Raw genomic sequence first — 54,049 nt, 5'->3', positions numbered from 1 at the left:
ATTGGCTAGAAGTTAAACCACCTTCTCCTTCAGAGGACTCACACCTCCAAGCAAATGCCCATGCTGGGCGTACAACGTGGACAGGCTCAACGCCAGCTGACGTTGAGCCTGTCGAAAAGCGATTAGTGAACCGACTTACTCGTTCACAAATTCCTTCATCCACGTCTTCAATTCTTCCCCAAAGTCCACGCGCTCCGAGGCGATGGAGATAACAGCTTTGATGTAGCTGAGCTTGTCCCCGGTGTCGTAGCGGCGCCCGCGGAACACCACGCCATACACACCGCCGCCTTCGCCCTCGGTGGTGGCCAGAGTCTGCAGGGCGTCGGTCAGCTGGATCTCGCCGCCACGGCCCGGCTCGGTTTCTTCCAGGACGTCAAACACAGCCGGGTGCAGCACGTAACGGCCGATGACGGCTAGGTTGGACGGAGCTTCATCAACTGAGGGCTTCTCCACGAGACGGTTGACTTGGAAGTAGTTCTCGCCGTCCACGGGAGTAATGTCCGCGCAGCCGTAGGCACTGATCTGCGACGGGTCCACCTCGATAAGCGCGATTACTGAGCCGCCGGTCTTGGCCTGGACATCGATCATGATGCTCAGAAGGTCCTCCTGGGCATCAATGAGGTCATCGCCCAGCAAGACCGCAAACGGCTCGTTCCCGACGTGCTGGCGGGCGCACAGCACGGCGTGGCCCAGGCCCTTAGGGTCTCCCTGCCGCAGGTAGTGCAGCGGCGCGAGGCTGGACGCGTGCTGAACGGCCTCCAGTCGCTCCAGGTCGCCCTTCAGCTCCAGGGTGCGCTCCAGAGCCGGTGCGCGGTCAAAGTGGTCCTCCAGGGCGCGCTTTGAGCGTCCGGTGATCATCAGGAGATCATCCAAGCCGGCTTTAACGGCTTCTTCCACCACGTACTGGATTGCGGGCTGGTCAACAACCGGCAACATTTCCTTCGGCATCGCCTTGGTGGCGGGCAGGAAGCGAGTTCCCAAACCGGCAGCAGGAATGACGGCTTTTCTTACTGATTTCCCCAAAGTCATAGCTGAACCATACAAATCGATTGAGGAAACTGGCAATTCGTTGCCGAGATTACGACGATTTCGACAGGCTCAATCACCGGGACCCATGGGGAGGCCTGCCCATCGCAGGGCGACGCATATTCGGACATACTTCGGGTGCAACTTTCACGAATATTGGGGGAAATCATGAATAACGACCAGCCGCCTGGCGTACCACCGCAACCGGGGCACAACGGATGGCAGCAGCCCGGCCAACCGCCCTACCCTCCGCGCGCGGACCAGTACGACTACAACCAGCCTCCCTACGGCCCGCCGGGACCGGGCCAGTACGGCCCGCCTCCGCCCAAGAGCAGCTTCCCCGTCTGGGGCTGGGTGGCTAGCGGCGTGGGTGTCGTGGCAGTCCTGGCGGTGGCCGGGGTGATGGTCCTGGGCGGCCTCGGTTCAACCAAAGAACCCGAAGCGGCCCCGGCACCTACGGAGACTGCCGGCAGCTCGGCCTCTAGCGAAGCAACCGACGAAGCCACCGCGGAGGAATCCTCAGCCGCAGCCACAGGCGACGAAGACCTATATATCTTCCAGGACGCCGACTTCACTTCGGCACCTGTCTGGTCCACCAAAATGCCGGACGGCTGGATTATGTCAGACGTCAAAGGCGGAACCATTCAGTACCGCAGCAAAGAGAGCCCCTGCAACTTCACCACGCATCAGGCCATCCTGCCGCCCCGCGACGAAACCACCGACGAGGAAGCCACCAAAACCTCGATGCAGCTCGAAATCGATGGCATCAAATCAACGGTGGGAAAGCCCGTCACCGTTGTGACCGATGCTGACTCGCTCTACACCAAGCTGCGGAATGCCGATGGCCGCGTCATCGAAATGCAAGAAGCGGAGCTTCGGTTCAAGAACAAGAGCGACGTGGACGTGGTGTACCGCATCGCCGTGCGCTCCATGCCGGCCGGCGACGGACTGATGGAACTCATTCTGGCCTGCCCGGCAGACCTGCCCACGGAGCCTGACCTCTGGATGGAACTGACGGACAGCGTCACCATGGTGGACGATCCGGCAGCTTAGTTTCAGCGGCCCTTGAACTCCGGGGTCCGCTTCTCCTGGAACGCCTTGAAGCCCTCAGAGTAGTCCTCGGACTTGCAGAGCCGGGCCTGCTCCGCGTTTTCCTCTTCCATCGCTTCCCAGAGGCCAAGGCGCTGGTCGCGGATGTGCGCCACCAGGTCCTTGCTGGCGTTGAAGGCACCCGTGGCTCCCGTGGCAACCTTCGCCACGATGCCGCGGGTGTTTTCCAGCAGCTCGTCCTTGGGCATGGCACGGCTGAACATGCCCTGCGCCACTGCCTCGGCGCCACTCATCAGCTCGGCCGTGTAGATCAGGTCCAGCGTCCGGTGCATGCCCAGCCGCTCGGTGAAGTACCAGTGCCCGCCGGAATCCAACGTGGCCCCCAGCTTGGCGAACGGTGAGCCGAACTTGGCATCCTCCGCCACGTACACCACGTCCGTGGCCAGCAGCAGGCCCAGCCCCACGCCCAGGCAGGCGCCCTGCGCCGCCGCGAAGGTGGGAGCGGGGAACGCCGTCATCTTCTGCAGCAGCGGCTGCAGCAGGCCGCCCAGGTACGCCTGGACGTCGTCCGTCTCCGGCGTCACGCCGGCAATGTCCCGGCCCGCGCAGAAGGCGCGGCCCTCTCCCCTGAGCAGCAGCGCCCGCACCTCACCGCGCGAGGCGGCGGCAGCGGCGTCGTCGTACGCCTGGGTTAAATCCTTCAGCGCCTGCTCATCCAGTGAATTCAGCTTGTGCGGGGCGTTGAGGACTACCTCGGCGATGCCGTCGGCGATGGAGAGGGAGATCATGGGGCTCCTGTTCGTGGCCGTGACAGCCGGGTTGGTAAAGGCTTAGACGTCGAAGTCGACCGTGACGTCCGGGGTGGTGGGGTGCGACTGGCAGGTGAGCACGTAGCCCTTATCCAGTTCATCCTGCTCCAGGGCGTAGTTCTCATCCATCGTGACGGAACCCGTGACCACCTTGGCGCGGCAGGTGCCGCACACTCCCCCGGCACACGCGAACGGCACGTCCGGGCGCACGCGCAGGGCGGCGTTGAGGATGGACTCGCGCGCATGGGTGGGGCTCTCCACCTTGCCCTCGAGGCCGTCCAGCTTGAACGTGATCTTGTAGGTTTCCTTAGACTCGTCCGCGATCACCGGCCGGCCGATGTTGCCCTCGGGGCGGTCCGGCTTGCCGGAGGTGAACAGCTCGAAGCGCACGTGCTCGGGCTGCACGCCGCGGGCTGCCAGGGTGTCCCGGCACAGCTGCACCAGCTCGAACGGCCCGCACAGGAACCACTCGTCCACGTCGTCCGCGTGGATGGCCGTGCCCAGCAGCGCCTGGAGCTTCTCGGCGTCGATCCTTCCGCTCAGCAGCGGCGCGATGCGCTGCTCGCGGGACAGCACGTGGTGCAGGGCCAGGCGGCTCGGGTACTTGTCCTTCAGGTCCGCCAGTTCCTCCAGGAACATCACGTCCATGGCGGCCTTGTTGGCGTAGATCAGGTCGAAGCGGGTCTCCGGATTCGCGGCCAGCAGCGTGCGGGCAATGGCGATCACCGGGGTGATGCCGGAACCGGCGGCAATGGCCACGAAGCTGCCGGGCTCCCCCGCCAAATCCTCCGGATGGTTCATGGAGTTCATGACGTTCTGCTCAACGGTTTTGCCGTCGCGGCCGTGCTTCGAGACGAACGCTCCCATGGGGCTCATCACGTCCAGCTGGTCGCCGGCCTTCAGCTCGGCATTCGCCCACGTGGAGAACAGCCCGCCCAGGTCCTTCTTGATGGCCACCCGGATCTCGCTGGTGCCGTCCGCGAAGCTGCGCGGCTCGGCGCAGATGGAGTAGCTGCGGCGCACCTCGTGCGGCTGGCCGTTCTCATCCGGCATGGTGGTGCGCAGGGCCACGTACTGGCCCGGCAGGTAGTCGTACTGGCCGGCAAGCTCCGCCGGAACCCCGAACGTCACTTCGATGGCATCTTCCGTGAGCCGGCGGACTTCCGCCACCGTCAGCGTGTGGAAGGACGCACGACGGCGGCCGGTGGCCGTGGCCTGTTCGGCGGCAGTCTGGCGGACAACAGTCATGGGAGCACCTGTTCCTTACAAAACTTTGAAGTAGTCGAACGGTTCCTTGCAGTCCTGGCAGACGTACAGCGCCTTGCAGGAGGTGGAACCGAAGCGGGTGAGTTCCTTGGTGTTCAACGATGAACACTGCGGGCATTTGACGGCCAGGCTCAGGCGGACGGGCCCGGCATGGCGTACTGTTTTTCCACCTGCGGTCGCGTTGCCCGCTGGAGGCGCGATGCCGTACTCCTGCAGCTTGGCCTTGCCGGACTCCGTCATCCAGTCCGTGGTCCACGCGGGGCTGAGCACCAGCTCCACGTGCACGTTGGGGTAGCCCTCCTTGGCGAACACCGCGTTGAGGTCATCGCGGATGGCGTCCATGGCCGGGCAGCCCGAGTAGGTGGGCGTGATGGTCACCTGGACGGCGGGCACCATGCCGCCGTCGGCAGCGTTTGGTTCCTTCGTCACCTTAACGTCCCTAAGGATGCCCAGGTCCGCAATCGTGAGCACCGGGATCTCGGGATCGCACACCGTGGCGGCGAGGTCCCAGGCCTTCTGCTCCGGCGTTTTCGCTTCCCTGCGGTCGCTCTCAGCGGTGGGGTGGCTGACGTACATGGCTACCAGCTCGCTCCTGGGTGCTGGCGGGCCAGCACCTGCATTTCGGCCAGCATGTAGCCCAGGTGTTCGGAGTGCTTGCCGCGGCGTCCGCCGCCCAGGGCAGCCGGAACCTGCGGAACCTCGAGTTCGGCTTCGGCCAGGACCTCGCCGGTGAGCCGGTCAAAGTCGGCACGCAGGCTGGAAGGCTCGACGGCGGCACCCGCCGCCGCGAGGCGGGCGGTAAGTTCGTCGTCGGCAAACAGTTCGTCAACGTAGGGCCAGATGACCTTGAAGCCGTGGATCATCTTGCGGCGGGATTCGTCCGTGCCGAGGGCCAAGCGCAGCACCCACTGGGCGCTGTGGTCCCGGTGGTAATCCACTTCCTTCACTGCCTTGGCGGCGATGCCGGCCAGCGTGGCGTCCGTGGACTGGGTGAGCCGGCGGTAAAGCTCGAACTGGTAGTAGCTCACCACGAACTGCCGGGCGATGGTGACGGCGAAGTCCCCGTTGGGCTGCTCGAAGAGTTCCACCGAGCGGAACTCATCCTCGGAGCGGAAGTAGGCGAGTTCGTCCTCGCTCTTGCCGTTGAGCCCGCCGGCGTAGCTGAGGAAGGAGCGGGCGTGGCCCAGCTGGTCAAGGGCGATGTTGCCCAGGGCGATGTCCTCCTCCAGCTCGGGGGCGCGGGAGATCCAGTGGCCCAGGCGCTGGGCAAGGATCAGGGCGTCGTCGCCCAGGCGCAGGGCGAACTCGGCCACGTCCTCGGTGGGCTTGGCGGTGCCGCGGCTGACAGCCAGTGCGATGTCCTCCGGGCGGAGGGCGTTGCCCGGCGTGATGCGGGTGGCGCTGGCGGTGGCGTCTCCGCTGGTGCCTGCGGTGGTCACGCCCACGGAGATGTCCCCGTGGCCGGTTGTTTCTGTCTCTGTTTCCTGGGTGGTGGTCTCGGGGGTGCTCACAGGTGCTTCACGCCCTCGCTCTTGGTGTAGTACGTGGCATGCCGGTAGTCCTTGCCCTGGGGCGATTCGAAGAATGCGCCCTTGGCGTCCGGATCGCTGGAGGCGATGGCGTCCGCGGGGACAACCCAGATGGACACGCCCTCGTTGCGGCGGGTGTACAGGTCACGGGCGTTGCGCAGCGCCATCGCTGCGTCCGGCGCGTGCAAGGACCCGGCGTGGACGTGGGACAGACCGCGGCTGGAGCGGACAAAGACTTCCCAGATGGGCCAGACGTTGCCGGCGGGGGTTTCGGGGCTCATGCTGCTTCCTCTTCTGCTTGCTTCTTGGCCTGCTTTGCTGCGTAAGCCGCTGCGGCTTCGCGCACCCAGGTACCGTTCTCGTGTGCTTCGCGGCGACGCTCCAGGCGCTGGGCGTTGCAGGGGCCGCGGCCCTTCAGGACCTCATGGAACTCGTCCCAGTCCAGCGGGCCGTGCTCCCATTTCTTGGTTTCTTCGTTGAAACGGATGTCCTTGTCCGGGAGGGTGAGGTCCAGGACCTTGACCTGCTCCATCATCATGCCGACGAAGCGGTTGCGCAGCTCGTCGTTGCTGAAACGCTTGATGTTCCAGGCCATGGACTGCTTGGAGTTGGGTGAATCGTCATCCGGCGGGCCGAACATCATCAGGGCCGGGGCGTACCAGCGGTTCACGGCCTCCTGGGCCATCTGCTTCTGCTCGGGGGTGCCGTGCGAGAGTTCCAGCAGGATCTCGAAGCCCTGGCGCTGATGGAAGGACTCTTCCTTGCAGACGCGGACCATCGCCCGGCCGTACGGGCCGAAGGAGGCGCGGCACAGCGGAACCTGGTTGGCGATTGCGGCGCCGTCCACCATCCAGCCAATGGCTCCCATGTCCGCCCAGGTGCGTGCGGGATAGTTGAAGATGGAGGAGTACTTGGCCTTGCCGTCCATCAGGTCCTGCATCATCTGGTCGCGCGGCTGGCCCAGGGTCTCGGCTGCCGAGTACAGGTACAGGCCGTGGCCGGCCTCGTCCTGGACCTTGGCCATGAGGATGGCCTTGCGCTTCAGGCTGGGGGCGCGGGAAATCCAGTTGGCCTCCGGCTGCATGCCGATGATTTCCGAGTGCGCGTGCTGCGAGATCTGCCGGATGAGGGTCTTGCGGTAGGCCGCCGGCATCCAGTCGCGCGGCTCGATGCGCGAATCCTCCGCCATCACACGGTCAAAGTACGCCTGACCTTCTGCCTCGTGCCGGGCTGCCTCTTCAGCGCTGATTTCTTGCCGTCCCGGCGTACCTTCAGCGGGCACTGACTGCAGGGTCTGCGATGCCATGGTTGCTCCTATGCATATCCGATAAATAATTACCGACCGTTCGTTCAGGATATGCGGAAGCCGTGAGATGCGTCAAGCACACGGCGCGTCTTGTGGGGTAGTTTTGGGGCGTGAACGCAGGCATTGGCAGGAAGCTCCCCCTCTGGGCCCTACTTGCCCTCAATATGCTGGTTGCCCTGTTGGCCATCGCACTGGTGCAGGCTTTCCTGGTCAAGGTGTACCGGGTGCCGTCCGGTTCCATGGAACAGACGCTGCAGGGCTCGCAGGGCGGCGGCGACCGGATCCTGGTCAACCGCCTCGCCTACGCGGGCAGCTCACCGCGGCAGGGGGACGTGGTGGTGTTCACCCGCCCGGCCTCCTGGCAGCGCGAAACAGCAACGCCCGACGGCGGCGGGCTGGGTTCCGTGGCACGCGCCTTCGGCGACCTGACGGGGATCGGCATCTCCAACGAACAGTTCCTGGTGAAGCGGGTGATCGCCGTGGGCGGCCAAACGGTCAACTGCTGCGGCAGCGACGGCCGGCTCAGCGTGGACGGCCAGCCGCTGGACGAGCCGTATATCTACCAGGACTTCCCGTTCCAGGCAGCGTCCCTGGACTGCAGCACGGTGCCCAGTTCCGCCCGCTGCTTCCCGTATTTCACTGTCCCCGAGGGCCAGCTGGTGATGCTGGGCGACCACCGCTCCGGTTCAGCGGACTCGGTGGTGGACTGCCGGACGCAGGCCGGCCCGCCGTCGTCGGCCTTGTCTCCTGGCGACTCGCCGGGGTGCGTCCGGACGGTGAAGACCTCCGACGTTATCGGCGAGGTCGCCCTGCGGATTTGGCCGCTGGACCACGCCGGCGGAGTTGGTTGAGGTCCTTTGCTACCCGCGGGAAGGCGCGCAGGAAGCGGGCCCACCGGGCTTGATGCTGCCGGAGCCTGCCTTTGAATGACAGGTCCGCGTAGATGTTTCCCGTCAGGAAAACCTCCCGCGCCGGGAAGATCGCCCGGAAAAGGAGCTTCGGCTTCTCCCGCAGCGGGGCCTGGGCAATCGCGATGATCCGGGCACTGCCCGGCTCCTTGGCCAAGAGGCGGTTGCGCCATTCCATGGAGGCCTCGGGCCACTCCCCCGGTTGGGAGCCGAGGTCCTCGAGGAAGGGGCGCATGGCAGCCAGCGATCCCGTGGCCTTGGCGATGTCCACGATCGCGGCGGTGTGACCTTCGTGTTCAGTGAGTTCGTTGAGGAACTCGAGCTCCTGGCGGCACGCCGGCAGGTGCGGCGAGCGGAGGGCATGCAGGGCAAGAATGAGGATTCCCAGCGCCTTTGACGGGACCCTCACCTCCTGCCCTGCAAGTTCGAGGGCTTCGGTGTGCGCCCACATCACGTCGAAGCAGTCACCCGGGCCTGCTTCCATGCCGGGAAACCGGAAGTGCACGTCGATGCAGCAGGGCCATGACGGGTGGTCGATGGTGGTGGAGTGCCGCGGAAAGCTGCGCTCGTCCGGGTCAACGGGCCGTTCCCGCCAGCCCCGCTCCCGCAGGCCACCGAGCAGCGCGTCCAGGTCCGCCGGGGCCACAAAGACGTCCACGTCCACGGACATCTTGGGCAGGCGCAGCCCCTGGACCACACTGGCCGGGCCCTTGATGAAGAATGCCCGGATCCCCAGGCTGTCCGCTACCCGCTGCACCAGGGCATGGCCCAGGAGCACGGCTTCGGGAATGCTCAGCTGCGTTTTGTCGGCCGGGTTCTGCATGGCGGGCCTAGTTCCTGACCCGGCGTCCGGCTGACACCGGTTCCAGGACCTCGTCAGCTGGCGAGTCCCAGGGGGATGTACGTTCTGTGTCGGGGTGTTCCGTATGTTCCGTGTCGGGGTGCGCATATTCAGGCGCGTCCGCGGGTTCCGGTGCCGAAGTGTAGGTCCCGTAGTAGGAGTAGGCGTCCGTACCCTTGGTGGGCACGTAGTTGAGGACGGCGCCCAGGATGCGGCCCTTCACCTTTTCCAGGTTGCCCAGCGACTGGCCCAGCTGTTCCTGGGTGGTCTTGCCCGTGCGGATCACCACGATGGCGCCATCGGCCACGCGGGAGAGGACGGCGGCGTCCGTGACAGGCAGCAGCGGCGGGGCATCGATGAGCACAGTGGCGTTCTGGGCCAGGGCGTTGAGCATGTTCTTCATGGCACGGGAACCGAGCAGCTCGCTGGGGTTGGGCGGGATGCGGCCGGAGCCCAGCACGGACAGGTTGGGCAGGGCACCCCAGGGCTGCAGGACGTCCTCCAGTTCAGCGGTGCCGGTGAGCACATCGGTGACCCCGACTCCCGGAACCAGGCTGAAAACATCCACCAGCGTGGGGCGGCGGAGGTCGCCGTCGACCACTACAACGTTCTCGCCGGCGGCCGCCATGGTGACCGCCAGGTTGGCCGTGACGGTGGACTTGCCTTCGGCCTGCATGGAGCTGGTGACCACAATGATCCGCGGCGGCTGGTCCACGTCCAGGAAGCTGAGGTTGGTGCGCAGTTCGCGGAGGGCCTCGGCCATGGCCCCGCTGCCGCCTACTTCGTGGAGCTGCGCGAAGGTGCCGGCTTCGAGGATGGTGCTCTTGCCGTCCAACCGGTGGTCCACGGGGAGGGTGCCGATCACGGGGACCTCGAACAGCCGCTCGATTTCCGCGGCGTTGCGGATGCGCCGGTCCAGGTGCCGGCGGACCAGGGCGTAGGCCACGCCGAGGGCCAGGCCGATGAGCGCGCCGAGCGCCAGGGTGAGCTTGACGTTCGGGGACACGGGGCTGGTGGGGAGGACCGCCTTGCCCAGCGGCAGGATCCGGACGGCGGATGCGGGAGCGGGAGTGGCGGCGGGAGCGCTACTGGACGTCCCGGCGTCGGGCGTGGTTGTTTCTGTGGTGGCCGTTACTGGGGTGGCCGTTTCGATCGCCTCAACCTGTGCGGCGAGGCCGTTGACCCAGGCATCGGCCACGCGCTGGGCGGTGGCCGGATCCGGCGACTGGGCCGTCACGCGGATCTCGGCCGTGTCCAGCGGAACCTTCACGCTGATGGTGCCGAGCAGCGCGTCTGCGGTGGTGTTCAGCTCCAGGGATGCGATCACCCGGTCTGCCACGAGCCGGGACTTGGCCACGGACTCGTAGTTCTTGACCTTTGCCTTGGCCAGGCTGTCCCCGGCGAGGGACAGGCTCACGTTGTCAGAGCCCGGGGTGACCACAATGCCGCTGGAATCGGACGAGTAGATCTTGGGTTGCAGGACGGTCCAGCCGAACGCCGTCAACGTGGCCAGCACGGTGAAGGCGACGATTGCCTTCCAGTACACCCGCACCACCCGCAGGTAGTCGGCCAGGTCCAGGCCGGCAGGGGCATCTCCGCCGGCCGCAATGTTGACGCTCATGGGTGGTTCCTTCCAAGTGTGTGTTTCTCTGCCCGGTCTTCGTTGCCGGGTTACTGCGTCGGGTGGTCTCTACGGAGTGGTTTCAACGCGGCGGTTTCCCGCGAGGTGGTTTCCCGCTCGGCGGTTTCCCGCGAGGCTGGCGGCTACTCGCCGACCTGTTCCAGGACTGATTTGGCGATGAGCTGCCCGGCAGCCGCGGCGACGGCGGCCCGGTAGTCCTCCGGCCGGCCGTGCACTTCGCCTATTTGTTCGGTCAGCCTGTCCAGCGGGACGGCGCTGGCGGTTGCCTCCCAGATGGCCGGCCCGATCCCGCTCAGCCGCACGATCTCCGCTTCCAGCATCACCAGCAGGTCGCCGTCGATGGCTACGGCATCCTTGGGTTCCACCCGGCGGATCCAGCCGTCCGGGATAGGTCCCGATTCGGGTTCTTCTGCGCGGGCCTCCCAGACGGGCTTCGAGCGGCGCTGCTTGCGGAAAAGGGGCGCCAGGGCCGCCGGCAGGTCCTCGGCCTCGGAGTACGTCACCTGCCAGACTCCCCCGACCCGGTCGATCAGCCGGCACAGCGACTGCAGCGGCTCTTCGATTTCGGCCTGCGAAGACGAATCCGGGATGAGGGCCAGCAGCCCGTCAGCCAACGGGAGCTTCCGAAGGGTTGGTTCCTGGTGCGTTCCTTCTGTGGTGTCCGGTTCCACCCGGTTGAGCAGCACGATGGACTGGATGAAGGGCTTGGCCGGTGCCGGCAGGAGGCCGAGCTCGTCCGGGCCCGCCTGGCGCTTGGGTGTGCCGGGCCCCTGCTTCACGGACAGCGGCTTGGGGTACGGCACCACATAGCCGTCCGGGCCGATGGCCACGGTTTCGTCCGTGACATACCCGAACGTTTTGGCCAGCAGCGAGGCGGCGGTGGTCTTGCCCGTGCCCGACTTGGCCACGAGCGCCACAACAGCGCCGGTCTCGGGAGAGGCCACCCCGCAGGCGTGGAGCATCATCAACTCGCCGGCGTTCTCCAGGATCGCGGCAACGGTGAGCCGGGACGTGAGGTTCTCAGCCAGCTCCGCAAAGGAGGCGGCCTGCAAGGGGAACGTGCCGCCGTCGTACGTCTGGGACAAATAGGAGACGGACGCGGAGTACGGCAGGGATTCCGTGGGTTCCTTGGCGAGCGGCGGGATCATCGGTGCCCCGGCACCGGGACAGCGCGACCAGGCCGAGCGCATGCTTTGCTGCTGTTCGAGGGTGACCGAGCGGCCCCAGCGGACGGCGAACTGGGTGCCGAGGACGTCGACGCTCAGCAGTTCCCCGCCGCCGCGCAGGTCCTCAAATAGCCGGGCGTCCCAGCCGCTGGAGAAGTCCCAGTGGGGCTGCGAATCTACGCCGTGCTTGTTGTCCTCGCCGCTCATGACTCCTCCTTCCGTCCAGCCGGTTGGTGCTTGCTGTTTTATTGACCTGCGATGCCGGCGGATTCGATCAGCCGCTGGGCTTCCAGGCCGGCCAGGAAATCTTCCACCTGCTGCGCCAGCTGGCCGGCCGCATCCTCGAAGGTGGCTTCCAGTTCGGCGATGACGGCCGCCCGGTCGCGACGGCCGTCGATCAGTTCCCAAATGGTTGCTGCCGTGCCTTCGAGGACTACGGGCTGGGTTGCATCCAGGTGGAGGAGGGCCACGCGGTCTTTCGACTCGGCCCGGACTTCTGCGACCAGGGTGGAGCGGTGGTAGATCACGGCTGCTGCCTAGACGAGTTCGAGGGTTGTTGTGAGTGGCGCCAAGTTGAGGCCTGTGGGAGACGTAAACGTGACCAACATTGTGAACGATCGCTTCTGCGTCTTCTGCCCGCGGTAGTAAAAACCGACGGAAACCGGATGGTTGATATTCGCAGCAATGCCTGGAATTGTGAACGACGCGGTGAACACCGTGCCCGAAAGAATCGGCCCAGTCATTGTGGCGCCCGTCAGGCTCCGAATTCCGATGGCAGGGTCGGTGGTTGCCGCCGTCGTTGGCTGAATCGTAATTTGTCCAGAGATGCTGCTCGAGATGGCTGCACCGCTATTCACGATGTGGAATCCAGTGGGCCCGATTCCCGTACGGTTGTGACCGCTGGCCCGTTCCTCGGGGTACGGCACTGTTCCTGTCGGCAGGTCGAACGCTGCCGCCACATTAAATCCCGAAGCCGACGCTGCCGGAGCCGCAATAGCTGCAGCGATAACCGGCACGGACCACGCCGCTCCCTTGACGATCCTGCGACGGCTGAGGCCGCCCTCTTCGCTGCTCGTGACCTCTGCGTTCAGAACCTCAGACAATTTCGCCCCCACATATTTTTCGGCTGGGGCCAGCCCCTGATGGACCGGCCGCTTGCATTCACCGCGTTTTCGCCGGCTGCGACCACTTTGCCCAACGACGCGAAAGGTTCACGCAACCGTCCTGCAAGATTCGGTCAAGCTTTCCTGTGTATAACGAATTGAGGATTTCGGGTTCCCACTTTAAATGTCAGTGCCCGCTGGCAGAGTTATCCCATGGAAGCCGTTGGAGAACTCACCCCGAACCAGGCCGCGCGCCTTGGGTGGTTTTCCAACGCTCCGTTTCCGCCGCTGGCGCCGGTGATGCCGACGAGAAACCTGCGCGCCGTCCGGCCTGCTGACCTCGCCGGTGGCCCGCTGGGGCTTGAAGGCCAACAGCCTCCCATAGCGTCCGACGGCGGCAGTATCTGTGCTCTGGCCCGAAGCCTTGAGCTGTTCAAACGTGCCAGTTCGACGGCGGTCGAGGACGCCAAGGTGATGGGCCTGCGGGAAGCGGCTGACTTTGCCGCCGGGCTCGACGAATTCTCCCGGAATATGGAATACATGCAGGTCGTTGCGGCCGGGGCCGTGGACCGGGCCCGGCGCGAGGCCAGTGCTGCCGCGCGGGCCGGCTCGGGGTCCGGGGTTGGTTGGACCACCGGGTGGGGCGAAGCGACCGCCGTGCACGGCCCCATCGGCTGGGCCACCAGCGAAGCGGACACCAGCCAAACCGACACCAGCCAGGGTGCCGGGACGGCACTGAGTACCGAAGCTCCCTGCCTCCCTGCAGAACCGGACCCTGCGGACGACGGCTGCCGGAACACCGCCGAGTTCCTCCGTTTGCGGCTCCGGATCGGTGCCGGAGAAGCCCGCCGGCGGCTGGCGCTAGCCGAGACGGTCCTGCCCCGCACCGGCATCACCGGGCACACGCAGCCACCGGAACGGCCCGAACTCGCCGCCGCCCTCGCAACCGGGACCGTCGCGTCACGGTCCGCGACCATCATCACCCTCGCCCTGGACCGGGCCGGCCACCACGCCGATGCGGAAGTTACCGGCCGGATGGAACACGCCCTGACCCGGGCCGCGGTGGAGCACGACACCGACTTCGTCGCCCGGGTCGCCCGGCAATGGACGGAAGCGATCGACCAGGACGGATCCGAACCCACCGACACCGAACTCCGCCACCGTCAGGGCGTCTTCCTCCGCCAACCCCGCTGCGGACTCCAGCGGATGGAAATCCTCGCCACCACCGAGCAATCCGAACACCTGCTGACCGCGATGAACATCGCCACCAACCCCCGCACCCGCACCGGTGACGGCAGCACCGGTGATGACGTGGAGGATCTGGACCGGCGGACCCGGCCGCAGCAGCTCCTGGACGGCCTCGTCGGCGCGGTCAAAGCAGGACTGACCACCGGCGGCCTGCCTGCCGCGGGAGGGCTCCGTCCCCAGGTCATGGTCACCATCGACTACCGCGACCTCCTGGCCCGGCTGGACAACCACAAACACGGCACCGACCAAGGACCCGGCTACCGGTCAGACTCACGCACCGGCACCCGCTTCCCCGGCACCGGCATCCCGGGGACGGGCTTCTTCACGTTCACCGGCCCCGTCACCGCCGCCACCGTCCGGAAAATCGCCTGCGACGCGGACATCATCCCCGTCCTCCTCGGCAGCCAAGGACGCATCCTGGACATCGGCCGCACCACCCGGGTCTTCCCGCCCCACATCCGCAAAGCCCTCACCGCCCGTGACCAAGGCTGCGCCTTCCCCGGCTGCACCATCCCCGCACCCTGGTGCGAAGCCCACCACATCACCTACTGGTCCCACGGCGGAACCACCAGCACAGACAACGGCGCCCTGCTCTGCAGCCATCACCACCACCTGATCCACAAAGAGCAATGGCAGATCCACGTCAAAACCGGGATCCCCTGGTTCATCCCGCCACCCCACATCGACCCGAGACAGGTCCCACGACGAAACACCTACTTCAGATGCTGAAAGGTGCATGCCCTGAACGGCCGGGCTGTGCACTGCTGCCCGGAGAAACGGACGGCGCCCCACGTCACGGCGGTCCACGCTACACGGCGGTCGACGCCTTGCGGTGCCCCGCTCCACTGCGCGCCACCTCAAAGATGAGTGACGGAGCTAGACGTGAAGGACCGAAGCTACAGACGGATGATGGAGCTGACGGCCAGAACTGTCGGCGACTGCCTGCCGTGATCGTGGACGCTAACTTCTGCCGTCACTTCGAAGTCGCTCCTGTCGCTATTTCTGCCATGGCGGCCATAGCCGTCGATCGCGAAGTCCAGTTCCGTTGAACCGGCGGCCACCTCATACTTGAAGGCCGCCGTGAACGTGGTGCCCTTGAGTGTTAGCGTCGGCAGAACGCATGCCGTCCCCACGCTGATGAAGGAAAATGACAGGCTGCCCGGCACCGGCACCTGCCCAACCTGCAAGGCCGCCGCAACGTGCACCACCGGATTTATAGTGATGTGGACGCTCACCAGCCCGGAGACGGCGCCAAGGCCACGCAGGCTGAGCGCGACTGGCACTTTGACGGCGGGCCGAAGGTGGCCTGCTTCATTGGGATGCGTGGTCGAAGGAATGGCCCGAACACCCGAGACGAGCATCGCTGAAGCTGACGCGCTCGAAGCTGCCCCCGCTGAAGCTGGCCCGGTCAAAGCCGGCCCCGTCGAAGCCGGCCCGGTCAAAGCCTGCGCCGCCGCGGCCGGAGACACTAACGTGGCCGTCTCGGCCGGAACCGATCGCTCGCCGCCCCACGCGGCCCTGCGGCGCGTGGTTCCGGCATGGTCCTTGATGCGATAAGCAAGCTCTGACATCTACGTCCCCCGTAGCAATCGGTTGGACCTCCCGAACGGGTCGCCCAGCTGCCGTGACCGGGTTTCACCGGCTGACTCCACTGTCCACACCGTGCCTTAGGTTTCCCGCAACCGAGCGTCAAGATTCGATCAAGATCTGCTGATTCATCTAGGCGATTCGCCCCCGGACCGGAACTGCCTGCGTGTTAAGTTGAATGTCAGGGATCGCACCGATCTGACAGCCCCTCCGGAAAGAGCCCTCACCGTGGAATCGCCAACGCCCGTACGGATCCTCACAGTCTGCACGGGAAACATCTGCCGCTCCCCCGTGGCCGAACGCCTGCTGCAGGCCGGCCTGGACCAGGTCCTGCCCGGCGGTTTTGAAGTGCGGAGCGCCGGGACCCGCGCGATGGTGGGCAGCGCCATCCAGCCGCTCTCGGCCGAGATAGTGAACATGTACGGCGGCACGGACAAGGGCTTCGCGGCCCGGCAGCTGACCCCCAGAATTCTCCGCGAAACGGACATCGTGCTGACCATGACGTCCAAGCACCGCGGCGAGGTGCTGCAGCTTGACGCGTCACTGCTCAAACGCACCTTCACCATCCGGGAATTCGCACGGATGCTGGAAGCCCTCGAGGAACGCGACGCAGCCGCGGGTGAAGCCAGCGAAAAAGCGTCCGACGCCGGCACGCTTTGGCGCGGCCTGCCCGCCCGCCTCGCCTCCGTCCGGCACCTCGCCCTGGCTGCGGACAGCGCCGACAACGAAGTGATCGACCCCTACAAACGCGGCCCCGAGGTGTACCGGCAGATGGAAGACGAACTGGCCCCCGCCATCCTCACCATCCTCCGCTACGCCCGGCTCAACACGCCCACATAACAGGACTTTCGGCGTCGCCCATTTCCGCATTAGCGGTGGTAGCGTCCGGTTATGGACAACCAGTCTGATCCGGAAGGAGCGGCTGAAAGCAAGCCGCCGCAGGGAAATTTCGCATGGCTTCCCGTCTGGCTGCGCCGGCAGCCCACCTGGCTCAAAGCCGTCCTGGCCATGGTTCTGGTGATCGCCCTGGGCAGTACCGCGTACGCGTTCTCGCAGGTGGGACGCGGCGGTCCGCCCGCCCCCACCGCCAGCGGGGTTGCGACGGCGGAAGGCGCCACGGCGACCCCGTCACCCACCGAGCCGGCCCCGGCACCGCCCGCGCCGCCGCCGCCGGCACCTGAACCGCCGCCCGTGGCCATGAACATCCTGATCATCGGCAGCGACAGCCGCGGCGACTCGCGGGCGGAGGAAGCCCAGGCCGCCGCCGGAACACCGGCCGATCAGCGCGGCGACGTCCTGATGCTGGTCCACGTCCCGGCCGACCGGCAGAGGATCTACGGCATCTCGATCATGCGCGACATGTGGGTGAACATCCCCGGCCGCGGCGAAGCCAAGATCAACGCCGGGCTGGAACTGGGCGGCATTCCGCTCATGGTCCAGACCGTGGAGGGGCTGTTCAACACCCACATCGACCACGCCGTGATGGTGGACTTCCCCGGCCTGTGGGCCGCCACCGATGCCCTGGGCGGCGTGGACGTGAACGTCACCGTGCCCTTCACGTCCACCCACGACACGCGGCACAACTTCCCCGCCGGCATCAACCACCTCACCGGCGGCCAGGCCCTGGAGTTCGTCCGCGAGCGCTATGCATTTGCCGACGGCGACTTCCAGCGCATCCGCAACCAGCAGACATTCCTCAAAGCCGTCATCAGCAAGTTCATGAGCGCCGGCACCCTCACCAATCCGCAGACCGTACTGGACGTGGTCAACGCGGTCCGGCCGCACTGGACCGTCAGCCCGGGCCTCACCGTGGAAACCATGGCGAAGCTGGGCTACAGCCTGCGCGACGTGGGCCCCGAAGATGCCATCTTCTTCCGGCTGCCCGACGGCGGCTTCGGCTTCAGCACCACCGGGCAGTCGATCGTCTTCCAGAACCCCGGCGCCATAGGCGCAATATCCGCAGCACTCGCCAGCGGAACCCTGGCGGACTACGTGGCGGCCAACGGATTCGAGGGCGGGAACTGAGGTGTCCGGAACTTACTGTTCGGCTCCACCACGCCAAAGGGGCCATCTGCAGGCGATTAAGGACCTACACAGGTGGCTGCTGAAGCAGGGTGACGGATTTCGGTGAGATCAGTTCCGGCGACGGCGGCCGCTAAGGCGGCCAGGCCGTCGTCGTGCGTTCCCGTGAAGTGCGTTCCGGTGAAGTGCGTTCCGGTGAAGTGCGTTCCGGTGAAGTGCGTTCCGGTGAAGTGCGTTCCGGTGAAGTGAGTTCCGGTGGGGTGCGATCCGCCGTTTAGGCGGCGAGGCTCATGGCCCGGCTCCTTAGCCGGGTTGCCCTCTCCGTACCCTGGTGCGCCGCAACCGGCGGCGCGGGAGCCAGGACGCTGATGTTGCATTCCGACTGGAGCGGATCAATGGACGCCGGCAGGTGGTGCGATTCCGAACATGCCTGCAGCTGCTCCATTGCAGCCGGCTCAACACGTGCGTGGCTCACATCCACCACCAGGTGGAGTCCTTCCTTCAAATGATTTGCCCTCTTCACAACCACATACAGGGCCTGGAGGCTTTTCGCCGTCACATGGCCTTGGGCGGCAACTTCAGCCTGTCCGCAATCGAGATCGAGTCGTACTAAAACCTTGAGTTTGTCGTTCAAGTGTTTCCCCTATTCACTGCATGGCCGCGACGCTGCGACCTCCATCAGCCTAGGGAGCGGATGTGACGTACGCAACATTAAGCGTCATATGCGGAAAGAGTGGCGTTATGAACGGCATGGGGTGTTGTGGCCGGCTGCGGTGCGGGGTAGTGGCTCGCCTACGATGGAGCCGGTGAGGACCCGGACGTTTGTGGCATGGATGGAACGCCGCCAGATCGGCCTGTATCTTGCCGCAATTTTTGCCGGCGGGGCTGCGGGTTTCCTGGCGCCCGGTAGCGCCCCTGCGCTGGAGCTGGCCATCAATCCCGTGCTGGGACTGCTGCTCTACGCCACCTTCCTGGGCATCCCGTTCGCGTCACTCGGGCGGGCCGTACGCGACCTGCGGTTCATGGCAGCCGTGCTGGTGCTCAACTTCGCCGTGGTGCCCGTGGTGGTTTTCGGGCTCAGCCGGTTTGTCGCCGGGGACCAGGCGCTCCTGGTGGGTGTGCTGCTGGTGCTGCTGACGCCGTGCATCGATTACGTGATCGTGTTCACCGGGCTGGCCGGCGGAGCCAGCGGCCGGCTGCTCGCCGCGGCACCTGTGCTGATGCTCGCCCAGATGCTCCTGCTGCCCCTGTACCTGCTGGTGTTCGTGGGGCCGGGCCTGGTGTCGGCGATCGACCCGGCACCGTTCGTGCAGGCCCTCCTGGGGCTCATCGTTATCCCGCTGGCTTTGGCGGCGCTGACGCAGTGGATCGCCGGACGGCGCATCATGGCCGTCATGGCAGCCCTGATGGTCCCGCTCATGATGGTGACGCTCGCCGTGGTGGTGGGTTCGCAGATCACGGGCGTGCGCTCTGAGCTGGGTTCGCTGGTGGCCGTGGTGCCGCTGTATGCCGCGTTCCTGCTGGTGATGGTGCCGCTGGGCCTGCTCGGGGCCCGGGCTGCCCGGCTGGATGCCCCGGCCACCCTGGCTGTGGTGTTCAGCGGTGCGACCCGCAATTCCCTCGTGGTGCTTCCGCTCGCGCTGGCGCTTCCCGAACCGTTGGCCCTCGCTGCCTTGGTGGTGGTGACGCAGACCCTGGTGGAACTCGTCGGCATGGTGGCCTTTGTGCGCTTCCTGCCGGGGTTGGTGCCTGGGTTGATGCCTGCCGATTCGCGGCTCCGGCACTGATTTACTTCACGTGAGCTAAGGGCCGGCGGCGCCTGGGGAAGCCTCGGTCTCAGAAGGCTTGTCACCGCCGGCCCAGCTCAACGTGATCCGGAAACGTTGTCCGGGCCAAGTATCGGACTGGCGGGAGTTCCCAGGGGGACCAGGTCCTCCGCCGACCGACTCCTAAAGACTATTTACCGCCAACATCCTGTGCGTGAGTGGCCACTACTTGTCTTTAAGTTGCAGAAGTGACGCGGTGTGCAGGGCGCTACGCACGGCGAAAGCGGACCACTCTATCCCCCGGTAGCGAACGCGGGTGCCCGCAGCGGAATAGCTTTATATATTGAGTCAATGACCCAGACTCCAGTGCAGCACCCTGCCGACCCCACCCCTGCGTCCGCCGCCCCCGTAGCCAGGAAGATCCCCACGGAACGGACCCACCACGGCGACACCTTCGTGGACAACTACGAATGGCTGCGGGCCAAGGACTCCGAAGACGTGGTGGAGCACCTGAAGGCAGAGAACGCCTACCAGGAAGCGGTCACCGCCCACCAGGAACCGCTCCGCGAGGCCATCTTCCAGGAAATCAAGGGCCGCACCCAGGAGACGGATCTGTCCGTCCCGAACCGCAAGGACGGCTGGTGGTATTACACCCGTTCCGTGGAGGGCAAGGAGTACGGCATCCAGTGCCGGGTCAAGGCCCTGAACACCGGGGACCCGGTGGCCGACTGGACGCCCCCGGCGGTGGAGGCCGGCGTCGAACTTCCCGGTGAAGAAGTCCTGCTGGACTGCAACGTGGAAGCCGAAGGCAAGCCGTTCTTCGCCGTGGGCGGCACCGCCGTGACCGTTGACGGCAACCTTTACGCCTACGCCGTGGACAACGCCGGCGACGAACGCTTCACGCTGCGCTTCAAGGACCTGCGCACCGGCGAGATGCTCCCTGACGTCATCGAGAACATCTTCTACGGCGTCTCCTTCTCCCCCGACGGCACGCGCCTGTTCTACACCGTGGTGGATGACGCCTGGCGCCCCTACCAGGTCAAGTCCCACGTGCTGGGCACACCCGTCACCGACGATGAGGTGATTTACCAGGAGGACGACGTCGCCATGTGGCTGGGCTTCGACCTCGCCTCCGACCGCCGTCACCTCGTGCTGAGCATCGGCTGCTCCGAGTACAGCGAGACGCGGCTGCTCCGCTTTGACGATTACGACGCCGGACTCAGCACCGTGATTTCCCGCGACGAACGGGTGCTCTACGAGGCCGAGCCGTTCGTCTTGGATGGTGCCGAGAAGATCCTGGTGACGCACAACCGCAATGCCATCAACTCCATGGTGTCGCTGGTGGACCCGGCCGAGCTCACCAAGCCGCTGGCCGAGCAGGAGTGGACCACCGTCGTCGAACATTCCGACCAGGTGCGCGTCAACGGCGCGGGCGTTACGTCCACGCACGTGATTGTGTCCGTCCGCAAGGACACCATCGAGCGCGTGCAGGTGCTGGCACTGGCCGGCCTGGGCACGCCCGAGCAGGGCGACCCGGTGGAGCCGGCGTTCGACGAGGAGCTGTACACCGCCGGTGTGGCGGGCTCCGACTACGAGGCGCCGGTGATCCGGATGGGCTACACGTCCTACTTCACGCCGTCCCGCGTGTACGACTTCGTGCTGCCGACTCCGGCTCAGCCGGCCGGTGAGCTGCTGCTCCGCAAGGAAAGTCCGGTGCTGGGCGGCTACTCCCCCTCCGACTATGTGGCCACCCGTGAATGGGCGACGGCGGCCGACGGCACCCAGGTTCCCCTGTCGGTGCTGCGGCACGCGTCGGTTTCCCGCGACTCCACCGCGGCCGGACTGGTGTACGGCTATGGCTCCTACGAGCTGAGCATGGACCCCGGCTTCGGCATCCCGCGGCTGTCGCTGCTGGACCGAGGGATTGTGTTCGTGATTGCGCACATCCGCGGCGGCGGCGAGCTGGGCCGCCACTGGTACGAGGACGGCAAGAAGCTCCACAAGAAGAACACGTTCACCGACTTCATCGCGGCCACCGATTGGCTGGCTGGTTCCGGGTGGGTTTCGCCGTCCCGGATCGCGGCAATGGGCGGTTCCGCCGGCGGGCTGCTGATGGGCGCCGTGGCCAACCTGGCACCGGAAAAGTACGCCGCGATTGTGGCCGCCGTGCCGTTCGTGGACGCGCTGACCACCATCCTCGATCCGGAGCTGCCGCTGTCCGCCCTCGAGTGGGAGGAATGGGGCAACCCGATCACGGACCCCGTGGTGTACGCATACATGAAGTCCTACACGCCGTACGAGAACGTGGGTGCCCTGCCTTATCCGAAGATCGCCGCCGTGACCTCCTTCAACGACACGCGTGTGCTTTACGTGGAGCCGGCCAAGTGGGTGCAGGCCCTGCGTGCTGTTTCCACCGGGTCTGAGCCGATCGTGATGAAGATCGAGATGGACGGTGGCCACGGCGGAGCCTCCGGCCGGTACGTCCAGTGGCGCGAACGTGCCTGGGACTACGCCTTCGTGGCCGACTCCGTGGGCGCAGTGGAACTGCTGCCGGGGGCCGGGCTGAAATAGCTCCATCGATTGCTCCGTGACGGCCCTTTTGGATCCCCTAAACGGCCGTTACGGAGCAGTCGATGGGCTGCGAGGCGGGTTAACCGCCGTCGGGGTGTTCGGCCAGTTTCCGGGATGTTGGGCATGGCGGATGCTCGGACGCCCGCGGTTGGCTACCAATAAATCATCATCATGCTTACTATTAACTGGCATTAGGCACATCGGTTTAGAAACTGCTCACTGGGGGCAGCAGAACCCGTGCCGGAACTGGAGTTATTCGTGAGCACTGAACAGGGCCTGACCCCGCTTACCGACGAAGAACTGATGGCACAGGGTGGCACCGCGCTTCCGGACAAGGAAGTAGCCTCCGTTCTGGACCTGAACGCCGACCTGGATCTGGGCATCAACGCCGCAGCACCCATCGACCTCGCCGTGGCAGCCAACGCCAACGTAGCCGCCCCGATCGACGCGGCAGCCTCCGCGAACATCCTCTCGTACGGTTCCGAGGCACAGGCTCTTGCGGACCAGGGAGTGATCATCGACCAGGGCATCACCGCTGACGCCACGGCTGACTCCACGCAGGACAGCACCATTGACCAGGCGCCTCAGACAACCGACGCGGACGCGACCGGCGGCGGTACGGCGGACGGAACCACGGATGGCGGAACCACGGGCGGAACCACCGACGGCGGCTTGCTGCCCGACGGCGGAACTTCCGACGTCGGTGCCTTGCCGGTTGATCCCTCCGCCGCCTTGGACGGGGACCTCCTGAACGTCAACGTGGACCTGGCTGCCGATGCGGACATCGCTGCTCCGATCAACGGCGCTGTTGCAGCCAACGCGAACGTGGCCGCCCCGATCGACGCGGCGGTGGCGGCCAACATCGGCTCCATCGACAGCGACGCGTTCGCCGTTGCCCAGCAGGACGCCATCATCAGCCAGCACATCGACGGCGAAGCCACGGCGTCCGCGGACCAGCAGTCCGATCTCCGCCAGTAGAGCCCGGAGACCCACGCCATCATGAGCACGCCCTCATGAGCACTGTGAACGGCGGGCCGTCCGGGCTGGACGGCCCGCCGTCTTCCTCCGCGCCCACCGCCGGTCTGCTGACGGACGAATCCGGGCCAGGTGCCCCCTCGCCCGACGTTCCCGTCCGCGCCGACGGCATTGAACTCATCGGCGAATCGAAAGGATCCGGCTACCGGGAGCCGCCGTCACTGGTCCGCCGTGCCGACGGGCAGGCCATCCAGCTCATGCGGCTGCTGTACCTGGTGCTGGACGCCATCGACGGCCACCGCAGCATCGACGAGGTCGCGGACCACACCAGCACCAGGTTCGGCAGGCTGGTCAGCCCGGACAACGTCCGCACGCTGATCAGCTCGCAGCTGCTGCCGCTGGGACTGCTCCGGCTGGCCGACGGTTCGCAGCCCGAGGTCAAGAAAGCCGATCCGCTCCTGGGCATGCGCTTCCGCTACACCGTGACCGATCCGGACCGCACACGGAAACTGACGGCCCCGTTTGCGGTGCTCTTCAACCCGCTCATCGTGATTGCCGTCTGCGCTGCCTTCCTTGCCGCCTGCTGGTGGGTGCTGATGGTCAAGGGACTCGGCTCGGCCACGCATGACGCTTTCGCCAACCCGGGCCTGGTGCTTCTGGTCCTGGCTGTGACCGTGCTGTCCGCCGGTTTCCACGAGTTTGGCCATGCTGCCGCCGCACGCCGCGGCGGCGCCACGCCGGGAGCCATGGGCGCGGGCCTTTATTTGATCTGGCCCGCGTTCTTCACTGACGTCACGGATTCCTATCGGCTGGGCCGCGGCGGCCGGATCCGCACGGACCTGGGCGGGCTGTATTTCAACGCGATCGTTGCCGTGGCCACCATGGGTGTCTGGTGGGCCACCGGCTTTGACGCGCTGCTGCTGGTGGTGGTCACCCAGATCCTGCAGATGGTCCGCCAACTGCTTCCCCTGGTCCGGTTCGACGGTTACCACATCCTGGCCGACGCCACCGGGGTGCCGGACCTCTTCCAGCGCATCAAGCCGACCCTGCTGGGGCTGCTGCCGTGGCGCCGGACGGACCCGGAAGCGCTGGTCCTCAAGCCCTGGGCGCGCGCCGTTGTGACCATATGGGTGCTGGTCACCGTCCCGCTGCTGCTGTTCAGCCTGGCAATGATGGTGGTCTCGCTGCCGCGGCTCCTGGGCACAGCATGGGCGAGCGTGCTGAAGCAGCAGTCCCAACTGGCCGAAAGTCTCACAGCCGGTGACATCGCGGGCGCCGCGGTGCGCGCCCTGGCTATCGCCGCCGTCGCGCTTCCCGTGGTGGGCATCTTCTACGTCCTGCTGCGACTGGTCCGCCAGCTGACAACAGGGCTGTGGCAGAAGACCCGCGGCAAGGCAGTCCAGCGCGGCGCCGCGATGGCCGCCGTCGCCGCCGTTGCCGCCGGCCTGGCCTGGGCGTGGTGGCCCGGAGCGGACACGTACCGGCCGGTCCAGCCGTACGAACGCGGCACCCTGGCAGATGTCACGACGGCGGTGTTCCCCACGGCGTCGTCCACGACCCTTCGGGAAGGGCACCCAGGCAAGACGGTCGCCCTGTGGCCTGCAGGTGCAGCCAAGCCCACCAGGGACCAGCCCCAGCTGAGTATGGTTCTGGTGCCCCGCGCCAACGCCGCGTCCACGGCCACCCCGGACGCCGGCAGCGGAGCTGCCGTGCCGCCGTCGTGGGTCTTCCCGTTCGACCGGCCTGCCGCCCCTGAAGAGGGCGACAACCAAGCTCTGGCGGTCAACACGCAGGACGGCTCGGTGGTGTACGACGTCGCCTTCGCGCTCGTCTGGGCCGAGGACGGCGAACCGGTGGACACCACCAACGAGGCCTACGCCTTTGCCAGCTGCACCGACTGCGCGGCTGTGGCTGTGGGTTTCCAGGTGGTGCTGATCGTGGGCCAGGCCGACGTGATCGTTCCGGAGAACCTGTCCGCCGCCGCGAACTACAACTGCGTCCGGTGCCTCACGTATGCGCTGGCCAACCAGCTGGTACTCACGTTGGATGGACCGCTCAGCGACGACGGCATGGCCCGGCTCAACGCGCTGTGGGCTGAGATCGCCGAGTTCGGGCGGAATCTGCACAACGTGCCGCTGTCCGAAATCCAGGGACGCCTCAACGCGTTCAAGGAACAAGTCATGGAGGTCGTCCGGAACGATCCCAGCGCCACCAAGGGCACCGCGACGTCCGCGACGCCAAGCTCCACGGCCACCCCGGTGCCCGGATCGTCCGAATCAACGCCCGGATCGAGCCAGACGCCCGTCCCCTCCGCCACCGGCGGGGCACCGGCGCCTTCGGGAACGACGACGACGACGACGGCACCGGTTCCGGCAGCGCCTGTCACCGGCGGCACCGTGACGGAGAGTCCGGCCGCCACCCCTGAGCCGACGCCAGCGCCAACGGAACCTGCCCTGACCACGCCTGCACCCACGTCGACCGGCGGTTGAGCCTGTCGAAACCAAAGATCTCGACAGGCTCGATTACGAAGTGGGTTAATCGAGGACCGGGCTGAACTGCTAAGGAGAGGTGACACGCAATGAGACTGACGCTGATGGAGTTCCTGACCTTGGACGGCGTGTCGCAGGGTCCCGGCTCCCCGGATGAGGACACAAGCGACGGCTTCACCCAGGGCGGGTGGTTCGTCCCGCACCTGGATGAGGAGTTTGTGCAACAGGCTGTGGACTGGCTGGGCCGGGCGGACGCTTTGCTGTTCGGCCGCCGCACCTACGACAACTTTTCGCGCGACTGGCCGCAAATGACGGACCCCGATAATCCGTTCTCCGAAAAGATGAATGGCCTGCCGAAGTACGTGGCTTCGCATAGCTTGACGCGGGGCTCCTGGGCACCGACGACCATCCTCTCCGGGGACGTGGCCGCGCAGGTCGCCGAATTGAAGCGGCAGCCCGGACGGGAGATGCAGATCCACGGGAGTGCCAGGCTGGCGCAGTCCCTGTTGGCCGCCGGACTGATCGACGAGCTGAGGCTGGTGATCGCCCCGGTGGTGGTTGGGAACGGTCGGCGGTTGTTTCCGGTGGGAGGCGCCCCGGCGGGCCTGCGCCTCGCCAGCAGCAGGACGACGCCGGGCGGCCTCGCCATTCTTGTCTATGAGCCGGCAGGGCTTCCGGAGTACGGCACGTACGGGGCCGGCGCTTAGTTCCGGACGGCTGGCTTGTCAGCTGCCGGCTTCCGGGCGGCCCATTCGTCGCGGAGCATGGCATAAACAACTTCCGTGGCCCAGACACCCTTGTACCGCCACTTGTCCACGTGCTTGCCTTCCAGGCGCATGCCCAGCCGCTCGCAGATCGATGCCGACGCCGTGTTCAGCGCGTCCAGTTTGGCGTCGATCCGGTGGAAGTCCAGGCCTTCGAACCCCAGCTTCAGCATCGCCTCCGCGGCTTCGGTGGCGTAGCCCTTGCCGCGAGCTCCCGGGGCCAGGCTCCATCCCACTTCCGCCTGGCCGAAGCCCGGCAGCCATTTCAGCACCACTTCGCCGATCAAACCCGGCGAGTCCGCCGCCTCGATGGCCAGCGCCACCCAGTCGCCCTCCTTCTTGAAGACGAAGTTGGCGTAGTTGCCCACCCGTTCCATGCACTGCGTGTAGGTCTTGGCTTCGCCCGGCAGGAACCGCGCGGTTGCGGGCAGCGAGTGGTAGGCGAAGAAGGCGTCGAGGTCGGCGGCCTCGAAGCGGCGCAGGACCAGGCGGTCGGTGCGGATGGGCAGTCTGATGTCCGGCATGGTTTGAGCGTACCCTCCGCGGCGGCGACCAAAAGTGAGGGAACGTCCCGACTAGGAAGCAGCCGATGAATGCACGACGGCGGCGGTCGCCTCCGCGATGGCGCGCTCCTCGTCGGTGGGAACCACCAGGACAGGGATCAGCGACGCGGAGGTGGAGATCACCCGCGGTTCCTTGGAGCGCTCACCGTTCAGCCCGGCGTCGAGCTCTATGCCCAGCGCCCCCAGCCTGTCCCCCACCAGCGTGCGGAACTGGTGCGAATTCTCGCCGATGCCGGCGGTGAACACCAGCGCCTTCGCCCCGCCCACGGCCACGTGGTACCCGCCGATGTACTTGGCCAGCCGGTAGGACGCGACAGCGAGCGCCGTGGCAGCGCGGGCATCGCCGGCTTCGGCGGCCTCCACCACGGAGCGCATGTCGTTGTTGCCGGCAAGACCCTTGAGCCCGGATTCACGGTTGAGCAGCGAGTCGAGGTCCTCCGTGGACCAGCCAGCCCGGCCCAGGAACACCAGGATGGACGGGTCCAGGTCGCCCGAGCGGGTGCCCATCACCAGGCCCTCCAGCGGGGTGAACCCCATGGAGGTGTCCACGGACTTCCCGCCGCGGATGGCCGTGACGGAGGCGCCGTTCCCCAGGTGGGCGATCACGCCGTCGAACTCTTCCACCGGAAGGTCCAGCAACGCCGCCGCCTGATGCGAGACGTACTCGTGCGAGGTGCCGTGGAAGCCGTAACGGCGGATTCCGTGGTTGGTGTAAAGCGAGTCCGGCACCGCGTAGCGCCACGCGTGTTCGGGCAGGGTCCGGTGGAAGGCGGTGTCGAACACGGCAACCTGCGGCATGTCCGGCCATTTCTTGGCGATGGCGCGGATGCCCAGCACGTTGGCCGGGTTGTGGAGCGGAGCCAGCGGGTTGAGCCGTTCGATGGCGCGGGTGATCTCGTTGTCGATCAGCACGGGCTCGCCGAAGCGCTCACCGCCGTGCACCACCCGGTGGCCGACGGCGTCCAGCTTCCGGTCACCCAGCACCTCGTGGATGGCGGCGTCCACCTGCTCGAGCGCCTCGGCATGATCGCGCGGGCCCTCGATCTCGCCGTCCCCTTCACCGCCGTTGCCCATGCCGATCTTTTCGATCAGCCCCTCGGTCAGGACGCTGTGGGATGCCACATCCCGCACCTGGTACTTGAGCGAGGACGAACCGGAGTTGATGACGAGGACGAGCACTGGGCCTCCTAAGCCGTAGCTGCTGCGGTGGTCGGTGGAAGTTCGATCGTAGCGCCATTGCATCGGGCGCGGCGGGCGCTTAGAGTCGGCGGACCAACTGGACTATGCACGGAGGGCTTTTCCATGAGTGACAGCACCACCCAGCCGACCGGCGGGGAGCCGGACGCCACCGCACCCGAGAGCGCCGGACCTGCGGGCACCGCGCCGGAGTCCAGGTCCAAGGCGAAGGACCCCACCGGCGTCGAGGGCGCGAACCCGGCCCTGGACGACACAGGCAACCTCAAAGCCGCCGAGGTGGGCGAGTCCCCCGAGCCGCCCGAAAACGTGGAGGACCTGGACCTCACGCCCGAAGACACCTAGCTACGCGTGCGCGGCGGCGGGTGCCGGCTCGGCGGCCGGCTCCACGGACTGCGCCTGCACGGCCGTGATGGCCACCGTGTTCACGATGTCCTCCACCGTGCACCCCCGGGAGAGGTCGTTCACCGGCTTGCGGAGCCCCTGCAGGACGGGCCCTACGGCGACCGCCCCCGAGGACTGCTGCACCGCTTTGTAAGTGTTGTTGCCGGTGTTGAGGTCCGGGAAGATGAACACGGTGGCCTGTCCGGCGACGGATGAGCCCGGCATCTTGGACTGTGCGATCGCAGCATCCACGGCGGCGTCGTACTGGATGGGGCCTTCGACGGCAAGGTCCGGGCGGCGGGCCTTCACCGCTTCGGTGGCCTGCCGGACCTTATCCACCGCCTCGCCCGTGCCGGAACCGCCGGTGGAGTAGGACAGCATGGCCACGCGCGGTTCGACGCCGAACTGCGTGGCGGTCTCCGCCGAGGCCAGCGCAATGTCCGCCAACTGCTCGGCGTTCGGGTCCGGGTTGACCGCGCAGTCGCCATACACCAGCACCCGGTCCGGCATCAGCATCAGGAACACCGAGGAGACGATCTTCACGCCGTCGCGGGTCTTCACGAACTCCAGTGCCGGGCGGATGGTGTGGGCGGTGGTGTGCGCGGCGCCGGACACCATGCCGTCCACTACGCCCAGCTGGACCATCATGGTGCCGAAGTAGCTGCCGTCCAGCATGACCTCCAGCGCCCGGGCCAGGTCCACACCCTTGTGCGCACGCAGCTCCGCGTACTTCTCGGCGAACTGCTGGCGCAGCTCGGACGTGGCAGGATCCACGATTTTCATGCCGGACAGGTCGATGCCCTGCGTGGACGCCAGCTCGCGGACATCCGACTCGTTGCCCAGGATGGTGAGGTCGCAGACGTCCCGCCGGTGCAGGATTTCCGCCGCACGCAGGATCCGCACGTCGTTCCCCTCGGGCAGCACGATGTGCCGGCGCTGCAGCCGGGCCCGCTCGATCAGGTCGTGCAGGAACCGCAGTGGCGTCATCCGCTCGAGCCGGGGCAGGTGCAGGCGCTCCACCAGCTCGGCCTCGTCCACACGCTTGGCCCACAGCCCGACGGCGGAGGCTACTTTGCGGCGGTGCCCGGACCAGATTTCACTGCGGACCTCGGACACTCGTTTGGCGGTGGTGTAGGTATCGTCCGGGCTGGCGAACACGGGGAACGGCGCCTGCGCCAGCAGCGAGTAGATGTTCGGATCCGGGGCCAGGCCGCCGGTGAGGATCAGCGCTGACGGCACCGGGAATTCCGGTGAGAACGATGACGCCAGGCACGCGACCATCACATCCGCACGGTCGCCCGGGACGATCACCAGCGCGCCGTCGTCGAGCACGTGCAGGAAGTTGGCCACGCTCATGGCCGCCACTTTGATGGAGTGCACGTCGCGTTCCATGTCCTGCCGGCCCGCCACCTGGCGGATCCCCAGGGCGGTGGCCACCTCGCCGGTGGTGGGCCGGGCGATGTCCTCCAGCTCCGGGAAAACGTACACGGGCCGGCCGGACGCGCCGGGCTTCACGGCCGCGACGATCCCGTCCACGTCCTCCGGATCGGCACGGTTCACCATGATGGCCAGCAGGCTGCAGCGTTCCGCCGCCAGCTCCTTCCGGGCGACCTCGACGGCGTCGGCCGCCTCCTCGACGGTGCGCCCCTTCGCGCCCACCACGGCCACGATGGAGGCGGCCAGGTTGTTGGCGAGGCGTGCGTTGAGGTCGAATTCGACGGCGGCATCCTGGCCGGTGAGGTCGGTGCCCTCCACGATCACCACGTCGCAGTGGCGGGACATGTCGGCGAAGATCTCCACGCAGCGGGCGTCGATCTCCGCCCGGTTTCCCTCCGCCAGCAGCGAGCGGACCTCGGCGAACGTCAGGCCGCCTCGGCAGCGGTCGTCGTCGAGGTCGAACCGGGATTTCATCAGGGCCACCATGGGGTCCGAGGCTGCGTCGGTGCCGTGGACCACGGGTTTGAAGAAGCCGATGCGGTCCGCGTGCCGGTGCAGCGTGTCCGCAAGCCCCAGCGCTATCAGCGACTTACCGGATCCCGGTGTGGTCGCGCTGACGTAAATCCCCTTGGCCATGATCCGCCCTTAGGTAGTGACGTGGTGATGCTCCGTCCCTCCATCCTTCCACGGTCACGACCGCTGGACATCCCTGCTGTGGGGTGCATGCCGGGGTGACTGCTGGACCGCCGCTCCGGGCTGCCCCTGGACGGGCCCGACGGCGAGTTCCCGGATGTTTTCGGTGGCAGCCCAGCTGGCCAGCAGCCGCAGCCGTTCATCCGACGGCGATCCCGGCACGGCCGGGTAGACGGTCAGCCTGAAGCCGGGGTCCTCGGCCAGGTCCATGGCCTCGTACGTGAGCTCGAGTTCACCCACCACCGGGTGGTGGAACACCTTGGTTCCGGCATAGTGGCGGCGGACGTTGTGGGCTGCCCAGCGGGTGCGGAACTCCTCGCTGCGGGTGGAGAGTTCCCCGACGAGGTCCGCCAGGCGTTTATCGAAGGGGTTCTGGCCGCTATAGGTGCGCAGAAGTGCCACGTTGGTGTTGGCGGCCAGTTCCCAGTTCGGGTAGAAGTCCCGGGCTCCGGGGTCAAGGAAGATGAACCTGGAGTGGTTGGCCGGCCGGGCGGGGCCGCGGTACATCTCCGAGTACAGGGCGTAGCCGAGCTGGTTGGCCGCCACAATGTCCATGTGCTGGTTGCCGATGAAGGCGGGCGCCGCCGTGATGGCGTCCAGCATGAACTGGAGGGGCGGGCGAACGCTCCCGCTCTGGAGGGGACGCTGCCTGTTCCGGCCGGACGCGCTGGAGGCCCTGGCAAGGTTGTACAGGTGGTCCCGTTCCGCTTCGTCCAGCTTCAGGGCCCTGGCGATGGCGTCAAGGACACTTTCGGACGTGCCGGCCAGGTTCCCGCGCTCGAGTTTCGTGTAATAGTCCACGCTGACCCCGGCGAGCATGGCGACCTCTTCGCGGCGCAAGCCGGGAACCCGGCGTCGTCCGCCAAAAAGCGTGAGTCCGGCCATTTCCGGAGAGATTTTTGCGCGCCTCGAGGCGAGGAACTCCCTCACCGCCATCCTGTTGTCCACCCGTTCACGCTACACCGGGACAGCCCCTTCCAGGGAGGTACTGCCAGACCCCGGATAAGGAGAGCCGTGGCTAGGAATGGCGCGGCCGGGTTGAATGGGAAACCAAGCCCACCACCACAGGAACGGAGCCAGCATGACCGCCATCGGCGCCCCTGCACACGCCACTGCACCCGGACCTGCTCCCGCACCCAAACAGGCCGTCGGCCGGCCGCTGGCGGTGGTACTCGGGCTGCTGACAATCTTCGGTCCGATTTCCATGGACCTCTATCTGCCGGTCCTTCCCGCCCTCACCGCCGAACTCCGCAGCACAACGTCCGTGGCGCAGCTGACCATCACCGCCTGCCTGCTCGGACTGGCCATCGGACAGGTGGTCGCCGGGCCCATGTCGGACCGCTTCGGCCGCCGGAAGCCGCTGATCATCGGAGTGATCGCCTACACGGTCACCTCGGTGCTGTGCGCACTCAGCCCTACGGTCGAAACCCTCATCCTCGCCCGGTTCGTCCAGGGCCTGGCCGGCGCTGTGGGCATTGTCATCGCACAGGCCGCCGGCCGGGACGTCTACTCGGGAGGGAAGCTGATCCGCTACTACGGCCGCCTCACCGTCCTCGGCGGACTGGCCGCCATCATCGGCCCCGTGATCGGCGGCCAGCTCGCGGCCGTCACGGACTGGCGCGGAGTGTTCCTGTTCCTCGCCGCAGTGGGCGTGGCCATCCTCGTCGCATCGCTGGTGATTTTCCGGGAGACCCTCCCGAAGGACAGGCGCATCACCGGCGGCCTCTCCCACACCCTCAACGACTTCCGCCGGCTCCTGGCGGACCGAATGTTCGTGGGCGCTGTCCTGATCACGGGCTTCACCTACTCCGCGATCTTCGCCTACCTGAGCGGGGCCACGTACATCCTCCAGGGCATGTACGGGCTCTCCCCGCAGGGCTACTCGTTCGCCTTCGGACTGAACTCGCTGGGCTTCGTGATCTTCGGGTTCATCTCCGGCCGGCTGGCTGAGCACTGGTCCGAACGGGGAACCCTCGCCCTGGGCCTGGCCATGGCCCTCGCCGGCGCCCTGGGGCTGCTGGCCACGGCGCTCCTGCACCTGCCCCTGATCGCCATCATCCTTTCCCTGTTCACCATGGTCAGCGGCGTCGCCGTGACCAGCCCGCCGGCCACCTCGCTCGCGCTCAAGGAATATCCCGACATCGCCGGCACAGCCTCCTCGCTCCTGGGCCTGGCCCGGTTTTCCTTCGGCGGCCTGGCGGCACCCCTGGTGGGCATCGGCGGAGCCAACGATCCGGTGCCTTTCGGCATCGTGGCGGCTGCCGCCGCAGCAGCGGCCGCACTCTGCCTGGGACTGGTCTGCCGTCGTCGAAACATCGGATAGCGGCGCGGTTCGGTTGGCGGAGCGGAGCGGGCGGGTCAGCGGAGCGGGCGGGTCAGGCTGAGCTGCTGGATGAAATGCCCCAGCGCGGTGACCTCCGCGGGACTGTCAGCAAGTGCCACGAGGCCGGAGGCCACGCCGGCGAGCTTGATGTTGCTGGTGTTGCTGTAGGTGGTCAGCAGTTTGAAGGCCTCGTCCGATCCGATGCCGAGCCGTCCCATGAGGATGCCCTCGGCTTTCGCGATGGTGCTCCGTGTGGCCATTGCGCCGCGGACGGCTTCGCGCGCGGCCAGTTCCGTCTCCCGTTGGATTGTTGACGTCAGGTCCAGCATGACGCCAGAGATACTGGACAGCTTGCCGGTGCCGTCCAGCGACGCCTCCCCCGCCGTCAGCACTTTTCGTTCGCGGGACGTGGCATCGATCAGGCGATGGTACATGGCCACATGACCGCCATGGGTGAACAGTTCGTTGCTGACCTCCTGGATTCGCGGCAGGTCAGCAGGATGCTTGTGCGCCATCGTCAGCTCCATCGTAGGAACGACGTCACCCCGGCGGTAGCCGTGGATGCTGTAAAGCTCATCAGACCACGTCATAACGCGGGATCTGGCATCAAAAACAAACGTCCCGGCCAGCAAGCGTGACGCCCCCAAAGCACTCGAGTACGTGCGTGCCTGCCCCAAAATTCCGCTCATGGCGTCCCCTGTCATGGGTCGGCTTCCCCCGCCTCCGATCGTACGCCGATCGCCGCCGATCCCTAAGGCTCAGCCCTCGCCAGCGGATAACTGATAATCCGTTCCAGATCGGGACCGGCGGGGCCATGTGCCCGCCTCATCGGCGGATTCTTTGCCTTTGTGGGCGGGATGTTTGTGTTCACGTCCTTGAACAGTTCCGAGATGTGGGGCAGTTAGCGGGACCGGGAAGCACCCGCAAGCACCCTCTCCCTGCGGCCGGAAACAGCAGCGGCTCTTGACAGCATGCCCCAAAATGGGATTACCTAATGAACATTCGGTAAATAAAGCTGGAGGCAATGACGCATGGCTGAAGCAACACTCTCCGGGGCCACCCACCCCATCCTTGAAAACGACTATGCCTCTGAATGGATGGGCATCGAAGTCCTCAAACTGGACGACGGTCACGCCACCATCCGCATGACCCTCCGGCAGGAAATGCTCAACGGCTTCGGCATGGCCCACGGCGGAATGATCTTCGCCTTCGGCGATACCGCCTTTGCCTTGGCCTGCAACCCGGCAAGCACGCCGGCCGGCACAGCGGGAGCAGACGGCGACACGATCACCGTGGCATCCGGCGTCGACATCAACTTCCTCAAGCCGGCCTTCACCGGCCAGGTGATCACCGCCGTCGCCAACCGACGCGCGCATGCCGGCCGCAGCGGACTTTACGACGTGCAGATTTACGCCGCGGACCCCCACACGGCCGTAGGCACCAACACAGGCACCAACACAGGCACCAACACAGGTACCGCCGCCGGCACCGCAGCCGACAGCGCCAACGATGAAACACCGGGCGAGCTCATCGCCGAGTTCCGCGGCCGCAGCCGCACCATCTCCAAGAAATAGAAACAGGGACCCCCAGATGACCCTCCACGCCACTGAACCAGCAGCTGCCGCCGACGCCGTGCTGGACCGCGAAGAAACGATATCCCGCGACGAGCTGGAGGCATTGCAGCTGAGCCGCCTCCAGCACACGGTCGCCTACGCCTACGACCGCGTTCCGCTGTACAAGCGCAAGTTCGACGAGGCCGGCGTCCACCCCACGGACCTCCGCGAGCTGGCCGACCTTGGCAAGTTCCCTTTCACCACCAAGGAAGACCTCCGGCTGGAGTACCCCTTCGGCATGTTCGCCGTGCCGCAGCACGAGGTGGCCCGCATCCACGCCAGCTCCGGCACCACCGGCCGCGCCACCGTGGTGGGCTACACCAAGAAAGACCTCGCCGACTGGGCCAAGCTGGTGGCACGTTCCCTCCGCGCTTCCGGCGTCCGCCCGGGCATGAAGGTCCACAACGCCTACGGCTACGGCCTGTTCACCGGCGGCATGGGCGCCCACGCCGGCGCCGAGGCACTGGGCTGCACGGTCATCCCCATCTCGGGCGGCCAGACCGAACGCCAGATCACCCTCATCCAGGACTTCAAGCCGGACGCAATCCTGGCCACGCCCACCTACCTGCTGACCATCGCCGACGCGATGATGAAGCAGGGCATCGACCCGGCCTCCACGTCCCTCAAGTACGCCGTGCTGGGTGCTGAGCCGTGGACCGAGGAAATGCGCCACGAGCTCGAAACCACCATGAACATCAAGGCCTGCGACATCTACGGCCTGTCCGAGGTCATGGGCCCCGGGGTGGCCGGCGAAGCCGTGGAGACCCAGGACGGCAGCCACATCTGGGAGGACCACTTCCGCCCAGAGATCATCGACGCGTTCGACCCCACGAAGGTCCTGGGCGACGGCGAACACGGCGAACTGGTGTTCACCTCGCTCACCAAGGAAGCGCTGCCCATCATCCGGTACCGCACCAAGGACCTCACGCGGCTGCTGCCCGGCACGGCCCGCCCCGCGCACCGCCGCATGGGCCGCATCACCGGCCGCAGCGACGACATGATCATCCTGCGCGGCGTGAACCTGTTCCCCTCGCAGATCGAGGAAATCGCGTTGCGCATCCCCGAGCTCAGCCCGCACTTCCAGCTGGAACTCACCCGGCCCGAGGGCCAGCGGATGGACCAGCTCACGGTGAAGATCGAACGCCGGGAATCCGTCTCGGCAGAGGTCGTGGCCTCGGCCGCCAAGGTCCTGCAGCAGCAGATCAAGATCCACGTCGGCTCATCCTGCACCGTCAACGTCGTCGAGCCCGGCTCACTGGAGCGCTCAAACGGCAAGCTCCGCCGGATCTACGACATGCGTCCGAAGGCATAGCGCGAACGTACACTTGCGGCCCCACCAGGCTGCAGCCACGAAGGGTCCGGATCATCCCGGACCCTTTTGGCGTGCCCGAAAAATCCACGATAGCCATGCGTTCTTTCTCAACTTGAGCCCATGTTGCCGCAACTTGGGCAATCGGTTGCCAAATGCAGCTTTCAACCCCTAGTCTGGAAACCGCGCCCACGCAGTGGTGGGTGCTTTCTCCAGAACAGGAACAGCAATGACGCATACTCCCTTGCCTACGGGAACCCCGCCACACGGCACCCTCCAGCCGGCCGCCGTCAACAAGACCGAGCTCCGCCGCGCCGGCTGGGCGGGGTTCATCGGTACCGTTCTGGAAAACTACGACATGGTTGTCTACGGCGTGGGCACGGCCATCATCTTCAACACGCTGTTCTTCCCCAACGTCTCCCCCGCGGTCGGCTTCATCGCCAGCTTCGGCGCGTACGCCGTCGGCTTCATTGCCCGGCCTATGGGCGGACTGTTCTTCTCCCGCTACGGCGACAAGATCGGCCGCAAGTTCGTGCTCGTGGCCACCCTGGCCCTGATGGGCACCGCAACGTTTGCCATGGGGCTGCTGCCCACCTACGAATCGGTGGGCATCCTGGCCCCGATCCTCCTGACCGTACTGCGGTTCATCCAGGGCTTCGGCGCCGGTGCGGAAATGGCCAGCGCGGTGGTGCTGCTGGCGGAGTTCGCACCCAAGGGCAAGCGCGGCGCGATGACTTCGCTGGTCTGGGCCGGCGCCGCCGTCGGCTCCGTCTTCGGTTCCGGCGCCTGGATCCTCGTGCAGCTTCTTCCGCGAGAAGACCTCGAATCCTGGGGCTGGCGCGTGGTGTTCCTTTCCAGCGCCCTCGTGACCGTGGCCGCGTACCTGATCCGGCGCAACATGAAGGAATCACCGGTCTTCGCCGAGCTCAAGAAGGAACACGTCGAAGCGGCCTCGCCGGTCTCGGAAGTGCTCAAGAAGGGCCGCCGCCCGCTCCGCCAGGTCTTCCTCATCAACATGGGCACGCACGCCCACTCGTACATCTACCAGGCGTTCCTGGGCACGTTCCTGATCTCCGTGGTCAACATCGACAAGGCACTCATCCCGCAGATGCTGGCCATGGGCGGCCTCTTCGCCATTCCCGCGGCACTGATCGCGGGACGCGCCACCGACCGCTGGGGCCGCAAGCCCGTGAACGTTTTCATCCTCGCTTTCCTCTTCCTGTTCTCCTTCCCGGCGTTCTGGCTCAGCAGCACGGGCAACGTCTGGCTGATCGCCCTCGTGTACGCTGTTGGCTTCACTTTCGCTGTCGAAGGCGGCATCGCGGCACAGTCGGCCATGTATGCCGAGCTGTTCGGTTCCAAGTACCGGTATGCCGGCGTGGCTATTGCCCGCGAGTTCTCGGCAATCTTTGGCGGCGGCATTGCGCCCATCATCTGCTCGGGGCTGCTCGCCTGGGCCACCGGCTCCTACTGGCCCATCGCCGCCTACATGATGATCATCGTCGGCATCTCTCTGTTCCAGGCAATCAAGGCCCCGGAGACAAAGGACCGCGACCTCACCTTGGAGGAGAACGCCAGCTAAGGCGGCGTCATGTTCGTGAGAGCGCGGCGCTCATAAAGCGCCCGACGTCGGACAGTCACCCACATGGGGAAGGTCCCCGGCTGCTGCAGCCGGGGACCGTCCTTTTACGGGAGGCATTCAGTGCACTACTGCCAACGCGCGACAGCGCTGTGACGTGCCGATGGCTAACCGCCAGCCGGGCAGCCCAACGTACCTGATCCCGTCCCGATCCTTGAAACTTTTGAGTCAGAACCGGCCCCCGCGCCGATAGTTCCTCTACAAGCTTTCTAGCACCGGGGCACCGCGCAGGCAAGGCATTTCTGGTCCGTGACACTTATTGCGCCTAATAACCGAACGTTCATGAGAAAATAGCCGGTATGTCCACAACTGATGCACCCACCAAGCGCGGCCGCCCGGGATACGACCAGCAGTCGGTGCTGCAGATCGCCGTCGAGGTCTTCAACCGACACGGCTACGACGCCACGTCAATGGGCATCCTTGCCGAAAACCTTGGCATTTCCAAGTCGGCCATCTACCACCACGTACCGTCCAAGGGCGACCTCCTCAAGCTCGCCCTGGAGCAGGCACTCGGCGGCCTCGAGGCCATCCTGGAGCAGCCGCAGGCCCAGTCCGGGACGGCCGAAGCCCGGCTCGAGTTCGTACTCCGCGAAACCATCTCCGTGCTGGTGGAACGCCTTCCGTTCGTCACCCTGCTGCTGCGCCTGCGCGGCAACACGGACATCGAGCGCGACGCCATGGAACGCCGCCGCACCTTCGACCACAAGGTGGCGGCCCTGATCTCCGCCGCCCGCGATGAGGGTTCCCTCCGCGAGGACATCGATCCCCGCACGGTCACGCGACTCCTGTTCGGCACCATCAACTCGATCGTCGAATGGTACAAGCCGGGCGGCTCGCTGTCCCCGGAAAAGCTGGCCGACGACGTCATCACAATGGCTTTCAAAGGGCTCAACGCGGCACGCTAAGTCCGTTCTCCCCCATCTATGCCGGTGGGCCCCGGAGCAGTCATTGACGGCGGGATGCGTGGCGCCCACCCTGTAGTCATGGCCACGAAATTATCCGAAGTCCTCTTCGGGACGTTCCCGCATTTGCGGTACCAACCCACGCCCAAACGGGTCCGTGCCATGGTTAACGGGAACACCGTCGTCGACACTTTGTATGCGCTCCTGGTATGGGAACCCAAACGCGTTACCCCCATCTACGCCGTCCCCGAGGTGGACCTTCGAGCCGAACTGGCGCCGCCGTCGCGGCAGCGGGACGAGATCGCGGAGCACGGTTTCAGGCTCAGCGCGGACGGACCGCATGCCTTGGATCCGCGAACTGGTTTCGGCCGGCACACCGCGGACGGTGAGGAGTTCGACGTCGTGACTTCCGGAACGAGGCTGCCCCGCGTGGCCTTCCGGCCGGCCGACCCCGACCTCGCCGGACATGTGGTGCTGGATTTCAACGCCTTCGACTGGCTGGAGGACGACGAGGAGATCATCGGGCACCCCCGCGATCCGTTCCACCGCGTGGACATCCGGGCGTCGTCCCTCACCGTCGAGGTGAGGCTCGACGACGTCACGCTGGCCACCACGAACGCCGCCCACCTGCTGTACGAGACCATGCTTCCGGTGCGCTACTACATCCCGCCCGCGGACGTCCGGCTGGACATCATGGAGCCCAGCGCCAAGAAGACGGTGTGTCCGTACAAGGGAACTGCGAGTTACTGGACGTACCCGAACTCGGAAACCGGCCGAAACATCGCGTGGATGTACGACCAGCGGTTCCGTGACGCCGCCCAGATCCACGGGCTGGTGAGTTTCTTCAATGAGCGGGTGGATGTCACGGTGGACGGCGTCAGGCAGGAGCGGCCGGTCACGCCGTGGTCCGGGACGCCGACCTAAGGCGCCGGCATAAGAAGGGCGTCCCGCTGAGCCGGGACGCCGGTTAATTAGAGCTGGTAATCCGCCATCGTGCTGATGGTCTCGTGCACGCAGAGGATGTTGTGCTCAGAATCCATGAACCAGGCGCACTTCTCGGAATCCGTTGTACAAATGTGGTTCTCGGTCTTGAGGTCCGGCAGATCGTAATCCTGGAACGCGACGCCCTTGGCTTCCATTTCCCTGACGGTTCGTTCAATTTCGCTGACTTCGAAACTCAGGGTGGTGTGCTCTGAATGCTTGCCATCCTTGACAGGCATCAGCTGCAGCATCGGGCCGCCCTCCGAGCCAAACAATTCGCTTCCGTCATCTGCCACGCCCCGGTGCGGGAGCCCCAAAGTGTCGGCATAGAAATGCCGGGCACGCTCTACATCATCGACGGGCAGGACTGTTGTGGCTTTGTTGAGTACTAGGGTCATTTCGCCACCTCCTACGCAGAAAATTCTACGCCGGAGCAGCTCAGAAAGAACCGACCAAACCCTCTCCCACCTCCCGCCGGAAAAACCCCAACCCTCTCCCACTTCCCGACGCAGCAGCACCCCGAAACCATTCGGTTTGTAAATGAGAATGATTCTCATATAGTCTCGAAGCATGAATGTGACAGTGGTAAGTTCCTTGGACGCCTTCAGCCGGCAGCAGGCGTGCGCCGCCCTGGCTGCGGATACGCCGGGTGCCCTGATCGTCTTCCATGACCTGCTCGAAGACGGGCTCGTGGTCCGGAGAATCTTCAGAGACGGCAACCGACTCGAGCAGGCGGAATCCCGGCTCGAACACGGCTGCCTCAGCTGCACGGTCCGGCTGGATGTGGTGCCGACCGTACGCCGGCTATCGACACCAACTACGCCCATTATTCTGGGCCTGCCTGCCGCAGTGACGTCCATGACGGCGGTGCACGCACTCCTGAGGGGGCTCGGCGCGTCAGTCACGATCGATGCAGTGGTGCTGGCCTGTGCTCCCGATGCGGTGGAGGACCAGCTCTGGGACCATCACACCGTATTCGAGTCCGGCTACACTCCCGTTCCGGACGATGACCGCACCCCCGGCGAATTCATCATCGGAGAACTCGCCTTCAGCGATACAGTCCTACTGGCCGATCCTGCCCTGGTACCGGTCGATCCGGCGACGCGGGCCCGCGGAGTCCAGCTCATCAACGAGGTGGCTCCCCACATCGCAGTGACTGACCACGCGGGCGATGTACGGCCAGGGCGGCATAACCTTGCTGAGGCCACGGCGCGGACCGCAGCAGGCTCCGTACGGATCCCGGCGGAATCCTCCTCGCCGTTCTTCACCGTGGTGCAGCGGATTGCGCGGCCCCTTCACCCGGAGCGCTTTCGCTTGGCTCTGACCGCCCTGGCTGAGGGATCCTGCTGGCTGCGCGGGCGGCTCTGGGTGGCCTCGGCGCCTGAGTGCAGGATTGCCATCCAGGGAATAGGCCCCCGCATATGGCTGGAAAACACCGGTCCCTGGCAGGCTGACCGGGACTCCCTGCCCTTCGCTATCGCCACAAACCCTGACGCCATGCTGGATTGGCATCCCGAATTCGGCGACCGCGGGACAGTCCTGGCCGTCACTGGCGACGACATCGACCCCGCTGAAATAGCTGCCCTGCTGACGGCCTGCGAGCTGTCCGAGGCGGAAATGAACGACGACGCGGCGCTTTTCCCCGATCCATTTGGCCTTAACCACCCCACCGAATCAACACCAAGGAGCACATCATGAAGGTACGAAACTCCCTGCGGGCACTGAAAAAGATCCCGGGATCCCAGATCGTTCGCCGCCGGGGCCGCACTTTCGTCATCAACAAGAAGAACCCCCGCATGAAGGCCCGCCAAGGCTGACCTTTTACCCGACACCACAACGCTCCCTCACCGGCCGTGGTGAGGGAGCGTTGGGGTAAAGCCCGCCAAAAGTGAGAGGGCGTTGGGGGGCTGCTTTGTGTCCGGGTTACTTCTCGACGAGGGTGAGGACGTCGTAGGTGGCCACGATCTCGTCGTTTTGGTTGGTGAGCACCGCGTCCCAGGCCACCTCGCCGTACTCGTCGGTCTCGCGCGGGGTGATCTTCTTGGCCGTCAGCGTGACGCGGATGGAATCGCCTGCAGCCACCGGGGTGATGAAGCGCAGGTTCTCCAGGCCGTAGTTTGCCAGCACCGGTCCCGGAGCAGGCTCAACGAACAGCCCTGCGCCCCAGGCCAGCAGCAGGTACCCGTGCGCCACGATGCCGGGGAAGAACGGGTTGGCCTCCGCGGCCTCCTGGTTGGTGTGGGCGTAGAAGGTGTCGCCGGTGGAGTTGGCGAACTTGGTGATCTCGTCGAGGGTGACTTCACGGAGATCGGAGCGGACAGCGTCGCCGATGTGGAGGGTTTCCAACGACTTCCGGAACGGGTGCTGGCCTTCGGTCTCCAGCGTGAAGTTCCGGTCCGCGCCGGTGTGCCAGAGCCCCGTGACGGCGGTGAGCATGTTGGGCGAGCCCTGGATGGCGGTGCGCTGCATGTGGTGCATCACCGAGCGGATGCCGCCGAGCTCTTCGCCGCCGCCAGCCCGGCCGGGACCGCCGTGGACCAGGTGCGGCACCGGTGACCCATGGCCGGTGGAGCTGCGGGCGTCCTCGCGGTTGAGCATCAGGACGCGGCCGTGGTGGGCGGCGATCCCGGTGACCAGTTCACGGGCAACCTCGGGATCGTTGGTGCACACCGAAGCCACGAGGGAGCCGCCGCCGCGGGCGGCAAGGCGCACGGCGTCGGCCAGGTCGGTGTAGCCGATCACCGAAGAAACAGGACCAAAGGCCTCCAGCGAGTGGACTTCCTCGGCTTCGGCGTCTGCCCAGCTGAGCAGCACCGGGGACATAAAGGCACCGCCTTCGACGACGGCCACTCCGCCGTCCGCTTTGGTCACCTTGGGCGAATCGAGCGTGCCGTACGCGAGCTCACCGCCGGCGTCGAGCATTGACTGGACAGCGGCCCGGACGTCGGCCAGCTGCTCCAGGGACGCGAGCGCACCCATGGTGACACCCTCGGCACGGGGATCACCCAGCACCACGCGCTCCTCGATGCGGGCACCCACGGCGGCAACGACGTCGGACACCAGCTCCCGGGGCACAATGGTGCGGCGGATGGACGTGCACTTCTGGCCCGCTTTGACGGTCATTTCGGTGACCACGGACTTGATGAAGGCATCGAACTCCGGCGTGCCCTTGACCGCATCCGGGCCCAGGATGGCGGCGTTGAGCGAGTCGGTCTCCGAGGTGAAGCGGACGCCGCCCTTCACCACGTTCGGGTGCGACTTCAGCGAATTGGCGGTGGAGGCGGACCCGGTGAAGGCAACGAGGTCGCGGTAGTCAAGGTGGTCCAGGAGCGTGCGGGCCGATCCGGAGATGAGCTGCAGCGAGCCCTTCGGCAGGATGTTGGACTCCACAATGGCCTTGACCACGGCCGCAGCAACGTAGCCCGTGGGAGTTGCCGGCTTGACGATGGTGGGAACGCCGGCGATGAACGCCGGCGCAAACTTCTCCAGCATGCCCCACACCGGGAAGTTGAAGGCGTTGATCTGGACGGCGACACCCGGGATGCGGGTGAAGATGTGCTCGCCGGCGAAGGAGCCGTCCCGGGACAGCACCTCCATGGGGCCGTCCACCACCACCTGCGAGTTGGGCAGCTCGCGGCGGCCCTTGGAGCTGAAGGTGAACAGCACGCCGATGCCGCCGTCGATGTCCACCATTGAGTCGATCTTGGTGGCGCCAGTCTGGGCGGACAGCTCATAGAAGTGCTCACGGCGGGCATTCAGGTACTGGGCCAGCTCCTTGAGCTTCAGGGCGCGCTGGTGGAAAGTCAGCGTGCCGAGTTCCGTCTGTCCGGTGGTGCGTCCGTAATCCACGACGTCGGCAAGGTCCAGTCCCTCGGTGCTCACCTTGGCGAGGAGCTCGCCGGTGCTGGCGTCCAGGACGGGAACGGCGGAAGCCGCGGCGGCGGCGTCGGGCGTCCACCAGGAGTCCCGGACGAAACTGGGGACGGTCTCCACAGTGTCCAGTGAGGATTTCGGAGCAGTTGCAGTGGTGGTCATCGTTGACGGGTCCTTCCAGCGGGGGCAAGATCATCACGGCCAGTGCATTACTGACCGTCCGTTCGGTAATATGTCTACAGTACATGAATGTGCCGTGCTGCACACTAGCCTGTTGCACACTGGGAAGACCTACGAAAGAGAAGTGGCCCATGCAGCCCGAAACCGGCAGCGCCGAACTGTGGAAAATCACGCTCGGCGAACTCGACGAGAAGATGGGCGTGAAAATCGTCGAGGAATCCGTGGAGCGCGTCGTTGCCACAATGCCCGTCGAAGGCAACCGGCAGTCGTTCGGACTGCTGCACGGCGGCGCCTCACTGGCCGTGGGCGAGGCCGTGGGGTCCTGGGCCGCCGTCATCCACGCCAGCACCCTGGGCAAGACCGCCGTAGGGGTGGACGTGTCCGCCACGCACCACAAATCAGCGCGCGAAGGCCAGATCACCATCACGGCCACGCCCATCCACCTGGGCGGAACGCTGACCACGCACGAGGTCCTGCTCACCAACGAGGCCGGCCAGCGGCTGTGCACCCTCCGGATCACCAACCTGCTGATGGACCGGAAAGGCCGCGCGGAAAAAACTTCATGACTTTGCATCCAAAGAGGGGCTCCCGCCGGTAGTAAGGGCGTAAGCACAAACACAGCCCGTACCGGGCGTCCCTCTGAGGAGTTTGAAATGCGCAAAACAACCTACGCCGCCGGAGCACTGTCGCTCCTGGCAGCACTGACCTTCGCGACCCCCGCCCAGGCCGGCGGCTGGAACCACGACGATGCCCCCGCGAAGCTCTCGGTCCTGCACGGCGTGCCCGGCCTGACCGTGGACGTGTGGGTGGACGGGAACCTCACCCTGGACGACTTCACTCCGGGAACCCTCGCGGGCCCGCTGGAGCTCGCGGCCGGCGATTACGAAATCGCCGTCACCGCCTCGGACGCCACCAGCGCCGACAACCCGGTGATCGGGCCGGTGGACGTTGAACTGGACAGCGGCGGCAACTACACCGCGGTGGCCCACCTCGATGCCGACGGCGCCCCCACGGCCACGCTGTTCACCAACGACACGAAGGCTCCCCGCAACGACAACAAGGGCAAACTGACGGTGAGGCACGTAGCCGCGGCTCCCGCCGTCGACGTCCTGGCCGGCGGAACGGCAGTGATCGAGGAACTCAGCAACCCCGACGAGGCAACCCTGAAGCTCGAGGCCGGGACCGTTTCCGCGTCGGTTGCCGCGGCCGGGACCACCGACCCGGTGATCGGGCCGGCTGACGTGACCGTCGAGGCCGGCAAGAACACGATCGTCTACGCCTGGGGCAGCCTGGCCGACGGCACCCTGGACGTGGCCGTCCAGGTGATCGACTCCGAGGACCGTGGCTGCGGCCGCGACTGACGCGGCCTCCGGGAACGACGTGCACGGGGACGACGTGCGCAGGAACGACGTGCACCATCACTAATATCCATCACCGGTGGGGCCGCCTGGACGGGCGGCCCCACCGGCGTGCTTTAGAGCGCTCCGCCCGCCGCTTCCGGCGTGCCGGAGTCGTGGCCTCCACCGCCGTGCCCGCCGCCGTGCCCGTGCTGGCCGCCGCCCCCGCCATGCCCGCCGCCGTGTCCGCCGCCACCGCCGGCGTCGCCCACCCGCTCACGGGCCAGGAACATCTCGACGTCGAACAGGTTGTCCGCCCGGCGGGCCACGTTCAGGAGCGTGGACATGGATGCGACCTCTTCCACCTGCTCCTTGAGGAACCAGAGCATGAACTGTTCGCCCAGGGGGTCGTTTTCGGCCCGGGCCGCAGCGAAGAGTTCCTTGATGCGGTCCGTGACTTCAATTTCCTGGGCCAGGGCAAGGACCAGGGGTTCCTCGGCCGAGGTGAAATCATTCCGGACCGGTTCGACCCCCGGAATCGAAATTTTGATGCCGCGGTCCAGGATGTACCGGACCATCATCATCGCGTGGTTCCGTTCCTCGAGCGACTGCCGGTAGAAGTGCTTGGCAAGCCTAGGCAGGTCCTGCCCGTCAAACCAGGCCGCGATGGCGATGTACTGCTGGGATGCCGCGAACTCGTTGCCCACCTGTTTGGCGAGCAAGTTGTTGAATGTTGTGGTGCTCATGGGGCTCTCCTGGAATCGGGGTTCAGGGCTGAGGACCTGCGGCACGGAGGCTCTGCTGGGCCCGGGGTTGCCGGAGGGCCTTCTTTGAGCTTGCTCCGCTGCCGCTGCGATGGTCAAGACCCTGCGCGTTGGCGGGACCTCAGGCGGGACCTCAGGCGGAGCTCCTGGCGCAGCTCCGGGCGGGGCCGCTGCCCGGCTCTCTGACGGACCGTCAGCGGGCACGGCATAATGTGGTTCCACAGGTCTCACTGCCGCTCGAAGGAGCCATCCATGACGCCTGCCGGCCCGCATGATTGGGACGCTGCTCTCGATCATGCGTTCGCGTCCGGCCAGGAAGCGGCCCTCGCCGAGGCCTACCGGCGGCTGAGTCCGCTGGTGTTCACCCTGGCGCTGAGGTCGCTGGGGGAACGCTCAGCAGCCGACGACGTCACGCAGGAAGTCTTTATCCGCGCCTGGAAATCGCGGACCAGTTACCGGCCGGAAGCCGCCCGCCTGCCCGCCTGGCTGGTGGGGATCACGCGCAACGCGATTTCCGATGCACTGTCCGCGCGGATGCGCCGGCAAGAACTGGAACACGCTGCCGGACAGTTCGTCGGTGATGACCGGGTGGCCGGCCCGCCCGCAGCTGACGTGGAGGCCGTGGCGGACCGCATAACCTTGGAGGAAGAGCTGGACCGGTTGGGCGATCCACAGAAGGCGATCATGAAGCTGGCGTTCTACGAGGACCTCACGCACGATCAGATTTCGTCGCGCCTGCAACTGCCCCTCGGCACGGTCAAGAGCCACATCCGGCGCAGCCTCACGCGGATGCGGACCCGGCTGGAGGTGGGCCATGAAGCATCTTGACGATGAGCAGCTGAGCCTGATGGCCCTGGGCGAACCTGCCCTGACACCCGCCGAGGCCGACCACCTGGCGTTCTGCGGTGTATGTTCCGGCACCCTCGCGGCCCTGGAACGCACGGTCCGTGCCGCCACGGTGGATCCCGCGGCAGTGGAACTCGCCACGCCCGGTCCGCGCAACTGGGCAGCCATCCATCAGGCACTGGGCCTCTCCCCCGATCAGGCGGAGGACCCGCTGAGCCGTCACACCACCGCGGACAGCACCGCCGCGGACAGCACGACGGCGGCGGCCGGCTCGGCGACGCCTGTCACCCCTCCGACGCCGCTCCGTCCGCGAGCAGAGGGCACGGCGGCAGGTTCGGGAGCGGCACGTTCCGGAGCGGCAGGTTCCGCAGGAGCTGTAGGTCCCACAGGATCAGGGTCCCCCAGGTCCCCCAGGACCGGCGCGGGTGCCCGGCGCTGGGTGGCGATGGCAGCCGCGGCAGGGATCGTGGTGGGCGCGGCCGCGGTGTGGGCGGGCTACAACGTGCTCGGCCAGGGCCCGCAGGCGGGTCCCTCCCCTTCGCCCACGGCGCCCCAGCCCGTGGTTATCGCCCAGGCTCCGCTGCAGCCGCTGGCGTCCTACACCTCGACCGGCAAGGCCCTGGTGGAAAAGCTTCCGGACGGCTCGCGCCAGCTGGTGGTCCAGCTGTCCGACGGACAAATCAGCGGGTTCCGGGAGGTCTGGGTGATTTCGCCGGACCTGTCCAAGCTCGTCAGCCTCGGCGTACTGGACGGTGAGCCCGGCGTTTTCGCCCTCCCCGCGGGACTCGACCTGGCGGACTACCCCATCGTGGATGTATCCAACGAGCCGTTCGACGGCAACCCGGCGCATTCTTCGGACAGCATCGCCCGGGGTGAGCTGACCGCGGAAAACTGAGCCGCCCGCCGTCGTGCTGTACACCCGTTTTCCCATGCAATGAAGGGCCGATCGGCCCGGAAGTGGAACGGCCCCGACTGCTACGTTTGCTGTGCCGAGCGACGAAACACCGCCTGCAACCGGCAAGACCGGAAGGGATCAACCATGCTCTCAGACACTGCATCTCCCGTCATCAAGGCAACGCTGCCTGTAGTTGGCGAGCACATCGAGGAGATTGCCAAGCGGTTCTACAAGCACATGTTCGAGGCACGTCCGGACCTCCAGGACGGCCTCTTCAACCGGGGGAACCAGGCGGACGGCCGGCAGCAGCAGGCCTTGGCGGGGTCCATTGCCGCGTTCGCCGGGTTCCTGGTGGACAAACCCGATCAGCTGCCGGATCACCTGCTGTCCCGGATCGCGCACAAACACGTCTCGCTTGGCCTGAGCCCGGACCAGTACCAGGTGGTCCACGACCATCTGATGTGGTCCATTGTGGACGTGCTTGGCGATGCCGTGACACCCGACGTTGCAGCAGCCTGGGACGAGGTCTACTGGCTCATGGCCAACATGCTCAACAACAAGGAACGCGGCCTCTACAACGCCGTGCACCTCTCACCCGAAACGATCTGGCGGACCTGGCGGGTAGTCCGGCGGATCCAGGAAACCGACGACGTGGTCACCTTCATCGTGGAACGAACCGACGAGCGGGACGTCAAGCCCTCCCTGCCGGGGCAGTACGTCACCATCAAGATGCTGATGCACGACGGCGTGCACCAGCCGAGGCAATACAGCCTCACCAAGGCCGACGACGGCCATCACCGGCAGTTCGCAGTAAAGCGGGTCCACGGACTCCCCACGCCCGACGGCGAGATGTCCAACCTGCTCCACAACGAAATCCACGAGGGTGACGAGGTGGTCCTCTCGGCTCCATTCGGTGACGTGGTCCTCGAATACACGGACCGGCCGGTGGTCCTGGCCAGCGCCGGCATCGGCATTACTCCGATGGCCGGCATGCTGTCCCATCTGGTGAAGTCCGGCTCCCAGCGTCAGGTCATGCTCCTCCACGCGGATGACATGCCGGCGTCGTTCCCGCTGCGGGCCCAGGTCACCGAGGACCTCGCCAAGCTGGCCGACGGGTCGTTGAACACCTGGTTCCTCGAACCGGGCGATGCACCGGCCGCACCGGGGTCCGAAAGTGCGCCGGCCTTCAAGGGGTTCATGGACGTCAATGCAGTGGAACTGCCGGACGACGCCGAATACTACCTGTGCGGCCCCCTCCCCTTCCTGAAGTCCGTCCGGAGTGCGCTGGTTGCCCGGGGCGTCCCGGCCAAGGACATCCAGTACGAAGTGTTCGGCCCGGATCTCTGGCTGGCCGACTTCCAATAGCCTGGAAGAGGACCTCAGCGGCGGGAGCGCCGCCTGGCAAAGACCAGCGCGGCACCGCCCAGCAGCAGGACGCCCGCGCCGACGGCGGCCGCAGTGAGCAGGCCGTCGGCTCCGGTGGCCGGCAGCTGACCCGACGCGCCCGCCGGGGTGATCGCCGCCGGAACAATGACCGGTGCCGGGTCAACCACGAAGGTGAGGTTCACCGGCGCCGAGGCCACGCCATCGACCGCCTGGCTGACCGTGAGCGTGTGGGTGCCGGCGGTAAGCCCGGCCGGAACCGGCGAGCTCCACGTGCCGTTCGCAGCGGTCTGCGCGGCTGCTGCGCCGTCCACGGTGACGGTCACCGTCGCGCCGTCCAGCGCTGAACCGGTGATCCGCCGGGGAACCGCGTCGTGGGCGAAATGCTGGCCGTTCTGGATATTGGCAACCGACGGCGACGGCGGCACTACCGTGAAAGTCCGGGTTGCCGCCGGGCTGTCGGCGACGCCCCCTGCGGTCTGCACGGCCGTGACGGTGAACGCGCCGAACTTTGCGGGGCCGGTGACCGGCACGGTCCAGGCGCCGTCCGGCCCCACCACCGCCTGCCCGGTGGCGTCACCGGAGAGCACCACGCGGGCACCGGGGGTTCCGGTCCCTGCAATGCGCTCGAGTCCTGTGAGTGCGGCGGCTTCCCCGGGCATCGAAATGACGGGTGCCGGCAGCTCGGCCGGCAGTACTGTGACGTCGAACGAGCTGGCGCCGGAGTGGCTGAAGCCGTTGACGGTTTCCGCGGTGAATTGCAGCCGGCCTGCCGAGGAGGGCGCGGTGAACTGCCACTGCCCCGACCCATCCACAGGGACGTCCATCGGCGCCTGCCCGGGCATGGTGATGCGCACCTTCGAGCCGGCCGCAACGGCAGAGGCGGGGGCCGCCGCGACCTGTCCGGTGATGGGCTGGCCGAGAGCCACACCGGCGCCGTCGGCCGGGCTTGTGAGTGAGGGTTTGTTGAGGAACAGCTGGAGCTGGACGCCGGGAAGCCGGGTCATGGCGTCCTCCAGCGTGGTGGCCACGGCGAAGTTGTTGATCGGCTGGCCGGCAACCACCTGGTCTCCCGCGGAGTGTGTGCCGACGGCGAAGTTGCCGCTGATCCAGGGCCCGCCGGAGTCGCCGCCGCTGGATTGCACGGACGTGGACAGGAACCCGCGGAAGGCCCGGAGGTCGGCCGGGTCCGGAGTGAACCCGCCCACGACGTAGATGCCCACCTCGTCCACCGTGCCGCAGGACCAGCCGGCGGTCCGGCCGGAGCGGCAGACCGCCTGCCCCGGGGACGGCGAGGCGGTTCCGATGATCTTCACGGCCGTGGATCCGGGATCCGTTGGTGCGTCCCAGCGGCTGGCTGCGGGCTGGACCTCGATGCCCGGCCGGATGCCTTCGATGACAGCGATGTCGGTGCCCACGTTTCCGGGGTTGGCTTCGTCGCCGGTGATCCAGGAGTTGCCCGGGCCTCCGAACTGGCTGAAGCCAAGGGTGCCCAGCAGACTGTTTGCGGGTGATGCCGGACGCTCCACGTTTGCGGTGGAAACGGTGCCGTCTTCGGTGCAGTGGCCCGCGGTGAGGACCAGCGGCTCCCCGTCCGGGCTGTAGGCCCCGTAGCCGGCGGAGCAGATCACGCCGGTGTTGAGGACGTAGCCCTGCCCGCCGAAGAAGTCCTCCTCGGGCGCAAGCGGAGCGCCCTGCTCAAGCCGGACGTTGGTGTAGCGCGCCACGAATTCCGACGGCGAGGGCGAAGCAGCTGAGGTTCCGGGCGCCACGGTGTTCGCTGGGGTGCCGCCGGCCTCAGGCTGGTTGGTGCCGCCGGTGCGGATCACAAAGCTGCCGTTGGCGTAGGCCACCGCCTGAAGGCCTTCGGCACCCACCTCGCGGACGTAGTCCTTGAACAGCTGGTCGGTGCTGGCTGCGACTCGTTCCGGGGCAGGCGGAGCAGACGGCGAGGGCGCGTCGGGCTGCGCCGGCGGAGCAGACGGCGCGGATCCCGCAGTCGTCGTGGCAGCAACCAGCACAAAATCGCCGGGTCCGGCCGCATTCAGCTCCGCCACCCGGGAGTCAAGCTCCGGGCCGCTGCCTTCCACCAGGATCCGGCCGTCTTTCAAGCTGATTCCCACATAGCCGGGCAACGCACGTAAGGAGGCAACGGCGTCGGCCGCGCGTTTGCCCTGTTCACCGGCCGCGTTGAACTGTTCCAGCGTCATTCCCAGGTCGCGGAGAACAGCCTCCGTCAGGCCGGCGTCGCTGATGGCCGGTGCGGAACCGCCCGGGGCGGGCGCTGCCGTGGCAGGCGCCGACGTCGAAACGGGCGCCGACGTAGCTGCTGGCGCCGACGTAGCTGCCGGCGCCGACACCGACGGATCGGGAACCGGCGCACCGGACTCCGCGACGGCAGGAACCGCCAGGAAGGTGGCGCCGAACACCAAAGAGGCCGTTGCAGCCAGTCCCAGGGCGCGGTTGAACGGATGCCGGCCGGAATGATGCGTCAAGGTGTCCCCCATAGTGTGTTTACGTCGTCACCCTGCTTGCCAGCCGAGACTGGATGGCAGCCAACTCGGCCGGGGTGATCCCGTGCCGCAACAGGTAGTTTCTGGTGTCCAGCGCCCGGACGAATTCCAGCGCTCCGCCGCCGCGCTTCGCCAGCAGGGGGCACCAAAGTGTCCTCGTCCAGGTAGCGCTCATGTTTGTGGGGCGGGCCGACCGCACGGTGGCGCTCATTGATGCCCCGCATGGCTGCCTGGTAGCCGGCCACGATCTCGTGGTCGCCGGCACCGGTGAGGTCCTGGAGCATGGCGGCGATCATTCCGCTGCGGTCCCGCCCGGCCGAGCAGTGGATCACCACACCGGCGGGGGCTGCTGCTACCGCTTTGAAGACGGCCACGAGTTTGTCCGGGAACAGCCGGGCGTTGGCCGCGTAGCAGGCCGGATCGTTCAGGTAGGGGAAGCATAATTCTTTGAACTCCGGGTGCTGCGGGTCCTCGGTGGGGGCGTGCACGACGTCGAACGCCGCCAGCACCTCGGCGCTCACCTCGGGGTCCGTGTCCCTCAGCCCTTGTTCCGAGGGGTTCCGGAGGTCAATCACGGTGCGGACGCCGTCGTCGTACGCCTGTTTCCAGCCTGACTCGGTGACCCATTCCCGGCGCCCCATCCGGAAAACGCCGCCGGAAATGCGCCAGGCATTCACGGCTCCGTCCCAGTTCACGGGCTGTCCAGGCTGTTCCATCCAGACAGCTAATCACAGACCCCCGACATCCGGCACGGGTAACGGCCGAAGATTGGAGTAGCCCCCGGCAATAAACAGGTATTCCGGCCCGTATCCGGTGGCCGGGCGGCGGCGTACCCTTGGGCGTACTTGCGGCCTGGCCGCGGCCCGTGGCTCCGCAGCCCCGGTGCACAGTTCAGAACAAAGGGGAAACTGATGAGTGACCGGATTTTACGACGGCGGCGCGCGGCATTCGCGGCCGGTTTGGCAACACTGGCACTGGCCACGGGGCTGGCGGTGCCGGCCGGGGCGGCCCCGGCCGGAGGACTTGATTACATCGCCGTCGGTGACTCCTACACTGCGGGGACCGGCGCCGGAGAAGCGGACAAACCGGATGATGCGACGTGCTGGCAGAGCACCCCCGGGTACGTTACCGACGTCGACAGAACAGGCCGGGTGTCCCTGGTGGTCAATGCCGCCTGCCACGGGGCACTCCTTTTTTCGGGCGATGACCCGCTCCAACAACAAATTAGCGTCCAGGCCCAGCTCACGGGCCTCATCGGCGCAGGGAAACTGAATCCGTCCACCGGAATCGTCACCATCACCGCCGGTGCCAACGACGCCGGAGTAAGCCAGGTGCTGGGCGCCTGCGCCGCCTACGGCATTGAAGTGTGCGCCAACGCCGTCTCGGCCTCCGAAGGCGGGATGGGTCAGGTGGGTGCGGTGCTCGCGAATGTCTACGGCCAGATCCACACGGTGGCTCCGTCCGCGAAGATCGCTGTCTTGGGCTACCCCAGGCTGTTCGAGCCGGCGGACGGGAATCCGTACTTCTCCGCGGACGAACAGCGTCTGATCAACCGGGCCACGGACAAACTCAATGCCGCAATCGCCACGGCAGTCTCCAGTGCCAATGCCTACGGGGCGAACGCGCAGTTTGTCGACGTCACAGCGAGGTTCGCCGGGCACGCCGTGAACTCGACCGCCCCGTGGATCGCGTACAACAGCGGGAATCCTCTGGCTGACTCCAACTTCCACCCGACGCCCACCGGGCACCGGGCCTATGCCACGGCCGTGATGAACGAGGTTAAGCCGGGCACCTTGGCGAGGTAGGGTCCGGACCGCGTGGGCCAAGGCTCCCCGATCCGGGCGCCCTGGCTCTAGCGCTGCTTGGCCAGCCTGAACTCCAGGCTGGCCCGGACCATCGGCCACTCGTGCTCCAGGATCGAGAACACCACGGTGTCCCGGAGCTGCCCGTCCGCGGTCCGCGTGTGGCTGCGGAGCACGCCGTCCTGCTTGGCTCCAAGCCGCGCAATCGCTTCGCGGGACTGGTGGTTAAGCCAGTGCGTCCGGAACTCGACGGCGGGGCAGCCCAGCGCTTCGAAGGCGTGCCGCAGGAGCAGGAGCTTGGAGTCCGGGTTGGTCCCGGTGCCGTGCGAAGAAGCCGCATTCCAGGTGGAGCCGATCTCCACGCGGGGAGTGGCGGCGTCGATATTCATGTACGTGGTCATCCCGATCACCCGGCCGGGACCACCGGTGGCCGGGTCGATCAGGCGCGTGGTGAACGGCAGCATGGACCCCTGCTCCTGGAGGCCCAGCCGGCGGTCGATCTCTGCAGCCATGCCCTGCGGCGTGGGCACGCTCGTGTACCAGAGCTTCCAGAGCTCACCGTCGCGGGCAGCGTCCACCAGGCCGTCGTGGTGCGCGTGGCTCAGCGGCTCGAGGACGACGTGCCGACCGGTCAGCGTGATGGGTTCGATGGAAGTCACCGCACCATCCTAGGGGGCACCGGCTAGGCTGTCGGCATGATCACAGTAGCCGGATCCGTCAGCTCTCCCCTCGGGGCAGAGGAAGCCTTCACCTACCTGTCAGCGTTCGAGAACACCGCCGAATGGGATCCCGGGACCCCTGTGGTGAAGAAGCTCTCCGAGGGCCCTGTTGCCGTAGGCCACCGGTACCACGCCGAAGCCGAATTCCGGGGTAAGCGGCAGACGCTCATCTATGAGGTGGTGGAGCTGAGCCGGAACCACATCAAGCTGCGGGGCGAAAACAAAACGGTGATTTCCGAGGACTGCATCGACGTCTCGCCCGACGGGACCGGCTCCACCGTGAAGTACACGGCGGAGTTCCAGCTCAAGGGCGCCCTCAGGATCATCGAACCGTTCATGAAGCCGGCGTTCATGTCACTCCGGGACCCGGCCCTGAACGGCCTGAAGTCCGCGCTCGACGCGCGGGCCGGGCGCTAGCCGGCCCACCGCCGTCGGGCGCTAGGCCGGCCAGTCCGCCCGTCGGACTCTAGGCCGGCCAGTCGAAGAAGCCCTTGCCGGTCTTCCGTCCGAGTTCGCCGCGCGCCACTTTGTCGCGCAGGATCTGCGGCGGCGCAAAGCGCTCCCCCAGGGTCGACTGCAGGTATTCCGCGATGCCCAGCCGGACGTCCAGGCCCACGATGTCCGTGGTCCG

Annotated in this window: 51 protein-coding genes and 1 pseudogene; 26 read left to right on the top strand and 26 right to left on the bottom strand. The window is 66.5% G+C overall.

Annotated features, from left to right (window positions below; all coding sequences use genetic code 11):
• Window positions 1-135 precede the first annotated feature (135 nt).
• The gene (gene galU / locus PV761_RS17825; RefSeq protein WP_347898788.1) at window positions 136-1,029 is read right to left on the bottom strand and encodes a UTP--glucose-1-phosphate uridylyltransferase GalU; all 894 of its coding nucleotides are present in this window, start codon (window positions 1,027-1,029) and stop codon (window positions 136-138) included.
• 165 nt (window positions 1,030-1,194) lie between these two features.
• Here galU and PV761_RS17820 point away from each other — a divergent pair, with 165 nt between their 5' ends.
• Window positions 1,195-2,079, top strand: a complete 885-nt coding sequence (locus tag PV761_RS17820; protein ID WP_347898774.1) for a hypothetical protein — start codon at window positions 1,195-1,197, stop codon at window positions 2,077-2,079.
• A gap of 2 nt (window positions 2,080-2,081) precedes the next feature.
• Here PV761_RS17820 and PV761_RS17815 read toward each other — a convergent pair whose 3' ends face one another.
• From PV761_RS17815 to paaA, 6 genes are read right to left on the bottom strand one after another with little or no spacing between them, the layout of a single operon-like run.
• On the bottom strand, window positions 2,082-2,864 hold the full coding sequence (locus PV761_RS17815; RefSeq protein ID WP_347898772.1) for an enoyl-CoA hydratase/isomerase family protein: 783 nt from the start codon (window positions 2,862-2,864) through the stop codon (window positions 2,082-2,084).
• A 42-nt stretch (window positions 2,865-2,906) separates the two neighbouring features.
• Complete coding sequence (paaE, locus tag PV761_RS17810; RefSeq protein ID WP_347898770.1) at window positions 2,907-4,133, bottom strand: 1,2-phenylacetyl-CoA epoxidase subunit PaaE; 1,227 nt, start codon at window positions 4,131-4,133, stop codon at window positions 2,907-2,909.
• Between the two features lie 15 nt (window positions 4,134-4,148).
• A complete protein-coding gene (paaD, locus tag PV761_RS17805; protein WP_347898768.1) occupies window positions 4,149-4,727 on the bottom strand; it encodes a 1,2-phenylacetyl-CoA epoxidase subunit PaaD in 579 nt (192 codons plus the stop codon).
• Window positions 4,728-4,729: 2 nt separating this feature from the next.
• Window positions 4,730-5,662 (bottom strand): 1,2-phenylacetyl-CoA epoxidase subunit PaaC, encoded by a 933-nt coding sequence (gene paaC / locus PV761_RS17800; RefSeq protein WP_347898766.1) that lies wholly within the window; start codon window positions 5,660-5,662, stop codon window positions 4,730-4,732.
• A complete protein-coding gene (gene paaB / locus PV761_RS17795) occupies window positions 5,659-5,961 on the bottom strand; it encodes a 1,2-phenylacetyl-CoA epoxidase subunit PaaB (protein ID WP_028271515.1) in 303 nt (100 codons plus the stop codon). Before paaB ends, paaC begins: the two co-directional genes overlap by 4 nt.
• Window positions 5,958-6,986 carry a 1,2-phenylacetyl-CoA epoxidase subunit PaaA gene (gene paaA / locus PV761_RS17790; protein ID WP_028271514.1) on the bottom strand — a complete coding sequence of 343 codons (1,029 nt, stop codon included), beginning with the start codon at window positions 6,984-6,986 and terminating at the stop codon, window positions 5,958-5,960. Before paaA ends, paaB begins: the two co-directional genes overlap by 4 nt.
• A gap of 110 nt (window positions 6,987-7,096) precedes the next feature.
• On the opposite strand from paaA, the gene lepB reads away from it, so the two are divergent.
• Complete coding sequence (gene lepB / locus PV761_RS17785; protein WP_347898763.1) at window positions 7,097-7,837, top strand: signal peptidase I; 741 nt, start codon at window positions 7,097-7,099, stop codon at window positions 7,835-7,837.
• Here lepB and PV761_RS17780 read toward each other — a convergent pair.
• The 5 genes from PV761_RS17780 to PV761_RS17760 form a co-directional block, all read right to left on the bottom strand.
• Window positions 7,779-8,717, bottom strand: a complete 939-nt coding sequence (locus PV761_RS17780; protein WP_347898761.1) for a nucleotidyltransferase family protein — start codon at window positions 8,715-8,717, stop codon at window positions 7,779-7,781. The two genes, lepB and PV761_RS17780, sit on opposite strands and share 59 nt — an antisense overlap.
• Window positions 8,718-8,724: 7 nt before the next feature.
• Window positions 8,725-10,356, bottom strand: coding sequence for a polysaccharide biosynthesis tyrosine autokinase (locus tag PV761_RS17775; protein WP_347898759.1), 1,632 nt, complete (start codon window positions 10,354-10,356; stop codon window positions 8,725-8,727).
• Between the two features lie 143 nt (window positions 10,357-10,499).
• On the bottom strand, window positions 10,500-11,750 hold the full coding sequence (locus PV761_RS17770) for an ATP-binding protein (RefSeq protein ID WP_347898757.1): 1,251 nt from the start codon (window positions 11,748-11,750) through the stop codon (window positions 10,500-10,502).
• A gap of 38 nt (window positions 11,751-11,788) precedes the next feature.
• Window positions 11,789-12,070 carry a PqqD family protein gene (locus PV761_RS17765; protein WP_347898755.1) on the bottom strand — a complete coding sequence of 94 codons (282 nt, stop codon included), beginning with the start codon at window positions 12,068-12,070 and terminating at the stop codon, window positions 11,789-11,791.
• 9 nt (window positions 12,071-12,079) lie between these two features.
• Complete coding sequence (locus tag PV761_RS17760) at window positions 12,080-12,646, bottom strand: hypothetical protein (protein WP_347898753.1); 567 nt, start codon at window positions 12,644-12,646, stop codon at window positions 12,080-12,082.
• Window positions 12,647-12,859: 213 nt separating this feature from the next.
• On the opposite strand from PV761_RS17760, the gene PV761_RS17755 reads away from it, so the two are divergent.
• Entirely contained in the window at window positions 12,860-14,623 is a 1,764-nt protein-coding gene (locus tag PV761_RS17755; RefSeq protein ID WP_347898751.1) for a DUF222 domain-containing protein, read from the top strand.
• 167 nt (window positions 14,624-14,790) lie between these two features.
• Here the strand turns inward: PV761_RS17755 and PV761_RS17750 are convergent, their stop codons facing one another.
• Window positions 14,791-15,465 carry a hypothetical protein gene (locus PV761_RS17750; RefSeq protein ID WP_347898749.1) on the bottom strand — a complete coding sequence of 225 codons (675 nt, stop codon included), beginning with the start codon at window positions 15,463-15,465 and terminating at the stop codon, window positions 14,791-14,793.
• Between the two features lie 244 nt (window positions 15,466-15,709).
• On the opposite strand from PV761_RS17750, the gene PV761_RS17745 reads away from it, so the two are divergent.
• Together PV761_RS17745 and PV761_RS17740 are read left to right on the top strand one after the other, a co-directional pair.
• Entirely contained in the window at window positions 15,710-16,321 is a 612-nt protein-coding gene (locus PV761_RS17745; protein WP_347898747.1) for a low molecular weight phosphatase family protein, read from the top strand.
• Between the two features lie 51 nt (window positions 16,322-16,372).
• A complete protein-coding gene (locus PV761_RS17740; RefSeq protein WP_347898745.1) occupies window positions 16,373-17,506 on the top strand; it encodes an LCP family protein in 1,134 nt (377 codons plus the stop codon).
• A gap of 271 nt (window positions 17,507-17,777) precedes the next feature.
• On the opposite strand, the gene PV761_RS17735 is transcribed toward PV761_RS17740, so the two are convergent.
• Entirely contained in the window at window positions 17,778-18,137 is a 360-nt protein-coding gene (locus PV761_RS17735; RefSeq protein ID WP_347898743.1) for a hypothetical protein, read from the bottom strand.
• Window positions 18,138-18,300: 163 nt separating this feature from the next.
• On the opposite strand from PV761_RS17735, the gene PV761_RS17730 reads away from it, so the two are divergent.
• From PV761_RS17730 to PV761_RS17710, 5 genes are all read left to right on the top strand, one after another.
• Window positions 18,301-19,290, top strand: coding sequence for a bile acid:sodium symporter (locus PV761_RS17730; protein ID WP_347898741.1), 990 nt, complete (start codon window positions 18,301-18,303; stop codon window positions 19,288-19,290).
• 330 nt (window positions 19,291-19,620) lie between these two features.
• Window positions 19,621-21,840 carry a S9 family peptidase gene (locus PV761_RS17725; RefSeq protein ID WP_347898739.1) on the top strand — a complete coding sequence of 740 codons (2,220 nt, stop codon included), beginning with the start codon at window positions 19,621-19,623 and terminating at the stop codon, window positions 21,838-21,840.
• Between the two features lie 258 nt (window positions 21,841-22,098).
• Window positions 22,099-22,818: a peptidoglycan-binding protein gene (locus PV761_RS17720; RefSeq protein ID WP_347898737.1), complete on the top strand. Its 720-nt coding sequence runs from the start codon at window positions 22,099-22,101 to the stop codon at window positions 22,816-22,818.
• Window positions 22,819-22,853: 35 nt separating this feature from the next.
• Complete coding sequence (locus tag PV761_RS17715) at window positions 22,854-25,304, top strand: hypothetical protein (protein ID WP_347898735.1); 2,451 nt, start codon at window positions 22,854-22,856, stop codon at window positions 25,302-25,304.
• 89 nt (window positions 25,305-25,393) lie between these two features.
• On the top strand, window positions 25,394-26,011 hold the full coding sequence (locus PV761_RS17710; RefSeq protein WP_347898733.1) for a dihydrofolate reductase family protein: 618 nt from the start codon (window positions 25,394-25,396) through the stop codon (window positions 26,009-26,011).
• Here the strand turns inward: PV761_RS17710 and PV761_RS17705 are convergent.
• Window positions 26,008-26,592 carry a GNAT family protein gene (locus tag PV761_RS17705; RefSeq protein ID WP_347898731.1) on the bottom strand — a complete coding sequence of 195 codons (585 nt, stop codon included), beginning with the start codon at window positions 26,590-26,592 and terminating at the stop codon, window positions 26,008-26,010. The two genes, PV761_RS17710 and PV761_RS17705, sit on opposite strands and share 4 nt — an antisense overlap.
• A gap of 51 nt (window positions 26,593-26,643) precedes the next feature.
• A complete protein-coding gene (locus tag PV761_RS17700; RefSeq protein ID WP_347898729.1) occupies window positions 26,644-27,810 on the bottom strand; it encodes an acetate kinase in 1,167 nt (388 codons plus the stop codon).
• A 123-nt stretch (window positions 27,811-27,933) separates the two neighbouring features.
• Between PV761_RS17700 and PV761_RS17695 the strand changes: the two genes are divergently transcribed.
• Complete coding sequence (locus PV761_RS17695) at window positions 27,934-28,170, top strand: hypothetical protein (RefSeq protein ID WP_347898727.1); 237 nt, start codon at window positions 27,934-27,936, stop codon at window positions 28,168-28,170.
• On the opposite strand, the gene pta is transcribed toward PV761_RS17695, so the two are convergent.
• Window positions 28,171-30,282, bottom strand: coding sequence for a phosphate acetyltransferase (pta, locus tag PV761_RS17690; protein ID WP_347898725.1), 2,112 nt, complete (start codon window positions 30,280-30,282; stop codon window positions 28,171-28,173).
• Between the two features lie 54 nt (window positions 30,283-30,336).
• Entirely contained in the window at window positions 30,337-31,287 is a 951-nt protein-coding gene (locus PV761_RS17685; protein ID WP_347898723.1) for a helix-turn-helix transcriptional regulator, read from the bottom strand.
• A gap of 133 nt (window positions 31,288-31,420) precedes the next feature.
• Here PV761_RS17685 and PV761_RS17680 point away from each other — a divergent pair, with 133 nt between their 5' ends.
• Entirely contained in the window at window positions 31,421-32,662 is a 1,242-nt protein-coding gene (locus PV761_RS17680) for a multidrug effflux MFS transporter (protein ID WP_347898721.1), read from the top strand.
• A 35-nt stretch (window positions 32,663-32,697) separates the two neighbouring features.
• Here PV761_RS17680 and PV761_RS17675 read toward each other — a convergent pair whose 3' ends face one another.
• Entirely contained in the window at window positions 32,698-33,351 is a 654-nt protein-coding gene (locus tag PV761_RS17675) for a PAS and ANTAR domain-containing protein (RefSeq protein ID WP_347898719.1), read from the bottom strand.
• A gap of 342 nt (window positions 33,352-33,693) precedes the next feature.
• Between PV761_RS17675 and PV761_RS17670 the strand changes: the two genes are divergently transcribed.
• From PV761_RS17670 to PV761_RS17650, 5 genes are all read left to right on the top strand, one after another.
• Entirely contained in the window at window positions 33,694-34,236 is a 543-nt protein-coding gene (locus tag PV761_RS17670; RefSeq protein WP_347898717.1) for a hotdog fold thioesterase, read from the top strand.
• 16 nt (window positions 34,237-34,252) lie between these two features.
• The gene (gene paaK / locus PV761_RS17665) at window positions 34,253-35,587 is read left to right on the top strand and encodes a phenylacetate--CoA ligase PaaK (protein ID WP_347898715.1); all 1,335 of its coding nucleotides are present in this window, start codon (window positions 34,253-34,255) and stop codon (window positions 35,585-35,587) included.
• Between the two features lie 226 nt (window positions 35,588-35,813).
• Window positions 35,814-37,166: an MFS transporter gene (locus PV761_RS17660; protein ID WP_347898713.1), complete on the top strand. Its 1,353-nt coding sequence runs from the start codon at window positions 35,814-35,816 to the stop codon at window positions 37,164-37,166.
• A gap of 356 nt (window positions 37,167-37,522) precedes the next feature.
• Window positions 37,523-38,128, top strand: coding sequence for a TetR/AcrR family transcriptional regulator (locus tag PV761_RS17655; RefSeq protein ID WP_028270033.1), 606 nt, complete (start codon window positions 37,523-37,525; stop codon window positions 38,126-38,128).
• A gap of 78 nt (window positions 38,129-38,206) precedes the next feature.
• Entirely contained in the window at window positions 38,207-39,049 is an 843-nt protein-coding gene (locus PV761_RS17650; RefSeq protein WP_347898711.1) for a DUF427 domain-containing protein, read from the top strand.
• Window positions 39,050-39,096: 47 nt separating this feature from the next.
• Here the strand turns inward: PV761_RS17650 and PV761_RS17645 are convergent, their stop codons facing one another.
• Window positions 39,097-39,504, bottom strand: a complete 408-nt coding sequence (locus PV761_RS17645) for a VOC family protein (RefSeq protein ID WP_347898709.1) — start codon at window positions 39,502-39,504, stop codon at window positions 39,097-39,099.
• A 172-nt stretch (window positions 39,505-39,676) separates the two neighbouring features.
• Between PV761_RS17645 and PV761_RS17640 the strand changes: the two genes are divergently transcribed.
• Window positions 39,677-40,804 (top strand): GTP-binding protein, encoded by a 1,128-nt coding sequence (locus tag PV761_RS17640; RefSeq protein ID WP_347898707.1) that lies wholly within the window; start codon window positions 39,677-39,679, stop codon window positions 40,802-40,804.
• Entirely contained in the window at window positions 40,801-40,923 is a 123-nt protein-coding gene (gene ykgO / locus PV761_RS17635; protein WP_347898705.1) for a type B 50S ribosomal protein L36, read from the top strand. Before PV761_RS17640 ends, ykgO begins: the two co-directional genes overlap by 4 nt.
• A gap of 106 nt (window positions 40,924-41,029) precedes the next feature.
• Here ykgO and paaZ read toward each other — a convergent pair whose 3' ends face one another.
• A complete protein-coding gene (gene paaZ / locus PV761_RS17630; protein ID WP_347898703.1) occupies window positions 41,030-43,141 on the bottom strand; it encodes a phenylacetic acid degradation bifunctional protein PaaZ in 2,112 nt (703 codons plus the stop codon).
• Between the two features lie 149 nt (window positions 43,142-43,290).
• Here paaZ and PV761_RS17625 point away from each other — a divergent pair, with 149 nt between their 5' ends.
• Entirely contained in the window at window positions 43,291-43,725 is a 435-nt protein-coding gene (locus PV761_RS17625; RefSeq protein WP_028270028.1) for a PaaI family thioesterase, read from the top strand.
• 87 nt (window positions 43,726-43,812) lie between these two features.
• On the top strand, window positions 43,813-44,520 hold the full coding sequence (locus PV761_RS17620) for a DUF4397 domain-containing protein (RefSeq protein ID WP_028270027.1): 708 nt from the start codon (window positions 43,813-43,815) through the stop codon (window positions 44,518-44,520).
• A 113-nt stretch (window positions 44,521-44,633) separates the two neighbouring features.
• Here PV761_RS17620 and PV761_RS17615 read toward each other — a convergent pair whose 3' ends face one another.
• Window positions 44,634-45,242, bottom strand: a complete 609-nt coding sequence (locus PV761_RS17615; protein WP_347898700.1) for a ferritin — start codon at window positions 45,240-45,242, stop codon at window positions 44,634-44,636.
• A gap of 270 nt (window positions 45,243-45,512) precedes the next feature.
• On the opposite strand from PV761_RS17615, the gene PV761_RS17610 reads away from it, so the two are divergent.
• The 3 genes from PV761_RS17610 to PV761_RS17600 all read left to right on the top strand — a co-directional run bounded on the left by PV761_RS17610 (window position 45,513) and on the right by PV761_RS17600 (window position 48,366).
• Entirely contained in the window at window positions 45,513-46,088 is a 576-nt protein-coding gene (locus tag PV761_RS17610; protein WP_028270026.1) for a sigma-70 family RNA polymerase sigma factor, read from the top strand.
• Window positions 46,075-47,001 carry a hypothetical protein gene (locus tag PV761_RS17605; protein WP_347898698.1) on the top strand — a complete coding sequence of 309 codons (927 nt, stop codon included), beginning with the start codon at window positions 46,075-46,077 and terminating at the stop codon, window positions 46,999-47,001. The genes PV761_RS17610 and PV761_RS17605 overlap by 14 nt, the downstream gene beginning before the upstream one ends.
• A gap of 144 nt (window positions 47,002-47,145) precedes the next feature.
• A complete protein-coding gene (locus PV761_RS17600) occupies window positions 47,146-48,366 on the top strand; it encodes a globin domain-containing protein (RefSeq protein WP_347898696.1) in 1,221 nt (406 codons plus the stop codon).
• A 14-nt stretch (window positions 48,367-48,380) separates the two neighbouring features.
• Here PV761_RS17600 and PV761_RS17595 read toward each other — a convergent pair whose 3' ends face one another.
• Window positions 48,381-50,879 (bottom strand): trypsin-like serine protease, encoded by a 2,499-nt coding sequence (locus PV761_RS17595; protein WP_347898694.1) that lies wholly within the window; start codon window positions 50,877-50,879, stop codon window positions 48,381-48,383.
• A gap of 19 nt (window positions 50,880-50,898) precedes the next feature.
• Window positions 50,899-51,613 (bottom strand): annotated as a pseudogene (locus PV761_RS17590) (tyrosine-protein phosphatase).
• Between the two features lie 195 nt (window positions 51,614-51,808).
• Here PV761_RS17590 and PV761_RS17585 point away from each other — a divergent pair.
• Entirely contained in the window at window positions 51,809-52,702 is an 894-nt protein-coding gene (locus tag PV761_RS17585) for an SGNH/GDSL hydrolase family protein (RefSeq protein ID WP_347898692.1), read from the top strand.
• 47 nt (window positions 52,703-52,749) lie between these two features.
• Here PV761_RS17585 and PV761_RS17580 read toward each other — a convergent pair whose 3' ends face one another.
• Window positions 52,750-53,358: a GNAT family protein gene (locus tag PV761_RS17580; protein ID WP_347898690.1), complete on the bottom strand. Its 609-nt coding sequence runs from the start codon at window positions 53,356-53,358 to the stop codon at window positions 52,750-52,752.
• A gap of 36 nt (window positions 53,359-53,394) precedes the next feature.
• Here PV761_RS17580 and PV761_RS17575 point away from each other — a divergent pair, with 36 nt between their 5' ends.
• Entirely contained in the window at window positions 53,395-53,835 is a 441-nt protein-coding gene (locus tag PV761_RS17575; protein ID WP_347898688.1) for an SRPBCC family protein, read from the top strand.
• 49 nt (window positions 53,836-53,884) lie between these two features.
• Here PV761_RS17575 and PV761_RS17570 read toward each other — a convergent pair.
• Window positions 53,885-54,049, bottom strand: a 165-nt coding sequence (locus tag PV761_RS17570; RefSeq protein WP_347898790.1) for a 3-hydroxyacyl-CoA dehydrogenase family protein, incomplete at its 5' end; no start/stop codon positions are given.

The sequence above is a fragment of the Arthrobacter sp. CC3 genome (assembly GCF_039907775.1).
Lineage (GTDB): Bacteria > Actinomycetota > Actinomycetes > Actinomycetales > Micrococcaceae > Arthrobacter.
The sequence above is the reverse complement of the archived record's forward strand: the minus strand, read 5'-3'. Positions and strand labels throughout refer to the sequence as shown.

What these genes read in the sequence shown, in the direction of transcription:
- galU (WP_347898788.1), bottom strand. Translation starts at nt 1,029, where the DNA reads ATGACTTTGGGGAAATCAGTAAGAAAAGCCGTCATTCCTGCTGCCGGT.
- PV761_RS17820 (WP_347898774.1), top strand. Translation starts at nt 1,195, where the DNA reads ATGAATAACGACCAGCCGCCTGGCGTACCACCGCAACCGGGGCACAAC.
- PV761_RS17815 (WP_347898772.1), bottom strand. Translation starts at nt 2,864, where the DNA reads ATGATCTCCCTCTCCATCGCCGACGGCATCGCCGAGGTAGTCCTCAAC.
- paaE (WP_347898770.1), bottom strand. Translation starts at nt 4,133, where the DNA reads ATGACTGTTGTCCGCCAGACTGCCGCCGAACAGGCCACGGCCACCGGC.
- paaD (WP_347898768.1), bottom strand. Translation starts at nt 4,727, where the DNA reads ATGTACGTCAGCCACCCCACCGCTGAGAGCGACCGCAGGGAAGCGAAA.
- paaB (WP_028271515.1), bottom strand. Translation starts at nt 5,961, where the DNA reads ATGAGCCCCGAAACCCCCGCCGGCAACGTCTGGCCCATCTGGGAAGTC.
- paaA (WP_028271514.1), bottom strand. Translation starts at nt 6,986, where the DNA reads ATGGCATCGCAGACCCTGCAGTCAGTGCCCGCTGAAGGTACGCCGGGA.
- PV761_RS17780 (WP_347898761.1), bottom strand. Translation starts at nt 8,717, where the DNA reads ATGCAGAACCCGGCCGACAAAACGCAGCTGAGCATTCCCGAAGCCGTG.
- PV761_RS17775 (WP_347898759.1), bottom strand. Translation starts at nt 10,356, where the DNA reads ATGAGCGTCAACATTGCGGCCGGCGGAGATGCCCCTGCCGGCCTGGAC.
- PV761_RS17770 (WP_347898757.1), bottom strand. Translation starts at nt 11,750, where the DNA reads ATGAGCGGCGAGGACAACAAGCACGGCGTAGATTCGCAGCCCCACTGG.
- PV761_RS17755 (WP_347898751.1), top strand. Translation starts at nt 12,860, where the DNA reads ATGGAAGCCGTTGGAGAACTCACCCCGAACCAGGCCGCGCGCCTTGGG.
- PV761_RS17750 (WP_347898749.1), bottom strand. Translation starts at nt 15,465, where the DNA reads ATGTCAGAGCTTGCTTATCGCATCAAGGACCATGCCGGAACCACGCGC.
- PV761_RS17740 (WP_347898745.1), top strand. Translation starts at nt 16,373, where the DNA reads ATGGACAACCAGTCTGATCCGGAAGGAGCGGCTGAAAGCAAGCCGCCG.
- PV761_RS17730 (WP_347898741.1), top strand. Translation starts at nt 18,301, where the DNA reads ATGGAGCCGGTGAGGACCCGGACGTTTGTGGCATGGATGGAACGCCGC.
- PV761_RS17725 (WP_347898739.1), top strand. Translation starts at nt 19,621, where the DNA reads ATGACCCAGACTCCAGTGCAGCACCCTGCCGACCCCACCCCTGCGTCC.
- PV761_RS17715 (WP_347898735.1), top strand. Translation starts at nt 22,854, where the DNA reads ATGAGCACTGTGAACGGCGGGCCGTCCGGGCTGGACGGCCCGCCGTCT.
- PV761_RS17710 (WP_347898733.1), top strand. Translation starts at nt 25,394, where the DNA reads ATGAGACTGACGCTGATGGAGTTCCTGACCTTGGACGGCGTGTCGCAG.
- PV761_RS17705 (WP_347898731.1), bottom strand. Translation starts at nt 26,592, where the DNA reads ATGCCGGACATCAGACTGCCCATCCGCACCGACCGCCTGGTCCTGCGC.
- PV761_RS17695 (WP_347898727.1), top strand. Translation starts at nt 27,934, where the DNA reads ATGAGTGACAGCACCACCCAGCCGACCGGCGGGGAGCCGGACGCCACC.
- pta (WP_347898725.1), bottom strand. Translation starts at nt 30,282, where the DNA reads ATGGCCAAGGGGATTTACGTCAGCGCGACCACACCGGGATCCGGTAAG.
- PV761_RS17680 (WP_347898721.1), top strand. Translation starts at nt 31,421, where the DNA reads ATGACCGCCATCGGCGCCCCTGCACACGCCACTGCACCCGGACCTGCT.
- PV761_RS17675 (WP_347898719.1), bottom strand. Translation starts at nt 33,351, where the DNA reads ATGAGCGGAATTTTGGGGCAGGCACGCACGTACTCGAGTGCTTTGGGG.
- PV761_RS17670 (WP_347898717.1), top strand. Translation starts at nt 33,694, where the DNA reads ATGGCTGAAGCAACACTCTCCGGGGCCACCCACCCCATCCTTGAAAAC.
- paaK (WP_347898715.1), top strand. Translation starts at nt 34,253, where the DNA reads ATGACCCTCCACGCCACTGAACCAGCAGCTGCCGCCGACGCCGTGCTG.
- PV761_RS17660 (WP_347898713.1), top strand. Translation starts at nt 35,814, where the DNA reads ATGACGCATACTCCCTTGCCTACGGGAACCCCGCCACACGGCACCCTC.
- PV761_RS17655 (WP_028270033.1), top strand. Translation starts at nt 37,523, where the DNA reads ATGTCCACAACTGATGCACCCACCAAGCGCGGCCGCCCGGGATACGAC.
- PV761_RS17650 (WP_347898711.1), top strand. Translation starts at nt 38,207, where the DNA reads ATGGCCACGAAATTATCCGAAGTCCTCTTCGGGACGTTCCCGCATTTG.
- PV761_RS17645 (WP_347898709.1), bottom strand. Translation starts at nt 39,504, where the DNA reads ATGACCCTAGTACTCAACAAAGCCACAACAGTCCTGCCCGTCGATGAT.
- PV761_RS17640 (WP_347898707.1), top strand. Translation starts at nt 39,677, where the DNA reads ATGAATGTGACAGTGGTAAGTTCCTTGGACGCCTTCAGCCGGCAGCAG.
- ykgO (WP_347898705.1), top strand. Translation starts at nt 40,801, where the DNA reads ATGAAGGTACGAAACTCCCTGCGGGCACTGAAAAAGATCCCGGGATCC.
- paaZ (WP_347898703.1), bottom strand. Translation starts at nt 43,141, where the DNA reads ATGACCACCACTGCAACTGCTCCGAAATCCTCACTGGACACTGTGGAG.
- PV761_RS17625 (WP_028270028.1), top strand. Translation starts at nt 43,291, where the DNA reads ATGCAGCCCGAAACCGGCAGCGCCGAACTGTGGAAAATCACGCTCGGC.
- PV761_RS17620 (WP_028270027.1), top strand. Translation starts at nt 43,813, where the DNA reads ATGCGCAAAACAACCTACGCCGCCGGAGCACTGTCGCTCCTGGCAGCA.
- PV761_RS17615 (WP_347898700.1), bottom strand. Translation starts at nt 45,242, where the DNA reads ATGAGCACCACAACATTCAACAACTTGCTCGCCAAACAGGTGGGCAAC.
- PV761_RS17610 (WP_028270026.1), top strand. Translation starts at nt 45,513, where the DNA reads ATGACGCCTGCCGGCCCGCATGATTGGGACGCTGCTCTCGATCATGCG.
- PV761_RS17605 (WP_347898698.1), top strand. Translation starts at nt 46,075, where the DNA reads ATGAAGCATCTTGACGATGAGCAGCTGAGCCTGATGGCCCTGGGCGAA.
- PV761_RS17600 (WP_347898696.1), top strand. Translation starts at nt 47,146, where the DNA reads ATGCTCTCAGACACTGCATCTCCCGTCATCAAGGCAACGCTGCCTGTA.
- PV761_RS17585 (WP_347898692.1), top strand. Translation starts at nt 51,809, where the DNA reads ATGAGTGACCGGATTTTACGACGGCGGCGCGCGGCATTCGCGGCCGGT.
- PV761_RS17575 (WP_347898688.1), top strand. Translation starts at nt 53,395, where the DNA reads ATGATCACAGTAGCCGGATCCGTCAGCTCTCCCCTCGGGGCAGAGGAA.